Source organism: Haloechinothrix halophila YIM 93223, from assembly GCF_000504245.1.
Classification (GTDB): Bacteria; Actinomycetota; Actinomycetes; order Mycobacteriales; family Pseudonocardiaceae; genus Haloechinothrix_A; species Haloechinothrix_A halophila.
In genome coordinates, this window is the sequence record NZ_KI632509.1 from 830,256 (window position 1) to 886,284 (window position 56,029).

Sequence of the window (56,029 nt, forward strand, 5' to 3'; positions counted from 1 at the left end):
TCGATTCACTGGAAGATCTGATCGACGCCAACGATGTCTCCGGCATGAAGCAGTGGCTCGATGAGCACCCGCCGCACGTCATCGCCGACGAACTCGGCAGGAACGAGGCGATCACGGCGGTGTTGCTGTTCCGGTTGCTCGACAAGGACCACGCGCTCGCCGTCTTCGAGGAACTGGACCCGGTCGACCAGCAGAAGATCCTGTCAGGACTGCGCGACAAGGCGTTCTATGAGCTGGTCGAGGCGATGGACCCGGACGACCGCGCGCGGTTGCTCGGTGAGGCGCCAGCGAAGTTCACCCAGCGCGTGCTCGCCGGGCTCTCGCTCGAACAACGTTCGCTGACCGCGCGGCTGCTCGGTTATGAGGACGGCACCGTCGGCCGCATCATGAGCCCCGCGGTGCTGGTGCTGCGGGGTGAGCTGACCGCGAAAGATGCGCTCCAGGTAGTGCGCGAGCGCGGTGAGAACGCAGAGACCGTGTACACCCTTCCGGTCGTCGACAACAGTCGCCGGTTCCAGGGTGTCGTGACGCTGCGTGAGCTGGTCCTTGGCGGGCCGGATACGCTGGTCGCTGACCTCGCCAGCAGCGAGAAGCCCACGGTACCGGCGACGGAGGACGCCGAGGTGGCCGCGCGGCTGATGCAGGACGCCAATCTGCTCGCGCTGATCGTCGTCGACAGCGAGGACAGGGTGATCGGCGTGCTCACCATCGACGACGCCTTCGAGGTCATCGAGGCAGCCGATACCGAGGACGTCGCCCGCCAGTCCGCGACGACGCCGTGGATCGGGCACTACATGGCGGTCAGCGTGGTGCAGCTCGCGCGCTCGCGGGTGGTGTGGCTGTTGTTGCTGATCGTGGCGGCGTCGCTGACGGTCGGGGTGCTCGAAGCGTTCGAGGGCACGTTGGCGCAGGTGGTGCAGCTCGCGGCGTTCATCCCGCTGCTCATCGGTACCGGTGGCAACAGTGGCGCGCAGGCCGCGACGGCAGCGGTGCGCGCGCTCGCGGTGGGTGAGTTGCGGACCAGTGACGTCCTGCGCGTGGCGTTCCGGGAGTCGCGGGTCGGGCTGCTCGTTGGGCTCACGCTCGCGGCGGTCGCGTTCGTGTTCGGCCTGCTGATCGCGGGCAGCGGCATCGCGGTCGCGGTGTCGTTGTCGCTGGTGGTGATCTGTGTGTGGGCCGCGATGATCGGCGGCACCATGCCGCTGCTCGCCAAGCGCGTCGGCATCGACCCCGCCGTGGTGTCCGCGCCGTTGGTCACCACGCTGGTCGACGCCACTGGCCTGATCATCTACTTTCTGATCGCCCGGGCGGTTCTGGGGATCTGACGGCCGCGTGCTGGCTACAGTGGACGGTCGTGGACGTCTCCTTTCTCAGTGCGGGGGCCGTCGCACTGCTCGCCGGGATGGCCGCGTTCGTCGTGTGGCGGGTGCGTGGCGGTGGTGACGGCACGCGGCAGGGCCTGCCGCTAGCGGGAACGATGCTGATGGCAGCCGGTGCACTGGCCCTTGTCACCGGATGGTTGCTCGCCGCGCCGGGCACCCCGCGCGCGGAAGCGCTCAAATCCGGCGGGCTTGCCGCTGGTTCGGTCGTCGCGCTGTACGCGTTGTGGCTGAACGATCGCCGCAGGCGGGTCGATGAGGGCCGGCATGTCGTGGAGAGCGACCGGGCTGAACACGACAGGGAGAAGGCCGCTGACGAGCGCTTCGCGCGGGCGATAGAGCTTCTTGGCAGCCCTGCTGACCAGGTGCGTGTCGGTGCGGTGGCGGCGCTGGTCGCGGTCGCCCGTGACCGGCCGAAGTACTACGTGCAGCCAGTCATCGACGTGCTGTGCGCGTACCTGCGTCGTCCCTTCGACCATCCGCGCTATCAGCTTCAGCAACGGGAGTGGCCTCGACAGGAGGCTGAGGACGCCGAGCGTGAGCTCCAAGTCCGGCTGTCCGCACAACGAGCGCTCGCGGACCTGCTACCGGCGGCCTCGGACGACGACGCCCCGCGCTACGACCTCGATCTGACCGGCGCGGTCCTCGAATACCTCCGTCTCACCGGCCGCACCGTCGGCACGATCACGCTGCGGTACGCCCGCCTGTACAGCAGCAACGACTTCAGCGGGACAGTGTTCCGTGGCGACGCGTGGTTCACCAGTGCGCACTCGCTGGACGGCAGGTTGCCTGCGCAGCTCTTGCTCACGAACGTCGAGTTCCGTCGCAAGGCGTGGTTCAGCGGGTTCACCGCAGCAGGGCGGGTGCTGTTCACCGGCGCGCGATTCGCAGGCGACGCGAAGTTCAGCGACGCCAGTTTCGGCAGCGCGGACTTCAGCGGGTGTCACCGCGACGGCGCCGTGATCGACCCGCCACAGGCGCTTGACGAGTGGGGGTGACCAGCCGATCAGTCGAACAGCGCGGGCAGTGTGCCCTCCCACGCGGTGCGCAGCTCGTCGAGCGGAAGTGTCGCGACGTCCTGGATCTCCAGCGCGTCCGACTCGGGGACGACGACGCCGGTCTTGCGCCACGGCAGACCCCGCGCGGAACACAGCTCCGTGAACCGCAGTTCCTCGCTGCGCGGCACCGCGACGAGCACCCGGCCGGCTGACTCGGAGAACAGCTGCACAAACGGGTCCATGTCGGGGTCGAGCACCAGCCGTGCGCCGGTCTGTCCGATCAGCGCCATCTCCACGATGGTCTGCGCGAGGCCGCCATCGGAAAGGTCGTGCGCCGCGGAGATCATGCCGTCGCGCGACCCGGCGACCAGGATGTCCGCGAGCAGTTTCTCGCGGGCGAGGTCGACGTGCGGCGGGGTGCCGCCGATGTGGCCGTGCACGACGTGCGCCCATTCCGAGCCGCCGAACTCCTCGCGTGTCTCACCGAGCAGGATCAGCGACTCGCCAGCCTCGTTGCCGATGCCGGTCGGGATGCGCCTGCGGACGTCGTCGATCGTGCCGAGCACGCCGACGACTGGGGTCGGCAGGATCGCGGTGTCGCCGGTCTGGTTGTAGAAGCTGACGTTGCCGCCGGTGACGGGGATGCCCAGCTCGCGGCAGCCCTCGGCGAGCCCCTTCACGGCCTGCTCGAACTGCCACATCACGCCGGGGTCCTCGGGCGAGCCGAAGTTCAGGCAGTTGGTCACCGCGAGCGGTGTCGCACCGCCGGTCGCGACATTGCGGTACGCCTCGGCCAGCGCGAGCTGCGTGCCGGTGTACGGGTCGAGCTTGACGAATCGCCCGTTGCAGTCGGTCGCCGCCGCGACGCCGCGCCCGGTCTCCTCATCGATGCGGATCATGCCGGAGTCGCACGGCTGCGACAACACGGTGCCGCCGCGCACGTAGCGGTCGTACTGCTGCGTGACCCACTCCCGGGAGGCGAGGTTCGGCGAGGAGATCATCGTCAGGATCGTCTCCCGCAGCTCCTCAGGGGTGCTCGGCCGCGACAGCAGATCCGGCGTCGCGGCCTGCAGGACGTCTTGCTCGGCGGGCCGCGCGAACGGCCGGTGGTACTCGGGGCCCTCGTGCGCCACGGTGCGCGGCGGGACGTCCACCACGGTGTCGCCGTGCCAGGTGATCACCAGGTTGTCGCCGTCGGTGACCTCGCCGATCTCGGTGGCGATGACATCCCACTTGCGGCACACCCGCAGGAACGCTTCGACGTCCTCCGGCTTGACCACGGCGCACATGCGTTCCTGCGACTCGCTCGACAGGATCTCCGCCGGGGTCATGCCCTCGGCGCGCAGCGGCACCTGGTCGAGCTCGACGCGCATGCCGCCGTCCCCCGCGGAGGCCAGCTCACTGGTGGCACAGGACAGACCCGCGCCGCCGAGATCCTGGATGCCGACGACGATGCCCTCGCGGAACAGCTCAAGGCTGCACTCGATCAGCACCTTCTCGGTGAACGGGTCGCCGACCTGGACACTCGGCAGCTTCTTGCGACCGGTGCCGGTCTCGGGGGAGTCACTGTCGGAGAACGTCTCCGAGGCCAGCACCGAGACGCCGCCGATGCCGTCGAGGCCGGTGCGCGCGCCGAACAGCATGACCTTGTTCCCGACGCCGGACGCGTGCGCCAGGTGCAGGTCCTCGCTGCGCATCGCGCCGATGCACATCGCGTTGACCAGCGGGTTGCCCTGGTACGTCGAGTCGAAGACGACCTCGCCGCCGATGTTCGGCAGGCCGAGGCAGTTGCCGTAGCCGCCGATGCCCGCGACGACGCCGGGCAGCACGCGCTTGGTGTCCGGGTGGTCCGCCGCGCCGAACCGCAGCGGGTCGAGCACCGCGAGCGGGCGCGCGCCCATCGCGATGATGTCGCGGACGATGCCGCCGACGCCGGTCGCCGCGCCCTGATACGGCTCTACATAGGACGGATGGTTGTGCGACTCCACCTTGAATGTGACCGCCCAGCCGTCCCCGATATCGACGACGCCCGCGTTCTCACCGATGCCCGCCAGCATCTTGGTGCGCATCTCCTCGGTGGTGTTCTCTTTCCAGTAGTGCCAGTGCACCTTGGACGATTTGTAGGAGCAGTGCTCGCTCCACATCACCGAGTACATCGCCAGCTCGGCGTCGGTCGGCCTGCGGCCGAGGATCTCGCGGATCCGGGCGTACTCGTCTTCCTTGAGCCCCAGCTCGGCCCAGGGCTGCTCGGTGTCAGGGGTGGACTCGGCGTGCTTGACGGTATCGAGAGTAGTCACGCAGGGGCTCCTTGGAGCGCGTCGAGTGCGGACAGGAACATGCCGAGACCGTCGTCGCTCGGTCCGGTCAGCGCGTCGATGGCGTGCTCGGGGTGCGGCATCAGCCCGACGATCCGGCCGGTCGGGTCGGTGATGCCCGCGATGTCGCGGCGGGAGCCGTTCGGGTTGGCAGCGCCCATGGTTCGACCCTGCGAGCAGGTCTCACCGACATACCGGAACACCACCCTGTCCTCGTTCTCCAGCGCGTCGAGGGTCGGCTCGTCGGCCATGTAGGCGCCTTCGCCGTTCTTGACCGGGATCAGGATCTCCGCGCCGTGCTCGTAGCGGGTGGTCCACGCCGTCGACGTGTTCTCCACCCGCAGCCACTGGTCGCGGCAGACGAAGTGCAGCTTGTGGTTGCGCACCAGCGCGCCGGGCAGCAGGCCCGCTTCACACAGAACTTGGAAGCCGTTGCAGATGCCCAGCACCGGCATGCCCTTGCGCGCGGCCTCGATGACCTCGCCCATCACCGGCGCGAACCGGGCGATCGCGCCAGCGCGCAGGTAGTCGCCGTACGAGAAGCCGCCCGGCACGACAACGGCATCGACGCCGGCGAGGTCGGCGTCGCCGTGCCACAGGGAGACGGCTTCGCAGGCCTCATGGCTCGACCCTGCAAGCAGGTCTCGCGCGGCGTAGCGCACCGCGCGCGCGGCGTCGACGTCGTCCAGCGTGCCCGGGAAGGTGATGACGCCAACCTTCGCCGTCATTCCGACACCCGCCGGACGACGAAGTCTTCGATCACCGGATTCGACAGGAAACCTTCGGCGATTTTGGCGAGCGTGGCGTCGTCGACCGAGTCGTCGACCTCCAGCTCGAAGTGCTTGCCCTGACGGACGTCGGCCACGCCGTCGAATCCGAGGCGGGGCAGCGCGCGGGCGACCGCCTGTCCCTGCGGGTCGAGGATCTCGGGCTTGGGCATGACGTCGACGACGACTTTGGCCACGTGACAGCTCCGGGTTTCGGTGGGTCTAGCGACGTTGTGAGCCTACCTGGCCTGCGGATTTCGGCTGGCAGTGAGGTTTGCCGCGCGCGACGCAGGTCACGTGGGTTCGCATTGGGTGTCGGCTCGTGCGCGATGGGTTTCGCTGCGGGAGAAACCCGTGGCGCATGGCCCGGAGAGCATGCGCGGAAGATCGTGATTTCGGCCGTCTGCCTGGTAGTGGCCTGCTAGCGTTTACAGCTCGGAACAGCATTTTTAGCCTCGGGGGAGGATTCATGGCTGGGGGCGGATACGTGGTTGACCCGCTGGTCAAGCGGTCGATGGCGCTTCTTTCGATGACGGTTTTCGCGGTGTCGGTGCTGGCAGGGTGTGGCGGCGGTACCGACAAGCGGCTGACTGACCAGGCGTCGTGCGATCTACTCAGCACTGACGCGATCAGCGAGGCGACCGGCACGACTATCGGCGAGGGCACCGAAGAAGGCAGACAATGCTTCTACGCGGCTGATGGTTCGCCAACCGCTGCCGTGACTATCGGGGCGGGCGCGCCCACTGCGGGTTATCCCGATCAGGAACCGCCGCCGGGTGCCCCGGCGCCGGAGGAGATCGATATCGACGGTGTGATGGCTCGGCAGGCCAGCAACGGTGACATGTGTTCCGTGGATCTCTGGCTCGATCCGGAATCCGAGGACCAGGTGGTCAGCGTGGTATTCATTGATGCCAATCGCTCCGACGAGGAGGTTTGTACGGTGTCGGCGACGCTGGCGGGCGACATTCTCGCTGGATTGCCGGGCTGACCGATGACGGGCTGACCGATGACGATGGAAAATCCGTAGCACCGTGTCGGTGGGCGTCGGTATCGTCCGGCGCATGGGAGGCACGGAGTTCACTTGACCCACTAACGACGTATCACCGCCGAGCTTCCGGCTGCGGGCGGTGCTTGCCGCGCGGCCAGGACTGACCCTGACCGCCGCGGTCGCTGGTGCGGGGGCGATGCTGCCGACGGCGGTGATGTCGCTGGTAGTCGGCGCGGCGATCGACACCAGCATCGCCGCTGGTCGCCTGGCGGACCTCGCGGGCTGGATCGCGCTCGTGCTGGGGCTCGCCGTCGTGCAGGCGGTGGCGAGCGGCGTCCTGAACTGGGCGTCGCACACGATGTGGATCCACGGTGCGGTCAGCGCGGAGCGCGCGGTTGTGGGCCATGCCGCGCACCTCGGCGCGACGTTGCCGAAACGGCTGTCGACCGGCGAGGTCGTCGCCATGGGGTCGGAGGACGTCTACGACATCGGCAACGCCGTCGAGACGTTCGGCAGGACCATCGGCGCGCTGACGTCGTTCGCCGTCGTCGCCGTCGTGCTGGTGACGATCACCCCGGTTCTCGGCGTGATCGCGCTGGTCGGGGTGCCGCTCGCCGTGCTCGGCATTGGCCCGCTGCTGCGGCCGTTGCACCGTCGCAAGGAAGCGCAGCGAGAACGGTTCTCCGAGGTCACCTCCATGGGTGCGGACATCGTCGCCGGGCTGCGTATCCTGCGTGGGGTCGGCGGCGAGCGGCAGCACCTGCGCCGTTTCGCCGCCGTGAACGATCGGGTGCGCGACGCTGGCGTGGCCGTGGGGCGCACCGAGTCCTGGCTCGCGGCGGCCGAAATCGCGCTGCCCGGTCTGGTCACCGTCGTCGTCACCTGGCTTGGTGCGCGGCTCGCGCTGGACGGCGCGATCTCGCCGGGCGAACTGATCGCGTTCTATGGCGCATCGGCGTTCCTCGTCGTGCCGGTTCGAACGGCGACCGAAGCAGCGGACGCGGCCAGCGCGGCACGTGTCGCGGCGGGCCGCATCGACCGGCTGCTCCGCCTCGCCCCGGAGTTCGGTGAGCCTGTTGAGCCGGTGCCACTGCCGGACGGCCCGTTGTCGCTGGCCGAGGGCGGACTCGTCGCGCCAGCAGGGCGGCTCACGGTGTTGCCGCCGGATCGCGCCCTCGCCGAACGCCTCACCGGTTACGCCGACAGCGACGCCTTGCTCGGCGGCGTGCCCATCAACGGCGTCGACCGCGCGGAACTGCGCCGCCGCGTGGTGCTCGTCCTGGGCGACGACCACCTGTTCGCGGGACGGGTCGGCGAGGAGCTCGCGGCAGGCGACGCCGTGCCGGTCGCGGACGCCATCGCGGCAGCTGATGCCTCCGACGTCATCGACGCCTTGCCCGAGGGGTACGACGCCGTGCTGAGCGAGCGCGGTCGGTCGGTGTCCGGTGGCCAGCGACAACGGCTGCTGCTGGCACGGGCACTCACCCTCGACCCGGACGTCCTCGTGCTGGAGGAACCGACGTCCGCCGTGGACGCGCACACCGAGGCCCGCATCGTCGAGCGCGTCGCCGCGCTCCGCGAGGGCCGCACCACGGTGGTGCTGACGTCCAGTCCGCTTTGGCGCAACGCACCTGGGGCGCGTGTGGCGACACCTGACAGCACGCACCTGGCGACACCCCGGGAAGGAGTCGTGCCATGACGCTCCCGCTGGCCGACGCGCGGATGGTGCGACGGTGGCTGCGCGACGTCGCCAGCAGGAAGCGCGGCGACTTCGCGGCGATGCTCACGTTGTTCGTGCTCGCCTCGCTGCTCGGACTGGTCGGGCCGCGCCTGCTCGGTGTGCTGGTGGACGCCGTCGCCGCGGGCACACGCCCACCGGTCGACGTCTTGGCCGCGGTCTTCCTCGCCGTGCTGCTCGCCCAAGCCGCGTTACGTCGTTGGGGGCACGTCCGCGCCACCCGATTCGGGGAACACCTGCTCGCCACCGCGCGGGAGGACTTCACCGAGCACGTGCTGCGACTGCCGATCGGCACCGTTGAAGACGCGGGCACCGGCGATCTGCTCAGCAGGGCGACGTCGGACGTCGACCGAATCGAGTACGCCGCCCGTTATGCCGCGCCGGAGATCCTGACGTCGTCGATCGCGGTTGTGCTGACCGTCGTCGCGATGCTGGTGACGTCGCCGCTGCTCACCGCGGGCGTGCTGGTGTCCGTGCCACTGCTCGTGCTCACCACGCGGTGGTACTGGCGGCGGGCCAACGCCGTGCTGGAGCGGATGCTCGCCGCGTGGGGCGACGTCCAGGCGTCCGCGACGGAGACGGTCACCGGCGCACGCACGGTCGAGGCACTGGGACTCGCGGAACGGCGGGTGGCGCACAACGATCGGGCGCTGCGTGCCGCCGTGGCCACGGAGCATGCCCACCGGTCGCTGCTCGCACGCTGGTTGCCGACGCTCGACCTCGCCTACCTGCTGCCGGTCGCCGCCGTGCTGGCCATTGGCGGTGTCGCCTATCGTGCTGGCCTCGCCGGGCTTGGTGACATCACCGCGGTCACGCTGTACCTGCTCGCGATGTCTGGCCCGCTGGTGGAACTGCTGGCGTGGGTGGAAGAGCTGCAGGTCGGCTCGGTCGGGCTGCGCCGCATCCTCGGCGTCCGGCGGGTGCGGCCCGCCCGTGGCGGCGCGCGGGTTACGCCAAGCGGCCGTGACGTCCAACTGCGGGACGTCCGGTTCGCCTACCGCGACGGCCACGACGTCCTGCACGGCATCGACCTCGACATCGTCGCTGGCGAACGGCTGATGATCATCGGACCGTCCGGGTCTGGCAAGTCGACGTTGGCGCGACTACTCGCGGGGGTCGCCGAACCGGGCGGCGGCACTGTGTCGCTCGGTGGCGTCGATCTCCGTCGCTGGTCGCATGATCAGTTGCGTGGCGAGGTGCTGCTGCTCACCCAGGAGCACCACGTCTTCGCCGCGACCGTGCGCGAGAACCTGATGGCGGATGGCGACGACGACCACCTCCACGACGTTCTCACCGTCGTCGGGGCGGACGACTGGGTGCGGTCGCTGCCGGACGGGCTGGAAACCCGCCTCGGGTCAGGCACGCTGTCGGTGCCGCCCGCGGTGGCGCAGCAACTCGCGCTGGCACGGGTGCTGCTCGCCGACCCGCCGGTCGTCGTGCTTGACGAGGCGACGGCGGCGATGGCCAGCGGCACGGCGCGGCAGGCCGAGCGCTCGGTCGCCGCGGCCTTGGCTGGCAGGACGGTCATTTCTATCGCGCACCGGCTCGACGCCGCTCGTGATGCCGACCGCATCCTGCTGCTCGACGGCGGCAGGGTCGCCGCGCTGGGCAGCCACGACGAACTGCTCGCCGAGGGCGGGTCGTATGCGCGGGTACTGGCTGCGGCGGGTGTCGCGGAGGCGCCCGTCACCACATCCCACGACTCCCCGGTCAGGTGATCTCCGCGCCCGAACCGGCGAACTCCGCTGCCATGGACCATCGCTGCGCTTAAGGTCCGGCTGGCAGGGTGTGACCGACCGGGCTTGGAGGACGCCGTGATCGCATGGCACGCCACGCATCGACGTCTCGTCGCCGGATTCCTCGCAGTGGCGTTGGTGTCGCTGTTGTCTGGCGCGGTCGCCAGCCCGACGGCCGCCGCCGTTCCGGGGGCCGCCGCCGTGCCCGTGCCGCAGTGGGAACCGGGCCTGCGCTCCTACTTCGTCCTCGCCGCACCTGGTGACGTCAGCCCCGCGGTGAGTGCGACACGAGCGAACGGCGGATCCGTGTTCGCGGCATACCCGGCGATCGGCGTTGTCGTCGCGCACGCGACCGGCGCGGAGTTCGCGCGCACCGTGCGGCAGGCGCCGGGCGTTCAGCAGGCGGGTGCGACCCGGACATCGGACATCCCGAAACAGGCGTACGAACCGGCCGTGCCGCCCAGGCCGCCGCAACACACCCCACGGGGTCCGGAAGCTCCGCGCTGGAACCTCACCCAGATCGGTGCAGACAAGTCATTGCCGGTGGCCAGCGGGTCGCGGGACGTCGTCGTCGGCGTGCTCGACACCGGCGTCGACGGTATGCACGCCGAACTCGACGATGCCTTTGACGCGAGCAAGTCCGCGTCCTGCGCCTACGGCTCGCTCGACCGGCGCGACGGCGCGTGGCGCGACACGAACTCGCACGGTACGCACGTCGCGGGCACGATCGCGGCCGCGAACGACAGTGTCGGCGTGCTCGGCGTCGCGCCAGGTGTCACGGTCGCCTCTGTGCGCGTCGCCGAGCAGCCGACCGGCCTGTTCTTTCCGGAGAACGCCGTCTGCGGGTTCATGTTCGCCGCGCAGCAGGGGTTCGACGTCACCAACAACAGCTACTACATCGACCCGTGGCAGTACCTGTGCCCGGACGATCCCGACCAGGCCGCGATCCTCGAAGCGGTGCGCCGCGCGGTGCGCCACGCCGAGCGGAAGGGCATGCTGCACGTCGCGGCGGCGGGCAACTCGGACTACAACCTCGCCAACAAGACCACCGACAGCTCCAGCCCGAACGACTCGAAACCGATCGACAATCGGCCGCTGAGCGCCGACTGCATCGACCTGCCGACCGAACTGCCCGGTGTCGTCACCGTGTCCGCGACCGGCAAGGAGAAGCGCAAGGCGTCCTACTCGAACTACGGCACGGACAAGATCGACATCACCGCGCCGGGCGGCGACCCTGGCAAGCAAGACCGGGGCGTGCTGTCGACGGTGCCTGGCGGGCGGTACGGCTTCAAGGCGGGGACGTCGATGGCAGCGCCGCATGTCACCGGCGTCGCCGCGCTGCTGGCGAGCGCGCATCCGGAGTGGACACCCGCGCAGCTGCGGCAGCGGCTGCTCGCCCAGGCGCGCGACCTCGACTGCGGGGACGACGACCGTTGCGCGGGTGACGCGTTCCGTAACTCCTTCTACGGCGAGGGCATCGTCGACGCCGCGGCGGCCGTGGGTGCCGCGGCGCGCTGGCGGTGAATGACGCTTTCCCTGCGCCGTGCCGGTTAGCGGGACCGCCCGTGCAGCACCCGCATCATCCGCGCCACCAGCTTCTCCGTCGCCTTCGAGCGAGAGAACGACGTCAGGGACAGCGGCGGGGAGAACCGCTGCCGCGCGATGGCCTTCGGGCGCGCGAATTCGCGCAGCCCCTCCGGCCCGTGGATCCGCCCGAAGCCGGAGTCGCCGTGCCCGCCGAACGGCAGTGACGCGATCCCAGCGAACGACAGCGGCGCGTTGATCGACGTCGCCCCTGTCCGCAGTCGCCGCGCGATGTCAGTGCCTTTGCTGCCCTTGCCCTTCGTGAACACCGCCGACCCGAGCCCATAGGTCGAGTCGTTGGTCCGAGCCACGGCCTCGTCCATGTCCAGGACCTTGGCGATGGTCACTGTCGGCCCGAACGTCTCCTCGCGCACGGCCGCCGCGTCCTCCGGGACGTCGACCAGCACGATCGGCTGCACACTGCGCTCGCCGATCGAGTCGAGCCCGCCGTAGACCGCCTTGCCGCCGCGTGCCAGCGCGTCCTCCACATGCCGTCGGATGACGTCGATCTGCGAGCGCATCGTCATCGGCCCGTATTGCGCGTCGTCGTCCGATCCGCCGCGCACCGAGCTCACCTTCTCGACGACCTTGGCCACGAAGTCGTCATAGATCTTCTCGTGCACGTAGGCCCGCTCGACACCGGCGCAGGTCTGCCCCGCGTTCGCACATGCGCCCCACACCGTCGCGTCGGCCGCGGCGTCCAGGTCCGCATCCGCGTCCACGAGCACCGCGTCCTTGCCGCCGCCCTCGATGACCACCGGCGTCAGCCGCTGCGCCGCCGTCGCCATGACCTTCTTGCCGGTCGCGGCCGAACCGGTGAAGGCGATCTTGTCGACGTCGCTGGCGGCGAGCGCGGCGCCGGTCTCGCCGAAGCCGGTGATCAGCTGCAGCACCGGCTGCTCGGGCACGGCCTCCGCGAAGGTGTCGACCAGCCACTTGCCGACGCCTGGCGTGTGCTCGCTCGGCTTGAACACCACCGCGTTGCCCGCCGCGAGCGCGTAGGTGATGGAGCCGAGCGGGGTGTAGACCGGGTAGTTCCACGGGCCGATGGCGCCGACGACACCCAGCGGCTGGTACTCCACGCTCGCCGCGTTGTTCGCCAGCAGCAGGCCGGGCGAACGCCGTTGCGGGCCGAGCACCTTCTTGGCGTGCTTCGCCGCCCACTCGATGTGTTCGATGGCGAGCACGATCTCCAGCTGCGCGTCGCCTTCCGGCTTTCCGGTCTCCGCGCGCACCAGCGCGCACAGTTCGGGCAGCCGCCGGGTGATGACGCTCTTCCACTTCCGCAGCCGCTGCGCGCGTCCGGCGAATCCGAGCTGGTCCCAGAACGTCGCGGCCTCGCGCGCCCGCGCGACGGCGGCGTCCACCTCGGCTGGCGTCGTTATCGGGTAGGTGCCAAGCACCTCGTCGGTCGCCGGGTTGAGGGAGTCGAACGTCCGCTGTTCAGCGGTGTCGTTCGTGGTGCCTTCTGGCAGCACGGTGGCCATCGGTGCCTCCATCGCGAGTGTGTCGAACGGGCTCGAGCATGCCCTACTGTTGACTGATTGCCAACAGTTCGCATATCACAGTCCGCTGAGTTCAGCATGCCACTCGATGGCGAGCCGAACAGGGTGTAGGTAGTCCCCGTTCGGACCTTGGCGACCCAGGTGGGGCGCTCGTAGGCTTGACGGTCGGGCGGCGCCGAACCGAGGAGGACGTCGGAGAGATGCGCATCTCGCATTTCGGGCATTCCTGCGTGCTGGTGGAGGCAGAATCGGCCCGCATGCTGATCGATCCTGGCGCGTTCTCGTCTGGCTTCGAGTCCGAGCGGAACCTGGACGCGGTGCTGATCACCCATCAGCACTACGACCACATCGACGCCGAGAAGCTGCCCACCCTGCTCGCGGCGAACCCAGGCGCGCGGCTGATCACCGACCCCGGTACGCAGGAGACCGTCGCCAAGCTCGGCCTCGACTCCCACACCACCTACCCCGGTGAGTCGCTGCGGATCGGCGACACCACAGTGCAGGTCGTCGGCGGCGAGCACGCCATCATCCACAAGGACATCCCGTGCGTCGCGAACGTCGGCTACCTGATCGACGGCGGCGCGTTCTACCACCCCGGTGACTCGTTCCACGTGCCCGAACAGCGCATCGACGTCTTGGGGCTGCCGACCGGCGCGCCGTGGCTCAAGGCGTCCGAGGCGATCGACTTCCTGCGCGCTGTCGGGCCGAGGATCGCGGTGCCGATCCACGAAGCGGTGCTTGCCTACCCGCAGATGCACTACGGGTTGTTCACCAACCTCGCCCCGGATGGCACCGAGGTGCGGGTGCTGGAATCCGGCGAGACGCTGACAGCCTGAGCGGGCAGTGGACCAGCGCTTCTCAAGCGCGGAATGCTGCGTCATAGTGGTCGGGGAGGACGAATGCCGTACCAGTGGATCTCATTCACCACCGACTACGGGCTCGATGACCCGTTCGTCGGTATTTGCCACGGAGTCATCGCGCGGATCGTTCCGGACGCCCGGATCATCGACCTGACGCACACCGTGCCACCAGGTGAGATACGACACGGCGCGTTCACACTCGCGCAAGCGGTGGACTACCTGCCGCCAGCTGTGCACCTCGCCGTCGTCGACCCCGGCGTCGGCACCACGCGGCGAGCGGTGGCGGTCGTCGCGCGCGACGGCCTGCTCGTCGGCCCGGACAACGGGCTGCTGCTGCCAGCCGCCACCGAACTCGGCGGCGCGACCGCGGCCTACGAGCTGACCGAACCGGCGTACCGGCTGCCCGAGGTCTCCGCCACCTTCCACGGCAGGGACATCTTCGCCCCGGCCGCGGCGCATCTGGCCGCCGGTGTCCCGCCGGAACGGCTTGGGCCGCCCATCGACGTCCGGGACCTGGAGCGGGTCACGGCACCAGCGCCATCGGTACGGCCAGGTGCGATCACCACCGAGGTGCTGACGACCGACCACTTCGGCAACATCCAGCTCGCCGCGCGCGGCGACACCATCGCCGACGCCGGGTTCGTCGAGGGACAGCAGGTCACCCTGCACATGGGCGAGGCCCGGCACATCGTCGTCGTCGGTCGCACCTTCGAGGACGTCGAGAACGGCGAGCTGATCCTGCTCGTCGACTCCGCGGGGATGCTGGCGCTGGCGATCAACGGCGCGTCGGCGGCGACCAAGCTCGGCCTGGTGCGCGGGCACTTCCCGGAGTGTGTGATCTCAGGGCCGTACTCCTAGCGCGTGGAGTCGTCCGCGCTACAGGATCGGCGCCGGGCTGTACTTTGCGGCGTCCGGGTAGCGCTCTACCACCGCGTCCACCCGCTCGACGACCGCTTTGACCTGCGCCGGAGCGACCCCGGTGAAGGACAGCGGGTCGGCGAGCAGCGCGTCGAGCGCTGCCTTGTCCAGCGGCAGCCGGTCGTCGGCGGCGAGCCGGTCGAGCAGGTCGTTCTCGACGCCCTGTTCCCGCATCGCCAGCGCGGCGGCGACGGCGTTCTCCTTGATCGCCTCGTGCGCCGTCTCCCTGCCGACCCCGGCGCGCACCGCGGCCATGAGCACCTTCGTCGTCGTCAGGAACGGCAGGTAGCGGGCCAGCTCGGTGTCGATCACGGCGGGGAACGCGCCGAACTCGTCCAGCACCGTCAGCAGCGTCTCGAACAGCCCGTCCGCTGCGAAGAACGTGTCCGGCAGCGCGACCCTGCGCACCACCGAGTCGGACACGTCGCCCTCGTTCCACTGGTCGCCAGCCAGCTCGCCGACCATCGAGCCGTAGCCGCGCAGCACCACCGCGAGGCCATTGACCCGCTCGCAGGACCGGGTGTTCATCTTGTGCGGCATGGCGCTCGACCCGACCTGGCCCGGCTTGAAGCCCTCTGTCACCAGCTCGTGGCCCGCCATCAGCCGGATCGTCTTCGCCAGGCTGGACGGTGCTGCCGCGAGCTGGACCACGGCGGACACCGCGTCGTAGTCGAGTGAGCGCGGGTAGACCTGGCCCACGCTGGTGAACACCCGCTCGAAGCCGAGGTGGGCGGCGACGCGCTGTTCCAGCTGGTTCAGCGCGGCTTCGTCACCCATCAGGTCGAGCATGTCCTGGGCGGTGCCGACCGGACCCTTGATGCCGCGCAGCGGATAGCGCGCGATCAGCTCCGCAAGGCGTTCGAACGCCACGAGCAGCTCGTCGGCCGCGGTGGCGAACCGCTTGCCCAGCGTGGTCGCCTGCGCGGCGACGTTGTGTGACCGGCCGGCCATGGCCTGCTCGGCGTGCTCACTGGCCAGCGCGGACAGCCGGGCAAGCACCGCGACGACCCGGTTCCGGATGAGTTCGAGGGAGCGCCGCACCTGCAGCTGCTCGACGTTCTCGGTCAGGTCGCGCGACGTCATGCCCTTGTGCACGTGCTCGTGCCCTGCCAGCGCGTTGAACTCCTCGATGCGCGCCTTGACGTCGTGCCGCGTGACTCGCTCGCGCGCGGCGATGGAGTCGAGGTCGACGTCGTGCAGCACCCGCTCGTAGTCCGCGATGACGCCGTCCGGGACGTCGACGCCGAGCTCGGACTGCGCGCGCAGCACGGCGAGCCACAGCTCGCGCTCCAGCACGACCTTGTGCTCAGGGGACCAGAGAGTCGCCAGGTCGGCGGAGGCGTAGCGGCCTGCGAGGGCGTTCGGAATGCGCGGCTTGTCTGTCACGGTCTCAGCGTAAACGGCCCAGCGCGAGTCCCCAGCTGTGGTGCCGCGAGTCCCACCTTGTCGACTCCGAGTCTCACCTTAATCGCGCTGAGTTGCACCTTGTTTGGGCCGAGTTGCGCCTTCGGCGGGCGGGAAGTCAGAGCACGCGGCTTCGGAGGTCGGAATTCGTGGCACGAGATCGCGGAACTCGCGGCTCCTCAAGGGGGACTCGTGACCTCGTCGGTGCAATTCGCGGCAAACAAGGTGAGACTCGCGCGGAATAAGGTGAGACTCGCGGCCAGGCCGGGGTCGGAGGCGGGACGGGGCCTTACGTGGTCAGCTCAGCGCGGAGCATCTTCGCGGCGGCGTCTCGTGGGTCGGGTGAGATCTCGATCAGTGCGTTGACGACGGCGCCGTCGACCAGCGCGATCAGCCTCTCCAGCTCGGCGTCCGACACCGACATGCCGGAGCGGGACAGAATCTCGGCGAGCAGCGCGCGCAGCTCGGAGCCGAGCGTGCTCATCAGCGGGCGCAGGTACGGCCTGCGGCCGGTCGCGACCAGCCGTTCGTATCGGGACAACACGGACTCCGCGTCGGCAGCGGTGTCCGCGCGTTTCGAGCCGAGCAGCATGTCCAGCACCAGCTCGACGACGGTGTCGATACCTCGGTGTCGCCTCGCGAGCTCGTCGAGCTGCCGCCTGCCGCGTTCCAGCTCTTGCCGTCCCTGGCGCTCGACGACGGCGGTCACCAGGTCGTCGAGCGAGCTGAAGTAGTACGTGGTCGACGCCAGTGGCAGGCCGGCGCGCTCCGCGACGGCCCGGTGCCGCACCGCGTCGAACCCGCCTTCGACGAGCAGCTGGGAACCCGCTTCAACGAGGGCGGCTCGACGTCGCTCTCCCTTGGGTGTGCTTGCTGTCGTCATGGCCGGATATCTTGCCAGCTCGTCCCGTCGTGGCTGGTTTCCGCCGTTCGCTCCGCACGCCGGATGTCACCGGGACGCCGCGATGGCGTCCGCGATGCGCTGCATGTCCGCGGCGAACGGCGCCGTCGATGACCCGCCGGTTGGCACGCTCGCCACGACAACGACGCCGCGGGACGCCGCGCGTGCGGTCGCTGCTGCCGTCGGAGTGGGCATCGTGATCGTCGTCGTGGTGCGATCCGGCACGTGCGCCACCATGACCAGGCCGGTCATATCGCCATCACTGACCCGGAACGCGGCGTTACCGCCATCGGAACAGAGCCGCCCGGGAACGGCATCGTCAGGGACGACCGAAAGCTCGCCAGCGAGGGCGGTGGCGAGCTCTCGGTCGACCTCGTCGCACCTTGCGGTGCCGGTGATCCCTAGCTTGTCGGCCTCGGCCACAGCGGCGCCATCCCCCTGCTTGGACGGCTCCAACTGCGACTCTCGGGAATCACCGTCCTCTAGACGCATGTCCTGCCGGTCGGGTTGCCCCGCATTTGGTTCCGCTTCCAGCTGAGCCGGCGCCGACGCCACCTCGTTGCTGCCCGAATCGGAAAACGGGCTGGTCACGCCGATGATCCCCGCTCCGCCGAGCACGACTGCCGTGATCGACGTCACCGCCGCGATGCGCATCCGGTGCCGCGCGGTCGCCCTGCGCGATGCCGCCGCGACGTCGTCGACGTCGAACGATGCGGGAGGCACGTCGTCGGCAGCGTCCTGGAACAGCCGCGTGAGCTCGCGCTCATCCATGGACGTTCACCTCCTCATCGAGCGCGTCCCGCAGTGCGGCGAGTCCGCGCGCGGTCTGGCTCTTCACCGTGCCCTCCGTGCAGCCGAGCGCCGTCGCCGTCGTTGCGACGTCGAGACCTTCGAAGTACCGCAGCACCAGCACCGCGCGTTGTCTCGGCGGCACCTCACGCAGCCCGGCGAGAAGCGCTTCGCGGGTGACGACCTGGGTGTCGAAGTTCGTCGCCGCGGGGGGCGGTTCCGGGACGTCGTCAACGAAGCGCTCCCTGCGCCACGGCCGCCGGGACTCGTCGATTACCGACCGGACGAGCGTCCGGCGTACGTAGGCGTCCAGCGCGCCCTTGTCGCGAATCTTGCGCCATTTGCGGTGTACCGCGACGAACGCGAGTTGCGCCAGGTCGTCGGCCCGATGCCAGTCGCCACACAGCAGGTACGCGGTCCTGCGCACGGCTTCGCGTCGGTCCGTGAAGTACTTCGCGAACTCCTGTTCCTCCTGTTGATCCACGCGCGGTGAGCTCCACTCTGTCCGGCATACCAGTAAGGACGTAGCGCGGCCGGTCCGGCGTTGCACGGCTGCCGAGGGCCATGAACAACACCGGTGTACCGTTCCAGGTCATCATCGGTATTGCCATCAACAACGCTGTGTGATGTGATCGAACTGTGACCTTCGCAGCGAGCGCCATGATCGACCTTCGTTCCGATACCGTTACCCAGCCCGATGAACGCATGCGAGCGATCATGGCGGCAGCGGACGTCGCGGACAACGTCATCGACGTTGACCCCACGGTCCGCGCGCTGGAGGAACGCACGGCGGAACTGCTCGGCAAACCGGCGGCGCTGTGGACGCCGTCCGGCACCATGGCGAACCTGATCGCGCTGAGCACGCATCTGCGCAGGGGTGACAAGTTTCTCGCGCCGCGTGGCGCACACGTGCTGACCAACGAACTCGGCTCTGCCGCATGGCTGGCTGGCGGCATGCCGGAGCCGATCGACACCGATGCGGGGCCTGGCAGGCCATCGTCCGCCGCGATCCGGCGGCTGACCGCTGGTGCGAGGCAGGCGCCGTACTACATGTTGCGCACCACGCTGTTGTGCCTGGAGAACAGCCACAACGCCGCTGGTGGCGCCGTCACCCCACCTGACGAACACGCGCAGCTGGTGGCTACCGCGCGTGATGCCGGACTCGCGGTGCACCTGGACGGCGCGCGGCTGTGGAACGCCGCCGTCGCGCTCGACGTCCCGCCCGCCGCACTGACGGTGGGTACCGACACGGTGTCGGTGTGCTTCTCGAAAGGGCTCGGCGCGCCGATGGGCTCCGCCGTCGCGGGCAGCGTCGCGTTCATCGAACAGGCGCGGCGGATGCGGCAGATGCTGGGCGGCGGTGTGCGCCAGGGCGGCATCGTGGCCGCTGGCTGCCTGCACGCGCTGGACAATCTCGACGACCTCGCGGCGGATCACGCCAACGCCGAGCGGCTGGCATCCGGGCTGCGCGAGTTCGGCTGGGACGTCGCGCAGCCGGAGACGAATATCGTGCTCGCCGGGGTCGCCGACGTGCCTGCCACGCTCACCGCACTGCGGGAGATCGGCGTGCTGGCGCTGCCGATGGCGGGCAGGGTCCGGTTTGTCACGCACCGGGACGTGACCACGGCGGAGATCGACGAGGTGCTGCGCCGCATCGGGGAAGAGCGTGCCCGCCGGGATCGGCGGCACGAGCCCGCGTCCGCGTAGGCCTGACATCGGCTGCGCCGGACCAGTCGTCTCCGGCGGCAGTGACGCGTGAGTCAGGAGCGGATCTGCTTGCGGTTCTCGCTGCCCTTGATGGCGCTGTACGCCGCAGTGGCCAGGAACGCCACGCCGCCGATCACGCCGAGCCAGAACAGGCCCTTGAGTACGAAGCCGATCACGGTGATGGCCAGCCACAGTGCGATCAGCCCGCCGACGATCTTCCAGAACATGCGCATCCTCCGGTATGTGCGATGACTCCCGCCTCGTCGCTACCTCAACCCTGCCACCACATCCGGCGCGAAGCTCGGATTCCGTGCGAATCTCCGGGTTATTTCCGGGTCACCCGGTGAATCCCGACTTCGCCGGGCACCTTGCGCGATCCGCGCCTGATTTGATGGCGTTTGTCGGTTTCTCGCGGACAATTGCCCGGCGAAGTCACCCGGGCTCATCCGCGCAGCACGGGCTCCAGCCGCCGCAGGCATTCGGTGAGGTCGTCGGCGGACCCGGCGAACGAGAACCGCACGAACTTCCCGCCGTCCACCGGATCGAAGTCGACGCCCGGTGTGATCGCCACCCCGGTCTCGTCGAGCAGCCATTGGCACCAGCGCAGGCTGTCGGTGGTGAACTCGGAGACGTCGGCATAGGCGTAGAACGCGCCGTCCACCGGAGCGATTTTGTCGATGCCCATGCGCGGCAGCCCGTCGAGCAGGATGTCGCGGTTCTCCCGATACCGCTCGACGTGGCTATCCAGTTCGGCGTAAGCGGCGTCTGTGAAGGCGTACACCGCCGCGCGCTGCGACAACGCGGGCGCGCAGATGGTGAAGTTCCCGACCAGGACCTCGACCGCGCGGTGCAGCCGTTTCGGCACCAGCATCCAGCCGAGCCGCCAGCCGGTCATGCCGAAGTACTTGGAGAAAGAGCCAAGCACGATCGCCTCGCGTCCGTGCTGCCATGCGCTTACGTCGGCGTCCTCGGTGAAGGTGATGCCGTGGTAGATCTCGTCGCTGATCAACTGCACGCCGTGAGCCGCGCACCAGTCGGAGATCGCGGCCAGTTCGTCGGCGGCCAGCGTGGTTCCGGTGGGGTTGCTGGGGCTGGCGATGATCAGGCCGTCGATATCGCCGAGCTGGTCCAGTTGTGCCACGGTCGGCTGGAACCGGGTCGCCGCCCCCGTGGGGAACTCGACGACCTCGCAGCCGAGCGCGGCGAGCAGATTGCGGTAGGCGGGGTAGCCGGGGCGGGCCATGGCGACCCGTGCGCCAGTGTCGAACGCGGCAAGGAACGACAGCAGGAACCCTGACGACGATCCGGTCGTCACGATCACGTCGCCCGGGTCGACGGTGAAGCCGTAGCGGCGCGCGTAGTGGCCTGCGATGGCCTCGCGCAGCTCCGGGATACCGAGCTGTTCGGTGTAGCCGAGATCGCCCTCCGCCAGCGCGGTGCCCGCCGCGTCGAGCACCGACTTCGGCGCGCCAGCTGCCGGTTGTCCCGCGCACAACGAGACGACGTCGCCATGCGTGCGCTGCCGCGCTGATGCCGCGGCCAGCACCTCCATCACGTGAAACGGCGCGACGTCAGCGCGGACGGACGGACCGGGGAATGCGGGATGAGCCATGCCCGGCAGCTTAGGAGGTCGCGATGTGCCGCGATTCGCACCGTCTCGCGATTAGTGGTCGGCGTCGGTGTCGAGCAGCAACTCCCAGACACGCTCGGCGAGAAGGGCATTGTCCGCGGGGGCGACGGTGCACCAGTCCTCGCCGTCGCTGTTGCGCTCGACCGCCATCAGATAGCGGCCCGCGTCGGTGTCGTGACAGGCGACGACATGGCTCGCGTGCTCCCGCACACCGGAACGGGTCACGCGCTCGACGCCGAACTGTCCTTTCGCGACCGTACCGAGCAGCATGCCCGCCAGTTCCTGCGCCGAGAACAGATCGAGACCACGATCTTGCAGCGCGCCGACGAGCGCGTGCGCGTCCCCGCGCGCTTGCACGGCCGCCTCGGTGAGCAGCGCGTGCGGCAGTGTGACCGACTGCCCGACCCCGGCAGGCAGATCGCCGGCCACCGACACCGCCGACTCGGCGAGGGTGTCCGCCCGCGCCGGGATGAGCCAGAACTCGTCGCCGTCGACGAGGCCGAGCACCGCGTCGTTTCCGCTGCTCGCGGCGAGGCCGTGAATCCGGTGTTCCGCCCACAGCCAGACGTCGACGCAGCGCTGCGGGTTGGCGAGCAACCCGAGCTGGTCGAGCAGCGTGCCTGCGACCCTGCGGTCGCGGGCGAGGCCACGTCCCTCGAGTGCGGCCCACGCCTTGTCGACGAAATCGGCGCGTTCGGTGTGGGTCGTCCCCGGGCTTGGCACGCCCAGCGCGACATGCCGGGGTCCTAACCGCTCGGCTTCCCACACGACATCCAGTTCGAGCGTCGACAGCGAAACGGGGGTGTCGGTCACGGGCTGTCCTGCCTGTCGTCACGGTAGGCGTTGCTCGGGTCCTCACCGATGGTGTCGCGCGCGACCATCCGGTCATCGGCGAACAGGTCCGCGTCGTCGATGCCGTGGGTGCGCACCCGCGCGTCGGACGGAGCCTGCGGCGCGGCGTGCTCCAGATAGGCGGGCGTGTCCGGACCCGCATCGGGTTCGATCTCCGCGACGGCGTTCGCCTCGGCTTGGTCCTCGATGACGCCGACGTCGAACTCGTGCCGGGAGGTCTGGTCGGTGTCGTCCGCGACGTCGTAGGGATTGCCGCGGCGTTCCCGGTCCGGTTCGGCGCTCATCGCACCAGCGACAGCCGCGGCGCCGATGGCCGTCGCCGCGGCCGCGATGCCGTCTTCGTCCGCGACGGGTACCGCGGTCGTGACGTCTTGGCCCTGGGTGAGCGTGGTTTGTGGCTGGCCCTGCGCCGTCGCGCCGCTGAGCTTGCCCGTGGCGAGCAGCTCGGCGGTCTTGCCACCGCCGAGTGCGGTGGTGCCGCCAATCGGTGCGCTGGACGCACCGGGACCGGACGTGCCCGGAACAGCCGTGACGCCGGGCGAGGCGCCACCGGAGCCACCCGCGCCGCTTGCGCCGAGCGAGTCCCCGGGCCCGTCCATCGTTGACGCGTGCTGCGCGCCGGATCTCCCCTCCACCGAGCCGGTCATCGGGTCGGTCACGCCGCCGATCGGCCCGGAACCGCCGGACCCGGACTCGCCGGAGCCACCCGAGTCGGACCCACCCGACGACGGCCGGCCACCGCCACCGGACTCCGAAGCAGAGCTACCTGAGCCCGAGTCACCCGATCCGGGTCCGCCAGGCCCGGAGCCGGAACCCCCCGTCCGGGCGCCACCCGACGGCGCGCCGCCCGTCGTCGTGTTCGGACCAGACGGCGATCCATCGGACGGCGGACCCGCGTTCACCGGGGCGGTCGGCAGCCCACCAGGGCGTCCGTCCGGCCCGGACACCGACTCCGCCGCTGCCGCCATCGTCTGGTACCCGGCCCCGGCCCCGGCGCCGGTGTCCGGCTGCGCGGGCGGCGGCTGACCGTGGTCGAGCACGATCGCGCCCGGCTCGCTGAGCTGCCTGACGCTGGCCAGCTCATCCGCGCAGGTGCTGGCGAGGTGGTTCAACGCGTCGACGGCCTGGTCGCGGGCGGCGCTCGCGGCGCGCACCTTGGCCGCGTGATCGGTCTCATGCCCGATGAGGTCGGCGAGAACGTCCATCGTGCCGAGGCCGTCGGCACCCTCCCGCAGCGTCCGCGAGTCCGGCAGCGTGTTCAGCGCGCGCTGGAACGCCTCGCTCAGTCCGAACGCGGCCTGCGACGATTCATTGATCTTGTCGGTGGCGTCCTCGGCGAAGTTCGCGCTGGTCATCATGACGTCCTGGGCGATCGTCGACGCCTCGCCGCGCCACTCGATCCCCAGCTTGCCGAGTTCGGCGCGCAGCGTGTCGTCGGTGTTGCGCAGCGCGGTGGCGACCCTGGCGAGCGCGTCGACCGCGTTCGACATGCTGCCGGTGCCGCGCCCCTCGCGGAGCAGGTCGATCTCGAGGGCGAGCATCCCCACGCTGTAACCCTCGAAGCGCAGTTGCCTGACCTTGTCGAGTGCGCTGGTGTGCATGGCGTCTACCCCTTCCCCTGTAGCGCGCCGACCGCCGTGGTCGCTGCCTTCTCGGATAGCGCGCACGCGCGCTCGTGCGGTATCTCGTCCGGGTAGCTGGTGCCGAACCGCACCCGTAACGCCTGCCCCTGTGCGACGCCGACCACGACGTCGCAGTGGCCGTCGCGCTGCTCGCCGGGGAACACCCTGACGGCGGGAAACCCAGCGATGGTGATCGGCGTCGCGGCCATCGTGCCCGGCCGGGCCCGGTCGCCGGTGATCCAGTTCGCTACGCCGTCGCCTGGCATGGCCACGACGTGCAGGTCGTAGACCGGTTCCAGCTGCTGCTGGGAGAGCACGCAGGTGGTGCCGTCCTTGCCGTTCCGGCGCTTCGGACGTTGTGTGATGCCGAGTTCGTTCAGTGCGCTCGCGCCGAACAGCGCGCACGGGTCGAGCCCGTCCACCCGCAGCTCGGCTGGCCGTTGCGGCAGCGAGGCGATGGAGTGCGCCGCGTCCTGCCGCGTCGTCTCGGGTGCTGGCGGCGCGGCATCCTGCCCGCCAGAACATCCGGCGAGCGTGACAGCGGTGATCATGGCCATCGCGACCGGTCCGTCACCAGTGCGCACTGCGATCCTCGAACGCCGCCGCCGACGCCTCGTCGTCGAGTTGGTAGCGCTCGGCGGCCTCCCTGAGCCGGAGCGCGAGCTGGTGCAGCGTGCGCAGGTACGCCTTGGCCTGCGCGAGCTGCGAATCGTCGTTGTCGACGACGGCGGCATTCCACGCATCAGCCACGTAGCCGCTGACCTGGTTCTCCGATGGCGGGTCGATGCGCATCGACAGCTCGTGCTCGATCAGCGCGGCGCTCAGTTCGTCCGCCTGGTCGGAGACGATCTTCGCGGCGGCGAGCACCTGGTCCGGATCGACCGTCAGGCGAGTGGTGCCGGTCGCGGCGAGCGTGGTGCCACCGATGCCCGTCAGCGGCGTGCCGCCGCTGTCCTGCTCGCTCGACGTTGACATACCGCGAACCCCCTGCGCCTACGGACGGTAGCCGGACACCTTCGCCAAGCGAGGTTACCAAGCTCGCGCCCCTGCTGGGACCGGTTACGACGAACTCGCGGGCAGCGCGATCTCGCCCTTGACGGCGGCACTCGCGATGTCCGTGCGGTGATGCCCGCCGGGGAGACGCACCGATGCGAGTCGTTCGTACGTCTGCTCGCGGGCCGCCGCGAGGTCGCTACCGGTGCCAACGACGGCTAGCACCCGCCCGCCACTGGAGACAACGGCGCCGTCGTCGCGCCGTCGGGTGCCCGCGTGCAGCACCCCGGCGAGGTCGGCGCCGGTGATGACGTCGTCCACGCGCGGAATCCCCGGGTAGCCCTCCGCCGCGATCACGACGGTCACCGCCGCGCCGTCGGCCCACTCCAGCGGTGGCTGGTCGGCAAGCGTGCCGGTCGCCGTGGCGTGCAGCAGCGTCGCGAGCGGGCTGCGCAGCAACGCCAGCACCGCTTGGGTCTCCGGGTCGCCGAACCGGCAGTTGAACTCGACCACCTGCGGGCCGTCGCTGGTCAGCGCGAGGCCCGCGTAAAGCAGGCCGGAGTACGGCGTGCCCCGGTTGGCCAGCTCGTCGACGACCGGCTGCACGACGCGCGTCACGATGTCGTCCACAAGGTCGTCCGGCGCCCACGGCAGCGGGGCGTAGGCACCCATGCCGCCGGTGTTCGGGCCGGTGTCGCCGTCGCCGACCCGCTTGAAGTCCTGCGCGGGCAGCAGCGGTCGCACCGTGGTGCCGTCCACGAAGCAGAACAGCGACGCCTCCGGCCCGTCGAGGAAGCTCTCAAGCAACACGGGGTGGCCGCCGTCGAGCAGCGTCAGCGCGTGCTTGCGCGCCTCGTCGTAGTCGCCGGTGACGACGACGCCTTTGCCCGCGGCGAGCCCGTCGTCCTTGACCACCCAGGTCGGGCCGAACCGGGAGAGCGCGGCGTCCAGGTGCGCCGGGTTGTCCACGACTTCGGACGTCGCCGTCGGCACCCCGGCCGCAGCCATGACGTCTTTGGCGAACGCCTTCGAGCCTTCGATGCGTGCGGCGGCCTGCGATGGCCCGAAGCAGGCGATACCTGCCTTGCGGACGACGTCGGCGGCGCCTGCGACCAGCGGGGCCTCCGGGCCGATGACGACAAGGTCGGCCTGCCACCGCGTCGCGAGGGCCGCCACCGCATCCGGATCCTTCACGTCGACGGCCTGCGACTCCGCCATTGCGGCCGTGCCCGCGTTGCCTGGCGCGCAGGCCAGCGCCGAGATCTGCGGGTCGGCGGACAGGGCAAGGACGATGGCATGCTCACGGGCTCCGGAGCCGATAACCAGGACGCGCACGGGTGCAGGGTAACGCCACCCGCACAGGGGCCGCTCGCCGCCGTGCCCGCGGTTGTGACCTGCGCCGTCGATCTATGCGGCCGGTCACGTCCACCTGCCAGGACGTGGTCCGCGTGCTACACAGATCGGGTGTCTACTTCTCCACGTGTGGTACTGACCGCGTTGCTGCTCACCGCGGCGGCGGCGCTCGCGAGCTGTGGTGACGACGAGGCTGGCGGCACGGAAGCGGCTAGTTCGGATGCGGCGGCGACGTCGGCCGCGCCGCCGACACCGGAGACGACGACCTCAGCGCCGCCCGAGCCGGAGCAGACCATCGTCGACGTGATCAACACCTTCCACAAGGCGGTCGACGCCGACAACGGCAAGCGGGCCTGTGCGCAGCTGACGTCCGAACTGCGGGGCGTCTACGCGCAGAACCCCGGTGCGAGCACCTGCCCCGGCGGAATCAGCCAGCTGCACGACGAACTCGGCAAGACCAAGCTGTCGTCGTTGAAGTTCGCGCCCGCTGACGTCGATGTCACGAAGAAGGGGAAGGAAGCGGTCGTCAGCCACAAGCTGATCGCCAAGCGCAACGGCACCGATCCGGAAAAGACGAACTCCTACAACCTGGAGCGCGAGCGGGGCGGCTGGAAGATCTCCTACATCGGCTAGCGCTGCCGTCGAGGGCGTGCGGAAACCGCCTTCACCGCTAGGTACGGCGGACGTCGTTCAGCGCCTTGGTCGCTACTGCGCGGGCGGCAGTTCCGCCGCGAAAGCTTGGCTCGGCTGCTCGATGATCACTGAGGCGCCGTCGGGAGAGGTTCTCGCTCCGGTCAGCCGGGGCAAACTACCCAGCGAGAACGGGAACGCGGCCAGGGGCAGCACGGCGAAAGCGGCGAAGGCTACGCCGCCCAGCCACTGCATGTCGTCGGCGACCGCAGCCACCACCAGTGAACCAACGAACGTCGCTAGCCCGCCGAAGAACATGACGGACGCGACAGCCAGCCACAGTGCCCTGCTTCTGGTGCACTTCCGGCAGAGTGGCCATCCCTTGACGTCCGCGGTGCGTACTTTCTTTCCATAATCACTGAGCCGCTCGCTCATGCCGATCACGTTCGACTGGAGGAGCGCCCGGTTTCCCTCGAGCTTCACCTTCGACTGGAGGACGAAGTCCTGCTGTCGGACAGCGGGGAGGCCGTGTCGCGAGCAGTGGCGCGGCAAGTTGCCCGGCTGGCCAACGGTGTCGGCCGATAACGTGACGACACCAGGCAGACGCGACACTGGATACTCCCGTGATTGACGAACTCGAACGGAACCCAGAGTGAACACGCGGTCGGCGTCCTCCGCCGGAGTTGATCTACTTCCTGCGCGCTGCGACCACATTGCGTCCGTTTCGTCCGGTTCTGCTGGTCACAGCGCGCAGGTAGTTGATCGATTTCGTCGTCCCTAGCGGGCCGCCCGCCAACGCCAGACGGCGCTTACTCCCCGTTGGTCTCGCCGGCGATGAACCGCTCGACGGCGTCGTGCGCCTCGGAGTCGTTGTACTGCACCGGCGGCGACTTCATGAAGTAGGACGATGCCGACAGGATCGGCCCGCCGATGCCGCGGTCCTTGGCGATCTTCGCGGCGCGCACCGCGTCGATGATGATGCCCGCCGAGTTGGGCGAGTCCCACACCTCGAGCTTGTACTCCAGGTTCAGCGGGGTGTCGCCGAAGGAGCGGCCCTCGAGCCGGACATAGGCCCACTTGCGATCGTCGAGCCACGGCACGTAGTCCGACGGCCCGATGTGGACGTCGGCCTTGGCCATCTCGTGCGGGATCTGCGACGTCACCGACTGCGTCTTGGATGTCTTCTTCGACTGCAGTCTGGTGCGCTCCAGCATGTTCTGGAAGTCCATGTTGCCGCCGAAGTTGAGCTGGTAGGTGCGCTGCAACTCGACGCCACGGTCTTCGAACAGCTTCGCGAGCACACGGTGCGTTATCGTCGCGCCGACCTGCGACTTGATGTCGTCACCGACGATCGGCACGCCCGCGTCGGTGAACTTCTGCGCCCACTCCGGGTCGGAGGCGATGAACACCGGCAGCGCGTTGACGAACGCGACACCGGCGTCGATGGCGCACTGAGCGTAGAAGCGGTCCGCGTCTTCCGAGCCGACCGGCAGGTAGGACACCAGCACGTCGGCGCCGGACTCGCGCAGCACGTTGACGACGTCGACAGGGGACTCGTCGGACTCGGTGATGGTGTCCAGGTAGTACTGGCCGAGCCCGTCATAGGTATGGCCGCGTTGCACGCTGACGCCTAGGGGTGGGACGTCGGCGATCTTGATGGTGTTGTTCTCGCTCGCCACGATCGCTTCCGACAAGTCACGGCCGACCTTCTTCGCGTCGACGTCGAACGCGGCGACGAACTCCACATCGCGTACGTGGTAGCCACCGAATTGCACGTGCATCAGACCCGGCACGCGCGCGGTGGGATCGGCGTCACGGTAGTAGTGCACGCCTTGCACCAGGGAAGCCGCACAGTTTCCGACGCCAACGATGGCCACCTTCACAGTCTGGCCGTTTTCGCCCATGCCGGTTTCTCCTTCACTAGGTGTGTGATGTGTCGTGCTTGCCAGCGGCGCGGGGTCAGCCGTGCTGACCGCGCTGTTCCGCCTGTTCGTGTGCGATGAGCTCGTTGAGCCACCGCACTTCCCGTTCACTGCTCTCCAGCCCCAGCCGATGCAATTCCCTGGTGTAGCGGTCGATCCTCTCCTCGGCCCGTGCCAGCGCAGCCCGCAAGCCCTCGCGCCGCTCCTCGACTCGCCTACGACGCCCTTCGAGAATGCGCATCCTGACGTCGGCCGGGGTACGGGAGAAGAACGCGAGGTGGACGCCGAAACCCTCGTCGTCCCACGTCTGCGGGCCGGCGTCACCGAGTAGTTCGCCGAACCGCTCTTTGCCTTCCGCGGTGAGCTTGTACACCCGCCGCGCCTTCCGGCCCCAGGCCCGGTTCTCGTGGTCGGTCGCCGTACCCGGCTCCTCCGCGATCAGCCCAGCGCGCTGCAGCCTGCGAAGGGTCGGATACACCGAGCCGTAGGAGAACGTCCGGAACATCCCCAACGTGTCGTGCAGGCGTTTGCGCAGCTCATAGCCGTGCATGGGTGCCTCGTGCAGCAGCCCGAGGATCGCGAACTCCAGCATTAGGCACCTCCTTCGCCTGCTCGGACACCGGTGATGGCCGTCCGTTCCATCGGTGCAATCTACCGAGCCACTATATCGCGCCGATACATCGAGTGCAGCATCACGAGCCGCACTGTGTGGTGAATGACGCGTTCATGCGATGACAGCGGTACTCACGGCATTCAACGCAGTGAAGGCGTCATTCGCCGCGCCCACCGCGGGGAAAGCGTCATTCACCACACCGCGATCCGCACTCCGAACCTGTGGTGAACCTGCCGAGGGCACGTAGGCTGTTCTCGTGCGAAACCAGCGGCAGATCGTCGACTACGCCCTGCGGCGCAGGGCGTTGCTCGCGCGGTGGCGCGCAGGGCACGTCTCCACCGACGACATCTGCGACGCGAATCCGTACCTCACTCAGGCGGCGCGTTATCATGGTGAGTCCGTCGAACACCCGTGTCCGGTGTGCGCCAAGCAGCGAATCGCCCTGGTCGCGTGGGTCTTTGGCGATGAGCTGCAGCATGCGTCCGGTTCCGCGCGCAAGCCGGATGAGCTCGAACGGATGGCCAACCTGTTCGCCGAGTTCACCGTCTATGTAGTCGAGGTGTGCCTGGCGTGCCGCTGGAACCATCTCGCGCTTTCCTACGTTGTCGGGACCGGCGAGCCAGGAACGCGCGCCCCCGCTCCTCGCACCCGACCCCGGAAGTCCGCCACCCCGTGACGATCACCAAACCCCCGTTTGTGAGTCCCCCGTGCCGCCATGGAGTCGGGGTGTGCTGACAATGTTCACCCTGGAGACTGATTCGTGACAGACGACAGCAGCTCAGGACGGCGATTCATGGACGGCGACGCGAACTGGCCTGGTAGTGACCAGGACCGTGGCCCGAGTCCGCGCAGGTCAGGCGACGACCCGCGCTGGCCGGCCGGTGCGGAGCAGGGCAGGCGGCGGGCACCGCAGCAGGGGCCAGGCGGCGAGCGCCCGCAGCGTCCGTCGGGCCAGAACCGTCCCGCTCGCGATCCGCGTCAGCCGCAGGGGCCGTCGGCGAGTGTGCCGCCGGATGGCCGTGCCCGCCCACGCAGGACACCCCCACCCGCGGGCGGTCCCGCCCCAGGCGGCCCAGCCCAGGGAGGCGCGCCAGGACAGCCACCAGCGGGTCGTCAGCCGGGCCCGCCGCCAGGCGGAATGCCTCCAGGACGGCCGCCAGGACCACCTCCAGGACCACCTCCAGGACCACCTCCAGGTGGCCCGCCGCCCGGTGCCCCACCGCAGGGACGTCCGCCCGGTGGCCAGCCGCAGGACGACATCTACGCGACCGAGATGTTCTCCCCGCTGAGCAGGGGCTCTGACACCGAGCCGCCGGAACCGGAGCTGCTGACGCACCGACCTGCTGGCGACCCGATGTGGCACGACCCCGCTGCCGACGAGCGGATGACCGGGGTCGTCGCCAACTACGAGCAAGAGCCGGACTTGCCCGGCGACCCACACGAGGACGACGTCGACGACGGCCTCACCGCGAAGCAGAAAAGGTGGCGGCTTATTCGCAGGATCGGATACGGCGCGGTGACGGCGTTCGTGCTGATCCCGATCGCGGTCTTCACCGTGCTCTACTTCGTCCTCGATGTGCCGTCGCCGTATGAGGTCGCCGCGTCGCAGAACAAGACCGTCACGTACATGTACTCCAACGGCGGCGTGATGGCCAAGGATATGCAGGACGGCAACCGCGTCCTGCTCGAACCGGACCAGGTTCCCGACAAGGTCAAGCACGCCGTCTACGCCGCGGAGGACGAGAGCTTCGAGACCAACGCCGGTTTCGACGTCATGGGCATCCTCCGCGCCGTCAAGAACCAGCTCACCGGCGGTGTCGGTGGTGGCTCGACGATCACCCAGCAGTACGTCAAGAAGGCCACCGAGAACGAGGAGTACAGCATCGAGCGTAAGGCGACCGAGATCGTCAAGGCGTTCAAGATGAGCAACCAGCTCAGCAAGTCGGAGATCATCACCGCCTACCTGAACACGATCTACTTCGGTCGGGGCGCGTACGGCATCCAGGCCGCGTCGCAGGCGTACTTCGGCAAGGACGTTGGCAAGCTGAGCCCGGCGGAGGCGGCGTACCTCGCCGGCATCATCCAGGCGCCGAGCAGGGGCGACAACCTGGAGTACGCCGAGCGCCGCTGGAACTACGTGATGGACCAGATGGTCGAGAACAACTGGTTGCCGTCGTCCGAGCGGTCCGCCGCCACGTTCCCGAAGCCGGTCAACGAGAAGAAGACCCAATCGCGCGGGTTCGATGGCTCGCGGCGTCACCTCAAGGCCGCCATCTCCTCCGAACTGGATTCGCTCGGCTACTCCGAGGAGCAGGTCCGTACGGCGGGCTACACGATCCACACCACCGTCAACAAGCGGGCACAGCGCATCGCGGAACAAGTGGTGCGGGACGTGATGAAGGGCCAGCCGAAGAAGCTGCACGAGGCGTTCGTCGCCGTCGACCCGGCATCGGGCGGCGTCATGGCCTACTACGGCGGTCCCTACGACGAGACGGACTACGTCAACTGGGCGAGCAAAGGCAGAAACCCCGGCTCGACCATGAAGGCGTTCGACTTTCTCGCGCTGCTTAAGCAGGGCGAGAAGGGGCCGTACGCGACCTACGACGGCACGTCGCCGCGTAAGTTTGGCGACGTCGTCGTCAAGAACGCCGGTGACGACCAGTGCCCGGACTGCACCGTGATGGAAGCGATGAAGCGCTCCATCAACACCGTGTTCTACGACATGGTCGCCAACGACGTCGGCCCGCGCGCCGTCGCCAAGGCGGTGCGGGAAGCCGGGGTGAGCGACGACTCGTCCGTCAGCGACCTGGACACCAACATCGCCATCGGTGGTGGTGACAACAAGATCACCCCACAGGACCTCGCGTCCGCGTACGCGACGTTCGCCGCCGACGGAGTGCAGCGGAAGTCGCACCTGGTCAGCAAGATCACCACGCCGGACGGCGACGTCATCTACCAGGCGGATCGCAAGGGCCGCCCTGCGTTCTCCCCCGACAAGGAGAAAAGCAAGCAGATCGCTGGCAACGTCACGATGACGCTGGAGCCCGTGCTGGCCCACTCGCAGTTGCGCTGCGCCGATGGCCGCGACTGCGCTGGCAAGACCGGTACACACGAGGCGCCAGGCCACCCTGGCCAGAACTCGCAGGCGTGGATGGTCGGCTACTCGCGGCAGATCGCGGCGGCCGCGTGGGTCGGCGACAAGGCGCTCGGGCCGATCAAGGACGCCAACGGCGCGCCGATCTACGGGTCCTCGTTGCCCGGCCCGATTTGGCAACGGTTCATGAACCTCTACCACGAGGGGCTGCCGCAGGAGCCGTTCCCCGAGGTCGAGGTGATGGGCGAGCCGCCGCCACCACCGCCGGAGCCGGAACCCGAACCGGAGCCGACCGAGACTCCGAGCGAGGAACCGACGGAATCCGAGCGGCCGGAGCCGGAGCCGTCTGGCAGGCCGGAGGAGACCACCACGACGACGCCGCCGACGACGACCGAAGAGGACGACGGTGGCAGCATCTTCCCGGGCAATGGCAACGGCAGACCAACGGAAGACGAGCAGACGACTGAGGAAGAGACGCAGCAGGACGACGGCTGACGTCATCGGGTGCGGGTCGGTGGGTGTCCGGCTCGCACCCGGCTCACCTGTCGTGCGGTAACTTCCTGACGTGCCCTCCCCCTCAGAGCGCCCCTGGCTCGGCGAACACACCCGGAGCGAGGCCGACCGGGTGATCCCGACCTGGACCGAGCCACTGGCCGCCGCCGCGAGCAAACCGATCGGCGGTCCGCTCGGCGCGCACGCCCTCGTGGGGCGCCACTGGTTCTGGACGCCGTTGCGTGTCGTGTTGCTGCTCGCCATCGTCACGCTGACGTTCGCGTGGTTCGGGAAGGCGGCCTGCATCCAGCAGCGCGTCAACGACGACGGCACCGCTGGCCTCGACTGGAGCTCGAACCGCCAGTACGTCGCGATGTGCTACTCCGACATCGTGCCGCTGTACGGGGCGGAACGGCTCAATAAGGAAAGCTTCTTCCCGTACCGCGATGGCTGGCTCGAGCTGAGCAACGGCAACAACGGCAAGACCAGCGTCACGATCCACGGCTACGGCGAGTGGTACCGGGTCGCCAACGACGTCTCCGCCGTCGACGCCACCGGCGGGCGGTACCAGCTCACGCCGGAGAACCAATTCGTCGTCGAGGACGGCCAGCTGCGGTTCGCGAGCGGTCACGTGGTCGACCTCGCCGAGCGCGACCAGATCCGGTTCATGGAGTACCCGGTGCTGACCGGGCTGTTCCAGTGGTCGATGGCGACGGCGACGCGCGCCTGGGAGGACGGCGTGCGCGCGGGCATCCTGCCTGGCGGTATCTCGGTCGCGATCTACTTCAATCTCACCGCGCTGTTCCTGGCGTTCGCGTGGCTCGTGACGGTGTGGTCCGTCGCCCGCACCGGACGTCGCAGACCATGGGACGCCGCGCTGGTCGCGCTCTCGCCGCTGGCGATCGCGCACGCCTTCACCAACTTCGACACGCTCGCGACGGCGTTCGCCGCGGGGGCGATCCTGGCGTGGTCCCGGCGACGATGGGGCGTCGCCGGGGTGCTGATCGGCATCGGAGCGGCGTTCAAGCTGTATCCGCTGTTCTTGCTCGGGCCGTTGTTCGTATTGTGCCTGCGCGCGGGCAAGCTGCGGGCCTGGACGGGATCGGCGCTCGCCGCGATCGGCACCGTCGTGGCGATCAACCTGCCGCTCGCGCTGCGCTACCCCGACGGCTGGTACGAGTTCATCCGGCTCAACAGCGAACGTGGCATGGACCCTGACTCGCTCTACAACGTGGTGCGGGTGTTCACCGGCTGGGATGGCTTCGACGGCCCGCTCGCGCCCGGTCAGGCGCCTGCCACGCTGAATACCGTCGCCGCGGTGCTGTTCCTGCTGTGCTGTGTGGCGATCGCGGTGGTGGCGCTGTCCGCCCCGGTTCGGCCTCGGCTGGCGCAGCTGGCGTTCTTGGTAGTCGCGGCGTTCCTGCTCACCAACAAGGTGTGGAGTCCGCAGTTCTCGCTGTGGCTCGTGCCGCTCGCCGTGCTGGCGATCGGGCACTGGCGGCTGCTGCTCGGCTGGATGACGATCGACGCGCTGGTGTGGGTGCCCAGGATGTTCTTCTACCTCGGCGTGGACAACAAGGGACTGCCTGCGGAGTGGTTCCTCGGCGCGGTCGTGCTGCGGGACCTGGCCGTTGTCGGGCTGTGTGCGCTGATCGTGTACGAGATCTATCGGCCGAGCACGGATCCCATGCGGGCGGGCGGCGAGGACGACCCGGCTGGCGGGGTGCTGGATCGCGCCCGCGACGTCGTGGCGTTCCGCCTCGGCCGTTCCGGCGGCGGACGGGCGCCAGTGGGTGTCGGGGCCGGGGCGCCGGACGCCTCAGGCGGCGCTGGCGGCCCGGGTGCCGCTAGTGCTGGCGCTGGCGGCCCGGGTGGCGCTGGCGGACCGGCTGCGGGTGGCGCTGGTGGCCCGGGTGCGGGTGGCCTGGGTGGCGGTGGTGCCGCGGATGGCCCAGACGCGTTGTCAGCGCCGACGCGGCGGATCCGACGCCCACCCCGATAGTTCGTGTCCCGCTTTCCGGACGCCGTGTCCCCCGTTGCGGACGTGTTCGGCGCACGAGGAGCCCTGCTGCCGCCACGAGCGCCGAACGTGCGTCAGGTGGTGATGGTCTTGCGGAGGTAGGCGATGTCGTCCGCCTGACCGTCGGCGGGGGTCTCCACGATCACGGGCGCGCCAGCCGCCGCCGCGACGTCGGCCAGCACCTGCGAGTCGATGGTGCCGTCGCCGCCGACGACGTTGGCGTGCCGGTCACGGCTTGAGCCGAACTCGTCGCGCGAGTTGTTGAGGTGGACCAGGTCGATCCGGCCGGTGATGGCCTTGACCTTGTCCACGACGTCGTCCAACTCCCAGCCAGCCGCGAAGGCGTGGCAGGTGTCGAGGCAGAAGCCGGGCTCGAAATCGCCGACCTGTTCCCAGAGCCGCGCGAGCATGTCCAGGTCGCGCGCCATCGCGTTGTCGCCGCCTGCCGTGTTCTCGATCAGGATCGGCACGTCGAAGCTGGCGCGCTCGAACAGCTTGCGCCAGTTCTCGATACCCGCCGCCGGATCCTCGCCCTTGCGTACGTGCCCTCCGTGCACGATCAGCCCCCGCGCGCCGACCTCGGCGGCGGCCTTCGCATGCTGCGCGACCAGCTTGCGTGACGGAATCCGGATCCGGTTATTCAACGACGCCACGTTCACCAGGTACGGCGAGTGGATGAACACCTCGACGTCGGATGCCGTGATCCCCTCGGTGTGCGGGTGCGGTTTCGGGGCTTTCCAGCCTTGGGGATCGGCGAGGAAGAACTGGACGACCTCGGCGTCGCGCTCGCGGGCCGCGGCTATCGGATCGTCGTCACGGACGTGCGCGCCAATAAGCATGGCGTGAGCCTATCCGAACGGACTCTCAACGCTCTGGAGAGTGAATCCGAGCGATTGGGCTTCGCTAGATGCACCCGTTCCGGTTAGGTTTTCAACCCGGAGGAGCGCCAACCAGGTCGCGGGGTGTCAATCGTTCGGTGAAGGGACACTATGGTGAAGCGATATCTCGGTGCGGTGCTGGCCGCGTTCGTACTGGGCTGTGTCGGCCCGCTGACGGTTGGAGCCGCGCAGGCAGCGGAGGAACCCGAAGGCGGGACGTCCCTGCTCGGTTCGGTTACTGACACGCTCGGCACGCTGACCAGCGGCGGCACCGAGTCGGTGCCGGACATCGACGGGCCGGCGCCAGACCCTGCGCCCACCCCGGCGCCACCGGAGCCGCGGCCCGAACCCGCCGAGCCTGACGCCGCGCCAGCTCCGGACGCCGCGCCAGCTCTGGACGCCGTGCCAGCTCCGGACGCCGTGCCAGCCGACGACGCCGAGATCACCGGCGTCGTCGGCACGGTCACCACCACGGTCGGCCGTCTCGCCGACGCGCCCCGGAAGCTGCTCACCGGAGTCGTGGGCGACGACACCCCGGCACCCGACGTCCCCGCCCCGGACATGCCCGCCCCGGGCGCTCCCATCACCGAACCCCCAGCGGACACCCCAAATCCGCCTGAGGACCCCGAAACACCGGAAAAGCCGGAAAAACCGGACAGCCCGCCAGCCGACGCCCCAGCAGACAACGCCCAGGCCGGGCCACCGGCACCAGCTCCGGACCTGCCCGACGTCAGCCAGATCGGCTTCACCGAGCTGGACCATGCCGAACCGGCTCCGGCTCAGCAGTCGATCACCCAGCCGGACTCCGCCGAGCCAGACCGCACGGAGTCGCGCCGCCCTCGGCAAGACGTCCCCGCGTTCATCGATCCCACAGAATCCAACGGAGAAGCCCCCGCCGACCAGGGCAAACCCGCTGGCGAGCCGCCAGCCGACGTCCGGGCGGACGCGATCTCGCTCAAGCACGTCACGCGCACGCCGTTCATGCTCGCCATCGCGCTGCTTACCGCAGTTGGCGTAGTGACAGTACGCCGTGTAATCACAGCGAGATAGAAGTTTGCCGAGCTAGCGTCACGAAGTGCACTCAGTCACGTTGTCTTAAGCAGTGGGCCATAGCACACTGGGTGACATCGACGAGAGCAAGGTTGGTCACATGAGCAAGCTGAGGCGCAACGTGGCAGCAGGCGCGGCGACGGTGCTCGTCGCATCATCGGCGATGCTCGCGCTTCCCGGGTCGGCAGTAGCTGCCGACCCGATCGTCGCGGGTAGCTGCGGCCAGACACTGCAGGGCGACGCGGGTGCCCCGTTGTCGATCAACCTCGCGTCCGCGCTCGGCATTTCCGGCGCGCCGACGGTCGGCCTCGGCACCGTGACCGAGGGCACCAAGACGTACTCGCTGACCAAGTCCGAGCTGTTGGACGCTCTAGGTGGTCTGTCGCTGCTTGGTGTGGCGCTCCCCAGCGTGTGCGGGGTGACGGTCACTGGGGTGAAGACCGTGACGGAGTCGGTGGAGAAGGTGACGGAGCCGGTCACCGACGCGGTCAAGGACGGCGCGGAGACCCTCGAGAAGGCCACCGAACCGGTCACCGACGCTGTGGAGGGTCTGGTCGGCTCTGGTGGCTCGGACAACGAGCCGGCGTCCGGTGGTGGCGGCAACGACGGCTCGCCCAACAACGGCCCCAGCGGCGCCGAGAAGCCCCGCGAGCGCCAACAGCCGGTCCCTGGCCCGTCGAGCCCGCCGATCGAGCCAAGCAACAGCGGCTTCGGCGCGCCGTACTACAGCTCGTTCTCCCCGATGGGCGCGTTCTCGTCCTTCCCGTACCGCAACGCGTCGTTCTCCACGCACGCTCCTGGCCTTCGCTATGGCTCCGGCTTCGGCGACTATGCGCCGTCCTTCGGCGTGCTCGGCCAGGACGGATCGAGCAACGGTGACGCGGTCGCCAACGCGGGAAGTGCTGACGCGCTGCCGCCCGCGCAGGGCAGGGTCGGCTTGCCGATGCTGCTCGCGGTGCTCGCGCTGGCAGCGGCGAGCGCCGGGCTGGTGCGCAGCTGGGTGTTACGGAGTATCGCTCGCGTCCGATAGCAGGAGTGATCCATAACTCACCGTGACCGCGTACGCTGACGCGGGAGTGTTGATAACGCCTGCGGTCACTCGTTCGGGCCGCGAACGGATCCCAAGGAGACCGATAGTGCCCAGCTACCGGTGTACCCGCCGCACCCTGTCCGTGGTTCTCGTCGGCGGTATCGCCTGCGCCTCGCTGCTCGGCCTGACCCACACCGCGGCGGCAACGGTGACGGCGGCGAGCTGCAGCGGCTCCATCGCGGGCAAAGTCGGCGAAGCGGTCAAGCTGAAATCCGAGACCGTCAAGGAGTACGTCGTCGGCGCTGTCGACGACGGGCCAGAGGCGCCGCTGCTCGGCTGGAAGAACGAGCAGACCCGGATGCGGGAAGCGTTCGAGGAAGGCAAGTTCGAGCCCATCAAGCTCCCCAAGGTGCCCGACTCGGCGTCGACACAGCTCAAGGGCAAGCGGATCGCCAAAGCCGTGCTCGCCAAGATCGACAGCGTGGACGAGGTCTCCGACATCGCGGACGACGAGGAGAACCGAAAGAACATCAAGGCCGCTGTCGGTGAGAACTGCGGCCTGACCGTGAAAGCGACCAACTACACACCGCCGACGTCGGCCCAGCCCCGCACCGGCTCCGGCCAGCAGGGCAACGACCAGGGGCCATCGCAGGGGCAGGGGCAGTCGACGACCACGCCCCGCCAGGTCGGCGGCGCGGCGCCACCGCCGTCCGCCCGCTACGGCACCGATGGCGCTGCCCCGTCGCAGCGCTACTACGGCAGCCGGACGCCGTCCAGCCCACGGGCAACGGACCAGCCCGCCCAGCCCGGACTGCCGCCGAGCACGATCGATCCGCCAGCGCTGTCGGAAGACATCGGCCAGTCCGACCCGAACGTGGACAATGCTGGCAACGCCCGGGCGATCGAAGCGGAACGGGCGGCCGCGGAGGTCCGGTTGCCGTTACTCCTCGCGGTCGTCGCACTGGCGTGCGTCGCGGCGGCCCTTGTGCGGACCTGGGTGTTGCGCAAGGTAAGCTGACGCCCTGACTAACCCTCCTGCCACGGATGGTCCGTGGCCGCTGAGCCCAGAGGAGGTGAGTGGTTTGTCACGTCATTACGAGGTCATGTTGATCCTCGATCCCACTCTCGACGAGCGAACCGTTCCCACCACGTTGGAGAACTACCTCAACGTGATTCGGGATTCGGGTGGCAGTGTCGAGCAGGTGGACGTCTGGGGCCGTCGCAGGCTCTCCTACGAGATCGCCAAGCACAGCGAAGGCATCTACGCCGTGCTCGACCTCAACGCGACGCCCGAGGCTGTCAAGGAGATGGACCGGCAGCTCTCGCTTCAGGAGATCGTGCTGCGTACCAAGGTGCTTCGCCGTGACACCAAGCGTTCCGTAGCGAAGGTTTGAGGTGATTCACCATGGCTGGTGACACCATCATCACGGTTGTCGGCAACCTGACCGCCGACCCTGAGCTGCGCTTCACGCCGTCCGGCGCTGCCGTCGCGAACTTCACGGTCGCGTCGACGCCGCGCATCTTCGACCGCCAGGCCGGCGAGTGGAAGGACGGCGAGGCATTGTTCCTGCGCTGCAACATCTGGCGGCAGGCGGCGGAGAATGTCGCCGAGTCGCTGTCGCGGGGCACCCGCGTCATCGTGCAGGGCAGGCTCAAGCAGCGCTCCTTCGAGACGAAGGAAGGCGAGAAGCGCACCGTCGTCGAGCTTGAGGCCGATGAGGTCGGCCCAGCGCTGCGCTACGCCACCGCCAAGGTGAACAAGGTGAGTCGTGGTGGCGGCGGCTTCGGTGGCAACTCCGGCGGTGGCGGTTCCACACCGCCCGCCGACGACCCGTGGGGCTCCGCGCCCGTCGCGGGCGGCCAGAGCGGTGGCTTCTCCGACGAGCCGCCGTTCTAAGCGCCCAGCTGCCGACAACTGACCCGGAACGTTTTAGACATAACCCAGGAGAATTACCGTGGCCAAGCCACCCATTCGCAAGCCGAAGAAGAAGGTCTGCGTGTTCTGCAAGGCGGAGAAGAAGGGCCGTCCGGAACCGATCGATTACAAGGACACCGCGCTGCTGCGCAAGTACATCTCCGACCGCGGCAAGATCCGCGCTCGCCGGGTGACGGGCAACTGCAGCCAGCACCAGCGTGACGTCGCGACCGCGGTCAAGAACTCGCGTGAGATGGCGTTGCTCCCCTACACCTCGACCGCGCGCTGAGTAGAAGGAGGAACGTCATGGCAAAGATCATCCTGACTGCCGATGTGGCGAACCTCGGCGGTCCCGGGGACATCGTCGAGGTCAAGGACGGCTACGCGCGCAACTACCTGTACCCGCGCGGGCTCGCGATGCAGGCGTCCAAGGGCGCGGAGAAGAACATCGCGACGATCCGCCGTTCGCAGGAGGCCCGTCGGATTCGCGACCTTGACCACGCCAAGGAGGTCAAGGCCACGCTGGAGGGCCTCGGGGACATCGAGCTGCCCGCGAAGGCGTCCGAGAGCTCGAAGAAGCTGTTCGGGTCGGTCACGTCGGCCGACGTCGCCGCCGCGGTGAAGGACGCTGGTGGTCCGGTGCTCGACAAGCGCAACATCGAGCTCGGCGACCACATCAAGCGGCTTGGTAAGCACGAGGTCTCGGTGCGGCTGCACCCCGACGTCACCGCGACCTTCCGCGTCGACGTCGTCGCACGCTCCTCATAGTGAGCTGACCTAGCGTCAGTCGCAGCGAATCGGCCCCCGCTCCGAACATGGAGCGGGGGCCGATTGCTGTGTTGGCCAGTGAGCGTTGGCCGGGCCCGCGCATCCCTGTGGATCAGTGCACACCCGGCTGGCGCGACACGCCGAACGAGGAGTTTCTCGCGACACGCCGACGACATTTCCCTCAACTTATCCACAGCTTGTACACAAGGTTTGACCTGCGGTTTTGCACAATGGGGTGACGGTTGCCCACAGGTTGTCCCCAGCGAAGAAGCAGCTTGTGGTTGAACGCGGAGGGTCTTCCCCAGGCAGTGCACAGCACCGTCCCGATCTGTCCCCAATCCCTCCACAAGCCGTTTTGCCTACCGTCCCGGAGGCGGTCTAGCGTGCCGTGAGCCAGTGGTGCCATCGGTGGCTTGGATCCACGAATCATGTGCGTGTCGGCTGGGCTCGGCGTAGCATCCGCAGGTACCATAGTCGAACGTCTATTCGACCACGGCTTATAGTGTTGATGTGACCCAGGAGGGGGTGTTCGGCCCGGTGGCGCTCACCGACGACCGCGGTCCCGCGTTCACGACAGACTCGCCTGAATCCGGCGGGAGCAGCGGGTTCGACCGGCAGCCACCGCAGGATGTCACCGCGGAGCAGTCCGTGCTGGGCGGCATGCTGCTGTCCAAGGACGCGATCGCCGACGTGATCGAGGTGGTGCGACCTGGTGACTTCTACCGGCCCGCGCATCAGGCTGTCTACGACTGCGTCCTGGACCTCTACGGCCGTGGCGAGCCCGCCGACCCGATCACGGTGTCGGCCGAACTGGAGCGGCGCGGCGAGCTGGGCCGCGTCGGTGGCGCGCCGTACCTGCACACCCTGATCGCGACGGTGCCGACGGCTGCGAACGCCGCCTACTACGCCGAGATCGTCGCGGAGAAGGCCATTCTGCGCAGGCTGGTCGAAGCGGGCACCCGAATCGTGCAGTTCGGTTACGGCGCCGCGGATTCGTCCGGCGCCGCTGTGGATGAGGTTGTCGACCGCGCGCAGGCGGCGATTTACGAGGTCACCGAACGCCGCGCCAGCGAGGACTACGTCGCGCTGGAGGAGTTGCTCCAGCCGACGATGGACGAGATCGACGCGATCGCGTCCCATGGCGGTGTTTCGGAAGGTGTGCCGACCGGCTTTACCGATCTCGACGAGGTCACCAACGGACTTCACGCGGGTCAGATGGTGATCGTCGCGGCGAGACCTGGAATTGGCAAATCCACGCTAGGACTGGATTTTGTCCGTTCTTGTTCCATTAAGCACGGTTTGACTAGTGCCATTTTCTCGTTGGAGATGGGTCGCACCGAGATCGTGATGCGGCTGCTCTCCGCCGAGGCGAAGATCCGGCTGCAGGACATGCGCGGTGGCCGGATGAGCGACGACGACTGGACCCGGCTGGCGCGGCGGATGAGCGAGATCAGCGAGGCGCCGCTGTTCATCGACGACTCGCCGAACATGACGATGATGGAGATCCGCGCGAAGGCCAGGCGGCTCAAGCAGCGCAACGACCTGCAGCTCATCGTCGTCGACTACATGCAGCTGATGACGTCCGGTAAGAAGGTGGAGTCGCGGCAGCAAGAGGTGTCGGAATTCTCCCGTCAGCTCAAGCTGCTCGCCAAGGAGCTTGAGGTGCCGCTGGTCGCGATCAGCCAGCTGAACCGTGGTCCTGAGCAGCGCACCGACAAGCGGCCGATGCTGTCCGACCTGCGTGAATCCGGTTCGCTGGAGCAGGACGCCGATATCGTGCTGCTGATCAACCGGCCGGACGCATCCGAACGCGACGACCCGCGCGCCGGTGAGGCCGACCTGATCCTTGCCAAGCACCGTGCCGGTCCGACCAGCACGGTCACCGTGGCGCATCAGCTGCACTACAGCCGGTTCGCCGATCTCGCGCAGGCGTAGCGGCGAAGACACCTCCGACCCGGGCGAGTACGTCGTCACGGCTTACGGAGACGACGACCTGCCGCTGCGGCCACGGCTGAGCCTGCCCGAGGGCGTCCTCTCCGAGTACCTACACGCGCTGGCGACCTCGTCTCAAGGGCCGAGCAGGCGAACGAACTGGAGTGGGTGGCAGAGCCGCCGCGCCCGGACGAGCGGGCTCGGTAGGTACCGCCGAGCTTGGCGTGATCCCAGCTGACCACCGGGTCTTTCAGCCCGTGCCTGCCATCGCCGAGAGGCGACGGGCGAGCCGGGCGGCGGCCTCCCGCAACTCCGGGGGCTCCAGCACTTCCGTCTCGAAGCCCAGCCGGGCCACGTGCATGGCGAGCCAGTCCACGTCATCCCCGCCAGCGGTGAGCACGCACCCGTCGCCATCGTTCTCGACGCGCCCTACCTGGGGTGGCACCAGCTCCCGCACGTCGTCTGACCGCGCATGCACTCGTACCCGTGCGAGATACCGGTATGGCGCCGCGGTCACGGACCGTTGTACGTAGGCGACCGGGTCCGGATGCTGCCTCGCCCGGAAGCGCCACGTTGTCGCTGCCACATCACGCATCCGGTCTAGCCGGAAGGTGCGCCAGTCGTCGCGGTCGACGTCCCAGGCCATCAGGTACCAGCGGCGGCTCGTGGCGACCATTCGCACCGGCTCGACCGTGCGCTCCTGTTCCTCGCTGCTGCCGTCACGGGGGCGGCCTGCGTAGCGGAATCGCACTCGCACCGCGTCGCGACAGGCTCGCGCGAGCGTCATCAGCAGTTCCGCGTCGACCTGGACACCGGGGCCGACAAGGATCTCGGTGGCGTTGTGTACGGCCCGCACCTCCGCGCGCAGCCGGGGCGGCATCACTTGGTCGAGCTTCGCGAGCGCCCGCAGCGCCGCCTCTCCCGCCCCGGCGACCGTTTCCCCAGTAGCCAGCCGCAACGACACCGCCGTCGCGATCGCCTCTTCGTTGTCGAGGAGCAGCGGCGGCAGCCGGGTGCCCGCGCCGAGCTGGTAGCCGCCGCCGACGCCTGCCGCCGCATGCACGGGATAGCCGAGGTTGCGCAGCCGCTCTACATCGCGTCGCACCGACCGGTCAGTGACGCCCAGTTCGGCGGCGAGTTCGTCGGCGGTCCATGACGGCCGCCGCTGTAGCAGCGCCAGCAACCGCAGCACTCGCTCGGTCGTCGCCTCGACGGTCACGTACGCATCATTCCACAGATAACGGACCGAATCTGTCCGCTATTCGCGAGAGTCTCTGGAACCATGACCGAACCGACCTGGAACCCGCTGCTCCGGGAGCAGCTCACATGGCACTGGACCAACCAACTACGCGATCGCCTCGACGGGCTCACCGACGACGAGTACTTCTGGGAGCCTGCGCCCGGATGCTGGAGCGTGCGCCCGCGCGGCACCGGTACCGCGCCGGTGCGGGCCGGATCCGGCGCGATGACCATCGACTTCGCGATGCCGATGCCCGACCCGCCACCGTTCACGACGATTGCCTGGCGTCTCGGTCACGTGATCGTCGGCGTACTCGCGATGCGTAACGCCGCCCATTTCGGTCGCGTGCCTACTGACTATCAGTCATTCGAGTACGCCCCGAGCGCGGCGCGAGCGCTTGCCCAGCTCGACGCGGAGTACGCCACGTGGGTGGCTGGCGTCGAGTCCCTCGGAGAGGCCGGCCTCGCGCGCCCGTGCGGGGAGGCGGAAGGACCGTACGCCAAGGAACCGCTGGCAGCACTCGTGTTGCACATCAACCGCGAGCTGATCCACCACCTGGCCGAGGTGTGCCTGCTCCGCGATCTGTACCTGCACACGCGGACCCGATTGGAGACGAGCTGAGATGGCCAGCGAAGTCCAAATCACCCTCGACTGCGCCGCAACGACCTCTCGGCGCTGGCCGACCCCGAGGGCAACGAGTTCTGCCTCGACTGATCGGCGCTGAGGCGGGTGCGCTGTGCCCGCCTCAGTACACCCCGCCAAGCTTCGAATGATCCCAGCTCACGATCTTCGTCGGCGTGAACACCAGCCCGACCCGCTTGGCCGCCTGCTCGCGCAGGACGTCCACCAGTGACGGCGGGACCTCGACGCTGTCGTCCTCGAACGTGTAGCGGTGCATCAGGTCGATGCCGATGCGTAGCGTCTCGTCGGCGTCGTCGATCAGCTCGACGTCGCATTCCATCGACACGCCCCGCAGTTGCTCGTACTGCTCGCCGTCCTCGGCCAGCACCGTCGCCTCTGCGAGCCGCCGCAGGTTGGCGACCTTTTGCGAGCTGCCGTAGGTCCACGTTTCCAGCCGTGGCGCGTCGACGTCGTCTACGCGCGGGAGGTACCACAGCGGCGCGAGGTGTGGCCTGCCCTTGGGGCCCATGGTGGCCACGTTGATCACCCGCTGCTCGGTGAGGAACTCGGCGACCTCCGTCGCGGACATCTTGATCTGATCACGTCGAGACATGCGAGCACTGTAGACCCGCGACACCCGCGGCGCGCCAGTCGTGACCGAACAATCGTTACGCGCCAGGTGCGCCCAACTGTTTCGCGCGCTCCTGCTTCGCTCGCGCGGTCGCGGCCTTGCCACCATGGCCGGTCATCGCCGCCTCGCGCGCGCCCCTGCGCCGGATGTCGTCGATCGCTTCGGCGTCGGCCTCAGCGACCTTCATCATCCGTGAGCCGATCTCGATGAACGGCGGCAGGAACGACCTGATCAGCTTCGCGCCGCCCACCCAGCGGGGCACGTGGATCGTCCGTGCCCGCTTGAGCACGCCCTGCTCCAGCTTGTCCAGCGCGAACTCGAGCGGGTACGTCTTGCCGAACAGCCCGGGCATCCCGGCACGGAGCTTGCCGAACACCGGGTGCTTGTCCGCGCTTTCCACCAGGTCGGTGCGGATCCAGCTCGGGTGCGCGACGCCGACCTTCACACCGAGGTGGCGCAACTCGGCCCGCAGGCTGTTGCTGAACGCCTCGACGGCGGCCTTCGCGGCGCAGTAGTTCGCCAGGCCGGGCGCGTGCGTGATGGCGGCGAGTGAGGAGATCGCCAGCAGGTAGCCCTTGCGCTCGATGACGTGCGGCATGGTGACCCGGAAGGTGCGCCACACGCCGAGCAGGTCGACCTCGAAGACCTTCTCGTAGGCGACAGGGTCGACGGAACGGGCGAAGCCGGTGGTCGCGATGCCCGCGTTGGCGATCACGATGTCGATGCCGCCCCACTTCTCAACGACGACGGTCGTGGCGGCTTCCAGCTCTTCCCAGCTAGTGACGTCAGCTTCGAGTGAGACGGCGTTGGGGCCGATCCGCTCGGCGACGGTGTCCTGCTCCTCGATCTCAAGACCGACGAGTGCGACCTTGGCACCCCGGCGCGCGAACCGCTCCGCAAGCCCGGCGCCGATACCGCGGGCCGCGCCGGTGATGAACACGACGGTGTCGTCCAGGTTGCCCTTGCGTTTGAGGGGGTTGCGCACCACTAGCTCTCCGCTCCTTCGTGATGACGGTCGATGTGGCTTCTCCCAAGTAAGTGTTGTCGTAGAGTAACAGTTACTTGCGGGTACGTCTTTCGTTGGTTCGCACGAATTGGTCACATCGCCTGTTGGGATTGTGGACAACGTCGCAGGTGATCGCGGGCGTTGCGGGCAACTCGGCACAACTCGGGCGGCACTGTCGCCGCCGTCACGGGGCGCGACACGGGGCGTGCCTCGAAGGGTTGAGCTGCTCGTAGGATGCGGGTAGGAGACAGCCAGGACAACCCAGGACAACACCGCCTGCCCGCGAGGCGGCACACCCCGCAGAACCCGCCCGAGGAGGAGCACCGATGCCCATCGCAACCCCCGAGGTTTACGCAGAGATGCTGGACCGAGCCAAGGAGGGAGAGTTCGCGTATCCGGCAATCAACGTGACCTCGTCGGAAACGCTGAACGCCGCCATCCGAGGGTTCGCGGAAGCCGAGAGTGACGGCATCATCCAGTTCTCCACCGGCGGAGCGGAGTTCGCTTCCGGCCAGAAGGTCAAGGACATGGTCACCGGCGCGACCGCGCTCGCCGAGTTCGCGCACGTCGTCGCCGAAAAGTACCCGGTCAACGTCGCGCTGCACACCGACCACTGCCCGAAGGACAAGCTGGACGGCTTCGTCCGCCCGCTGCTGCAGATCTCGCAGGAGCGCGTCAACGCGGGCAAGAACCCGCTGTTCCAGTCCCACATGTGGGACGGCTCCGCGATCGACCTCGACGAGAACCTCAAGATCGCCGCCGAGCTACTCGACACCGCGGCCGCTGCCAAGATCATCCTCGAGGTGGAGATCGGCGTCGTCGGTGGCGAGGAAGACGGCGTTTCCAACGAGATCAACGAGAAGCTCTACACCGCGGAGGGCGACTACCTGAAGACCGTCGAGGCGCTCGGCGCGGGCGAGAAGGGTCGCTATCTGCTCGCCGCCACCTTCGGCAACGTCCACGGCTCCTACAAGCCGGGCGCGGTGCAGCTGAAGCCGGACGTGCTCAAGCGCGGCCAGGCCGTCGCCGCCGAGAAGCTGGGCCTGCCCGAGGGGTCGAAGCCGTTCGAGCTGGTCTTCCACGGCGGCTCCGGTTCGCTGCTCGAGGAGATCCACGAGGCGGTGTCCTACGGCGTCGTGAAGATGAACGTCGACACCGACACCCAGTACGCCTTCTCCCGCCCGATCGCCGACCACATGTTCAAGAACTACGACGGTGTGCTCAAGATCGACGGCGAGGTCGGCAACAAGAAGGTTTACGACCCGCGCAGCTACATGAAGGTCGCGGAGGGCGCCATGGCCGCCCGCGTCGTCGAGGCAGCCGAGAACCTGAAGTCGGCGGGCAAGAAGCTCTGATCCCGGGTCGTGAGTGCTGATCAGAGTTAGAACCCTGATCAGCACTCACGACCGGGCGCCACAGGCCGCGGGCAGGCTCAGCCCTCCAACGCCGACTTGAGCTCGCCGAGCCGCTCCCGCCACCGTTGCTTGAGCTTGGCCGCCGTCTCGGCGTCCGCCAGCTTGGTGTGACTCACGGTGACCTGCGTCTTGGCGTCGCCCTTGGCGATGAAGCTGAACTCGAGCTTGCCGGGTTCGCCGTCGAGCACCGCGCGGAACACCTTGTTCTCCCGCGACTTGCCCTGCGGCGTGAGCGTGCCGCCTAGCCACTCGCCGCGTCGCCCTGAATCAGCCACGGCGGCATAGGCCACGGCGAGGGGCACGGCGACCGTCTTGCTCGCGTTCGCGGCGAAGTAGCCGTCGCACTGCTGGCCCGGCTGCCGCAGACCCCGCTCCTGTTCGTAGCCCACGGTGATGCTCTGCGCCCACCAGCCGGACACGTCGTGTTGCTCGCCGACCCACCGGGCGATCTCGGTGTGGCCGCGGTCGCGTGCGCCCCACTCGTCGAGCACGGCGAACCACTCGTCCCAGCTTCGGCCGGTGTTGCGCCGGATCGACTCGTCGTTGTTGATCTCGGTGGCGCGACGGGCCGTGCTGGTGCTCGGCGTCGCGCTGCTGGGTGCGGCTGGCTCATCGGGCAGCAGGTGCCTGCGGGCCGCCGTGTAGCTCTCGCCAGTCTTGGTCATGCGGGCACGCACGCGGCGTTTGAACGACTTCTGGGTGGTCATCGGTGACGCTCCTTCCCGTGGCGGCGGCGATCCGACTCACGCTCGGCATCGCCCCACCGGAAAGGGGCGGAGACAATCACCGGAGAGAACTCTCGTGGTCCCCTTTACCTCCGCTGTGCCGGTGGCGTGAGCACCGGGGAGGAGGTCAGGCGCTCCGACTGCGCCGCAGTCAGACTACGCCGCGAGCAGGGTCGCGCTCAAGGTTGGAACTTCGCCAGGCAAATGGTCGCGAGAAACCGACAAACGACACCGATCTGGGCGCGAATCGCGCAATATCCCTGGCGAAGCCGGGTCGGCTACCTCGGCGCGTCCGCACGCAGGCGCGTGGCGTACGGCTCAAGCACCAGCCACAGCACGCCAACTCCCACCAGCACCACCGGCAGCGTCCAGTAGTCCACTGGCGGCGCTGATTCGGTGTGGACGTCGCCGAGCAGCCACGGCCGCAACTGCGCCTGGGTCCACAACGCGCCGAAGCCGAGCGCGGTGACCAGCGCCGCGCCGATGGGTGCCCGCGACCGGGCGGCGGGCAGCAGGAACGCCAGGTCCACCGCCAGCCCGACGAACACCAGGTAGAACGGCACCGTCGACGGCGGGAAACCAGCCCCGACCAGCAGCGGCCAGATCGCGGCCCGGTACGCGACGTACGCGCCGGCGACCGCAGTCGCCGTCCAGCGCACCCGCACTACAGCGCGGGCGGCGATCAGCAGCAGCGCCATCACGCCGATGCCCCACAGCGGATACACCCAGTCCGGGATCGGCAGCGCGAAGTGGATCACGGCCTCGCGATCGACTGCCCGCCCGAGATCGTCCGCGGCGAACTGGAGCAGTGACTGCTCCGCGCCCGGCTCACCGCGCTCCCATGCCCGCAGCGCCAGGATGCCGTACTCCTGCTGCCCGTTGGCGAAGTACACCGTCTCAAGCAGGAACGCCCACAGCGCGACGAGTGTCAGTGTCCTGGTCCTGCCCGGCTTGCTGGAGCTCAGCCAGCCGTCGATCGCGCCGAGGATCATGACGGCGGTGCCGATGTAGAGCATCGCGTGCGTCGGGCTCCACGCGGTCAGGTCGAGGCCGCTGATGCGGTGGTTGAGGACGTCGAGCGGTGCGGCGAGCAGGAACGTCACGGTGCCCGCCTGCATCAGCCGCAGCGAACGGCGCGTGCAGCCCATGCCGGTGTAAGTGTGGATGATCACCAGCGCGCACACCATCACGGTGCCCACGCTGTTCAGCAGGTGCGGTGGCGCGAAGTCGTCCCTGATCCACATGAAGTGCCACGACATGTCCCATGACGAGCCGACCACCTTGAACAGCAACGCGAGCAGCCAGGTGCGGTAGATGAAGCTCACTACCCAATCCGGTGTCGGCCGGCCCGGCCGTCGACGCTGCCAGTGCCGCTCGAAGAACACGCGGGTCTTGGTAACCGGGCCGCCATGAGGAGCGGGCTCGGAAGCGGGTACTGCCGCAAGCTGGTCAGTCACGGAGGCATCCTCTCGCGTGCGGGGCGCCGCGGAAGCGGGTCGGGAGACATTGTGGGGGGAACCTCGGGGTCCCCCTGACGCGGATTCCTGAAAATACCTCAGGTACACGCCGTCGTGGGGGTGGTGTGGCGAGAACCGCGGCCGCACTGCATCATCGTTGTGATGATGTCGAAACGTGTTGTCGCCATCGTGCTGGTTCTCCTGCTGGTGCTGGCCGGTGGGAGCTGGTTCTTCAGCCTGCTCGGCTGAGCCCGATCCCACACGGTGACCGCATGCCGACCGCTGTCGCCGTCGCTGACGGCGCTGGCAAGATGGCTGCTATGACGAACTTGCTTGAACCGGAACCAACGCTGCTGCCAGCGCGCGCCGACGCGCAGGCGGCCCTGGACGCCGGTACCTCGCCGTCCGAGGTCGCCGCGGAACACCCGGACTGCAGCGAAGCGTGGGCCGCACTGGCCGAGCGGGCGCTCGACGCAGGGGAGTACGTCGCCGCCTACGCCTACGCACGCACCGGTTACCACCGCGGCCTCGACCAGCTCCGCAAGGCGGGCTGGAAGGGACACGGCCCCGTGCCGTGGAGCCACCGACCCAACCAGGGCTTCCTGCGCTCGGTCGCCGCGCTGGCGCGTGCGGCGGAACGCATCGGCGAAACCGAGGAGTACCTGCGCTGCTCGCAGTTCCTCTCCGACTCCGACCCGGAGGCCGCCAAGGCGACCGGCCTGGCTTGAGCGGCGACGCGGTTGGGGTAGCGACCGCGCTCGGCCGCTACCCCAACCGCGTCTGGGTTAGAAGGCTGAGCAGTTCGGGCTGAACGCTTCGCCCGCGATCCGTTTTTCGAGAAACCCGAACATTTCGGCGTAGCTGACCAGGGCACCGGCGATGTGGCCAGGGGCCACGTTGCCGCTGAACCGCACGTCGGCCCCCTGATCACACCAGCGACGCGCGGTGCCGCGCCCGGCCTCGTAGGGCACCACGTCGTCGTACTTGCTGTGCGTCACCAGCGTCGGCACACTCGGCGTCCGCCCGTCGCCAAGCAACTGCTCGGACACCGGTCCCGCCCACGGCGACTCGGTGATGTACTCCCGCATCGGTCTGCCGTCGACGGTGAGTGACGACGTGTCCGTCAACGCGGTGGTCAGCACCGACTCGATGGTGCACTGTTCGGCGAGCTTGTCGAACCAGGCGCGGCCCTTCTCGTTGAGGATGTCGTCGAGGTTCGTCGGGTAGGCGGCGTCCAGGCCTTTGGCGGCGTACCCGAGGAAGGCGACGTAGAGGCTGCCGTCCAGCTGCTGCGCGACGATCTCGAGATCACCGGGAACGCCCCCGGCCGCCACGCCGATGATGCCGAGCTCGGGCGCGTAGGACGCCGCCAGTTCCGCGGCCGCTCCCGCGGCCTCGCCGCCCTGTGAGTACCCGGCGATCGCGATCGGCGCGGTCGGTGACAGTCCGGTGTCCGGGAGGTTCAGTGCTGCCCTCGCGGAATCGAGCACTGCCCTGCCGGTCGCCTCGCGGACCATGTAGGTGTGGGTGCCTGGCGTCCCGAGTCCCTGGTAGTCGGTCATCGCGACCGCGTAGCCCCGCAGGAGCAGACCGGTGATGAACGGGGCCTCGTACTCCGTGCCGACGGTGGTCTGCCGCGACGGGGCACATTGGTCGCCGAGGCCCTGCGTGCCCGCGGCGTAGGCCACGACCGGCCGTTCACCGGGGCCGTCCCACTCCGCGTTCGGCACGATCAGCTGGCCAGTCACCGCGATCGGATCCCCGCTGCGGTCGGTTGTGCGATACATCATCCGCGTCACCTCGGCGTCCACCTTCGTTAGCTTCAGCGGCGAGAGCCAGAACTCGGATGGTTCGCTGCGCACGATCGCGCCGTTCTCGGCGGGCAGCGTCTCCGGCGGGTTGTAGAAGGTGGTGCCGGGATACTCCTCGCACGTGAACCGGGCGTCACCCCAGTCGGCATGGTCCTGGCCGATGCCGTCCCCCGCGTCGTCGACCACGAGATCGACGAACTCCGCGCCCGCGATTCGCGCGTCGACCGTACGAGTAAAGGAGTAACCGGTCAGGCGGTCGGAGGCGTAAACCTGGTAACCGTCGGCGATGACCCGGAACCGCACCGAACCGTTGCCGCCGACTTCCTCGTCGATGCCGACCTTCGCGGTGAAGGTGTCGCACTTGCCGCCGGTGTAGAACCGCAGCCTGGAGTCGGCGTGCACCCCGAGCCCCTTGTCGAAGGTGTAGGAGTTGACGTGCAGGGTGGACCCGTCACCGGCTTCCTTCTCGCCGTTGGACATGTCCCGTTCGGCAGGTCCCCACCCGTTCTGGTGAGGGACGAAACCCAGGTCGCTGGCCCAGGCGTCGCTGGTGGGGGCGGTCAGGTCGCCGACAGGCTGGGCAGTGCCATCCCCTGAGCACAGGAACCGCGCGCCCGCCCAGTCCGCGTGGTCGTAGTCGATGGTGTCGCCGCCCTCGTTCACCACAAGGTCGACGTAGGACGCGCCGTCGATGTCGGCCTCGATCCGGGCGACGTCCGATGATCCCGTGAGTACCGGGCTCTGCGCCGCCGTTGCGCCGTCGGCGATGACGCTGAAGACGACCGACCCGGAGTACCACACCTCGTCATCGACGCCGATATCGGAGACGAAGGTCTCGCAGTTTCCGCCGAGGTGGTAGCGGATCACCGACCCGGCATGCACGCCGAGTCCCTTCGCGTAGCTGTTCCCGTCGACCGTGATGGTGGACCCGTCACCGGCATCTTTCTCGCCGTTGGACATGTCCCGTTCGACCGGCCCCCAACCGTTCTGCGCCGAGACCCAGTCGAGGTCGCTGGCGTAGACGTCCGTTGTCGGGGGTGCTGGTTCGCTCTCCGCGCCGCTCGCGGCACCCGTTGCTCCGACCGTAGACGCGGCGATCGCGGCTAACGTGACAAGGAGGACGGATAATCGCCGACGAACACCGAGTGCAGACTTCACCATATGGAAGGCCCTCACTTTCCGCTTGCAGGGTGACAGTGAGGTGAATGCTGGATGTCGGAGCGGAAGAGCGGAACTGTGCGTGTCCCCAGAGGTCGTCGTGCGGTCGTTGTCGCAGCGGACAGCTAGTGGGCCGAAAGGCTCAGCCGGGTCGTACCAGTAGCAGATCCTCGGTGTGGCGGTACCAGGTCCAGCGTTCCGTAGTGCGCTCGCGCGCCACGCCGTCCAGCACCGGCGTCATCGGCTCGCAGCCGATGGCGAACGCCCTGCCTCGCACGGTCGCGCGCTGCCTGCCGAACCGCCGGTATCGCAGCGTCACCGTCAGTCCGGCGCCGCAAGTGGTGTCCGGGTTAACGTCGATCCGGTACGCCCTCCCTCGCAGCACCACGTCGTCATCGCAGTAGGCGATGCCGTCGACACGGTGCAGGGTGCCGGTGCCGATCAGCACGCCGCCGACGTCGTCCCGGATCAGCGGCACGCCACGCGCCTGCCCGGTCGCCGCCAGCCGCAGCGCCTGCTCGGTGCCGGTCGGCAGCTCCCACAGCGCCGCGCAGGCCGACCGCTCCGTGGGCACGTAACCCACCCGGACGTCACCGAGTCGATCTCGCCGCAGCAGCCGCAACGCGACCGCCGCGAGGTCGGCGTCATCGCCAGCTACGATGACGTCCGCGCCAGGTCCGCTGGTCCGATCGGCGGCCTTGGCCAGCTCGGCGTCGACGTCCGACTTGCCAGGCCGGGTGGGAACGGGCACTATGCGATGCTGTTCCAGCCCCGCGTGCGCAAGGACGGCCGGTGAGATGATGCTCGTCCCACATGCGAGCACGATGCCACCCATGACGCTGACCTCCGTTACCCTCGTTGACCGGCCATCCGTTCGGGTGCGGCCAAAGCAGACAAACAGGAGTGTCACATGCCCGCCATCGTGCTGATCGGCGCCCAGTGGGGCGACGAAGGCAAAGGCAAGGCCACCGATCTGCTCAGCGACCGGGTGCAGTGGGTTGTGCGCTATCAGGGCGGCAACAACGCCGGTCACACCGTGGTGCTGCCCGATGGGCAGAACTTCGCGCTACACCTCATACCGTCTGGCATTCTCACGCCCGAGGTGACCAACGTCATCGGCAACGGTGTCGTCGTCGACCCCGGCGTGCTGCTCGACGAGCTGGCCGGGCTTGAGGCGCGTGACGTCGACACCGCTGGCCTGCTGATCTCGGCGGACGCGCACCTGATCATGCCGTACCACGTCGCCATCGACAAGGTGACCGAGCGCTACCTCGGCTCCCGCAAGATCGGTACCACCGGGCGCGGCATCGGGCCGTGCTACATGGACAAGGTCGCCCGCGTCGGCGTCCGGGTGCAGGACCTGCTCGACGAGAAGATCTTCCGGCAGAAGGTCGAGGCCGCCCTGGAATTCAAGAACCAGGTGCTGGTCAAGGTTTACAACCGCAAGGCGCTCGACGCGGACCAGGTCGCCGACGAGGTGCTGGAAACGGGCGAAAAGTTCGCGCACCGCATCGCGGATACCCGCCTTGAGCTGAACAAGGCGCTGGAACGTGGCGAGACGGTGCTGCTCGAGGGCTCGCAGGGCACGCTGCTCGACGTCGACCACGGCACCTACCCGTTCGTGACGTCGTCGAACCCGACGTCGGGCGGTGCGAGCGCTGGTTCCGGCATCGGGCCGGGCCGCATCACCACGGTGCTCGGCATCCTCAAGGCGTACACCACGCGCGTCGGGTCTGGGCCGTTCCCGACCGAGCTGCACGACCAGATGGGCGATTACCTGCGCAAGGCTGGCGGTGAGATCGGCGTGACCACCGGCCGCGACCGGCGTATCGGCTGGTTCGACGCCGTGATCGCCCGCTACGCCGCCCGCGTCAACGGCATCACGGACTTCTTCCTCACCAAGCTCGACGTCCTCTCCGGACTGGAGCGCGTGCCGGTGTGCGTGGCCTACGAGGTCGACGGCTTCCGCAACGAGGACATGCCGATGACGCAGACCGACGTCCACCACGCCGTGCCGATCTACGAGGAGTTGCCCGGCTGGTGGGAGGACATCAGCGACTGCAAGACGTTCGAGGACCTGCCGCCGAACGCGCGGGCGTACGTCGAGCGGCTTGAGGAGCTGGCTGGCGCGCGGATCTCCGCGATCGGCGTCGGGCCGGGCCGCGAGCAGACCATCGTGCGGCACGAGTTCGCCTGAGCGACCGAGCGTCATTCACCGCACACACGACAGCGGGGCACTCCGAGATCGGAGTGCCCCGCTGCGTTTCCAGTGTTGCCCGAAGGCCGCCCGTTGAGCGGACGTCGTCAGATGCTGATCGGCACCTCGTACAGGCCCGGCTCGCCAGTGGTCACCGACGCCTCGCCGTTGCCAGCGGCGTGCAGCGCACGGACGGTCCAGTCGCCCGCCGCCGCGTAGAACCGGAAGTCACCCTCCGGCGATGCCTGCACCTCGCCGACGAACTCGCCGTCGCCGTTGAGCAGCCGCACGTAGGCGCCGCCGACCGGCCCGTCGCTGCCGGTCACCTTGCCAGTGACGACGACCTGGCCGTTGGTGTCCAGGCTCGCCGGGGTGGCCGTCTGCGCAGGTGCGCCGCAACCGTCACTCATCACTTCGCTCCCAACTCGATCGGCACGCCGACAAGCGAGCCGTACTCGGTCCATGAACCGTCGTAGTTCTTGACGTCTTCCAGCCCAAGCAGCTCCCGGAGCGCGAACCAGGTGTGGCTGGAACGCTCCCCGATGCGGCAGTAGGCGATGGTCGGCTTCGAGGTGTCGAGGCCGGCCTCCTGGTAAAGCTCCTTGAGCTCGTCGTTGGACTTGAAGGTGCCGTCCTCGTTGGCGGTGGACGCCCACGGCACGTTCAGCGCGCTCGGGATGTGACCGGAGCGCTGCGCGGACTCCTGCGGCAGGTGCGCGGGCGCGTTCAGCTTGCCGGAGAACTCGTCGGGCGAGCGGACGTCGACGAGGTTCTTGGTGTTGATGGCCTCGACGACCTCGTCGCGGAACGCCCGCAGCTTGGGGTCCTGCTCCTTGGCGACGTAGCTGGTCTGCTTGCGGTCAGGCACCTCGTCGGTCAGCTCGCGGCCGTCCAGCTCCCACTTCTTGCGGCCACCGTCGAGCAGCTTGACGTTCTCGTGGCCGTAGAGCTTGAAGTACCAGTAGGCGTAGGCGGCGAACCAGTTGTTGTTGCCGCCGTAGAGCACGACCGTGTCGTCGTTGCTGATGCCCTTCTCGGAGAGCAGCTTCTCGAACCCGGCCTTGTCGACGAAGTCGCGGCGGACCTGGTCCTGCAGCTCGGTCTTCCAGTCGATCCGCACGGCGTTGCGGATGTGTCCGCCTTCGTATGCGGTGGTGTCCTCGTCCACCTCGACGAAGACCACACCGGGGGTGTCGAGGTTGTCCTCGGCCCACTGGGTGGTCACCAGGACGTCTTCGCGACTCATGTCAGCGGCACTCTCTTTCTTGTCGTTGCGTTGGTTGTTTTACGTTTGGGCCTGTGTCCCCGGGGCGAACCGGCGCAGCAGCAGGTAGGTCTCGCAGCCGAGGCAGAAGTCGAACGCGGCGTTGAGGAACGCGGCGAAC

Annotated in this window: 55 protein-coding genes (2 of these 55 only partly in view); 26 read left to right on the plus strand and 29 right to left on the minus strand. The window is 68.7% G+C overall.

Going from position 1 to position 56,029, the window contains the following annotated elements; translation table 11 throughout:
• Both mgtE and AMYHA_RS03830 read left to right on the plus strand, forming a co-directional pair.
• On the plus strand, positions 1 to 1,325 hold the 3' portion of the coding sequence (gene mgtE / locus AMYHA_RS03825; RefSeq protein WP_034268005.1) for a magnesium transporter. 7 nt of this gene lie to the left of the window's left edge; the window shows 1,325 of its 1,332 coding nt (coding positions 8-1,332); its start codon lies off the left edge, out of view; it ends in the stop codon at positions 1,323 to 1,325.
• 29 nt (positions 1,326 to 1,354) lie between these two features.
• Positions 1,355 to 2,377: a hypothetical protein gene (locus AMYHA_RS03830; protein ID WP_051399516.1), complete on the plus strand. Its 1,023-nt coding sequence runs from the start codon at positions 1,355 to 1,357 to the stop codon at positions 2,375 to 2,377.
• Between the two features lie 8 nt (positions 2,378 to 2,385).
• On the opposite strand, the gene purL is transcribed toward AMYHA_RS03830, so the two are convergent.
• From purL to purS, 3 genes are read right to left on the minus strand one after another with little or no spacing between them, the layout of a single operon-like run.
• Complete coding sequence (purL, locus tag AMYHA_RS03835; RefSeq protein WP_034268008.1) at positions 2,386 to 4,674, minus strand: phosphoribosylformylglycinamidine synthase subunit PurL; 2,289 nt, start codon at positions 4,672 to 4,674, stop codon at positions 2,386 to 2,388.
• Positions 4,671 to 5,420, minus strand: coding sequence for a phosphoribosylformylglycinamidine synthase subunit PurQ (gene purQ / locus AMYHA_RS03840; protein WP_034268011.1), 750 nt, complete (start codon positions 5,418 to 5,420; stop codon positions 4,671 to 4,673). Before purQ ends, purL begins: the two co-directional genes overlap by 4 nt.
• On the minus strand, positions 5,417 to 5,656 hold the full coding sequence (gene purS, locus AMYHA_RS03845; RefSeq protein ID WP_034268014.1) for a phosphoribosylformylglycinamidine synthase subunit PurS: 240 nt from the start codon (positions 5,654 to 5,656) through the stop codon (positions 5,417 to 5,419). Before purS ends, purQ begins: the two co-directional genes overlap by 4 nt.
• Positions 5,657 to 5,928: 272 nt before the next feature.
• Here purS and AMYHA_RS03850 point away from each other — a divergent pair, with 272 nt between their 5' ends.
• The 4 genes from AMYHA_RS03850 to AMYHA_RS03865 all read left to right on the plus strand — a co-directional run bounded on the left by AMYHA_RS03850 (position 5,929) and on the right by AMYHA_RS03865 (position 11,445).
• Positions 5,929 to 6,447 carry a hypothetical protein gene (locus tag AMYHA_RS03850; protein WP_157361788.1) on the plus strand — a complete coding sequence of 173 codons (519 nt, stop codon included), beginning with the start codon at positions 5,929 to 5,931 and terminating at the stop codon, positions 6,445 to 6,447.
• A gap of 139 nt (positions 6,448 to 6,586) precedes the next feature.
• A complete protein-coding gene (locus tag AMYHA_RS03855; RefSeq protein ID WP_231104614.1) occupies positions 6,587 to 8,146 on the plus strand; it encodes an ABC transporter transmembrane domain-containing protein in 1,560 nt (519 codons plus the stop codon).
• The gene (locus tag AMYHA_RS03860; RefSeq protein WP_051399517.1) at positions 8,143 to 9,903 is read left to right on the plus strand and encodes an ABC transporter ATP-binding protein; all 1,761 of its coding nucleotides are present in this window, start codon (positions 8,143 to 8,145) and stop codon (positions 9,901 to 9,903) included. Before AMYHA_RS03855 ends, AMYHA_RS03860 begins: the two co-directional genes overlap by 4 nt.
• Positions 9,904 to 9,999: 96 nt before the next feature.
• Positions 10,000 to 11,445 carry a S8 family peptidase gene (locus AMYHA_RS03865; RefSeq protein WP_196776828.1) on the plus strand — a complete coding sequence of 482 codons (1,446 nt, stop codon included), beginning with the start codon at positions 10,000 to 10,002 and terminating at the stop codon, positions 11,443 to 11,445.
• A gap of 26 nt (positions 11,446 to 11,471) precedes the next feature.
• On the opposite strand, the gene AMYHA_RS03870 is transcribed toward AMYHA_RS03865, so the two are convergent.
• The gene (locus tag AMYHA_RS03870; RefSeq protein WP_034268020.1) at positions 11,472 to 12,992 is read right to left on the minus strand and encodes an aldehyde dehydrogenase family protein; all 1,521 of its coding nucleotides are present in this window, start codon (positions 12,990 to 12,992) and stop codon (positions 11,472 to 11,474) included.
• Positions 12,993 to 13,210: 218 nt separating this feature from the next.
• On the opposite strand from AMYHA_RS03870, the gene AMYHA_RS03875 reads away from it, so the two are divergent.
• Together AMYHA_RS03875 and AMYHA_RS03880 are read left to right on the plus strand one after the other, a co-directional pair.
• Complete coding sequence (locus AMYHA_RS03875; RefSeq protein ID WP_034268024.1) at positions 13,211 to 13,846, plus strand: MBL fold metallo-hydrolase; 636 nt, start codon at positions 13,211 to 13,213, stop codon at positions 13,844 to 13,846.
• A gap of 63 nt (positions 13,847 to 13,909) precedes the next feature.
• On the plus strand, positions 13,910 to 14,728 hold the full coding sequence (locus AMYHA_RS03880; protein ID WP_034268026.1) for an SAM hydrolase/SAM-dependent halogenase family protein: 819 nt from the start codon (positions 13,910 to 13,912) through the stop codon (positions 14,726 to 14,728).
• An 18-nt stretch (positions 14,729 to 14,746) separates the two neighbouring features.
• On the opposite strand, the gene purB is transcribed toward AMYHA_RS03880, so the two are convergent.
• From purB to AMYHA_RS03900, 4 genes are all read right to left on the minus strand, one after another.
• Positions 14,747 to 16,174: an adenylosuccinate lyase gene (purB, locus tag AMYHA_RS03885; RefSeq protein WP_034268029.1), complete on the minus strand. Its 1,428-nt coding sequence runs from the start codon at positions 16,172 to 16,174 to the stop codon at positions 14,747 to 14,749.
• 307 nt (positions 16,175 to 16,481) lie between these two features.
• Positions 16,482 to 17,075 (minus strand): TetR/AcrR family transcriptional regulator, encoded by a 594-nt coding sequence (locus AMYHA_RS03890; RefSeq protein ID WP_034268031.1) that lies wholly within the window; start codon positions 17,073 to 17,075, stop codon positions 16,482 to 16,484.
• A gap of 66 nt (positions 17,076 to 17,141) precedes the next feature.
• Positions 17,142 to 17,864, minus strand: a complete 723-nt coding sequence (locus tag AMYHA_RS03895) for a hypothetical protein (protein ID WP_034268034.1) — start codon at positions 17,862 to 17,864, stop codon at positions 17,142 to 17,144.
• The gene (locus AMYHA_RS03900; protein WP_034268037.1) at positions 17,857 to 18,366 is read right to left on the minus strand and encodes a SigE family RNA polymerase sigma factor; all 510 of its coding nucleotides are present in this window, start codon (positions 18,364 to 18,366) and stop codon (positions 17,857 to 17,859) included. Before AMYHA_RS03900 ends, AMYHA_RS03895 begins: the two co-directional genes overlap by 8 nt.
• A gap of 176 nt (positions 18,367 to 18,542) precedes the next feature.
• On the opposite strand from AMYHA_RS03900, the gene AMYHA_RS03905 reads away from it, so the two are divergent.
• Entirely contained in the window at positions 18,543 to 19,589 is a 1,047-nt protein-coding gene (locus AMYHA_RS03905; protein ID WP_034268039.1) for a threonine aldolase family protein, read from the plus strand.
• A 53-nt stretch (positions 19,590 to 19,642) separates the two neighbouring features.
• On the opposite strand, the gene AMYHA_RS27345 is transcribed toward AMYHA_RS03905, so the two are convergent.
• From AMYHA_RS27345 to purD, 7 genes are all read right to left on the minus strand, one after another.
• Positions 19,643 to 19,816 (minus strand): hypothetical protein, encoded by a 174-nt coding sequence (locus AMYHA_RS27345; protein WP_034275722.1) that lies wholly within the window; start codon positions 19,814 to 19,816, stop codon positions 19,643 to 19,645.
• Positions 19,817 to 20,031: 215 nt separating this feature from the next.
• A complete protein-coding gene (locus tag AMYHA_RS03915; protein WP_034268042.1) occupies positions 20,032 to 21,201 on the minus strand; it encodes a pyridoxal phosphate-dependent aminotransferase in 1,170 nt (389 codons plus the stop codon).
• Between the two features lie 51 nt (positions 21,202 to 21,252).
• Positions 21,253 to 22,032, minus strand: coding sequence for an ESX secretion-associated protein EspG (locus AMYHA_RS03920; RefSeq protein ID WP_034268045.1), 780 nt, complete (start codon positions 22,030 to 22,032; stop codon positions 21,253 to 21,255).
• Positions 22,029 to 23,672, minus strand: a complete 1,644-nt coding sequence (locus tag AMYHA_RS03925) for a PPE domain-containing protein (protein ID WP_034268047.1) — start codon at positions 23,670 to 23,672, stop codon at positions 22,029 to 22,031. Before AMYHA_RS03925 ends, AMYHA_RS03920 begins: the two co-directional genes overlap by 4 nt.
• Before the next feature lie 5 nt (positions 23,673 to 23,677).
• The gene (locus AMYHA_RS25505; RefSeq protein WP_051399520.1) at positions 23,678 to 24,277 is read right to left on the minus strand and encodes a DUF3558 domain-containing protein; all 600 of its coding nucleotides are present in this window, start codon (positions 24,275 to 24,277) and stop codon (positions 23,678 to 23,680) included.
• A complete protein-coding gene (locus AMYHA_RS26805; protein ID WP_034268050.1) occupies positions 24,264 to 24,668 on the minus strand; it encodes a type VII secretion target in 405 nt (134 codons plus the stop codon). The genes AMYHA_RS25505 and AMYHA_RS26805 overlap by 14 nt, the downstream gene beginning before the upstream one ends.
• A gap of 84 nt (positions 24,669 to 24,752) precedes the next feature.
• The gene (purD, locus tag AMYHA_RS03940) at positions 24,753 to 26,021 is read right to left on the minus strand and encodes a phosphoribosylamine--glycine ligase (protein ID WP_034268053.1); all 1,269 of its coding nucleotides are present in this window, start codon (positions 26,019 to 26,021) and stop codon (positions 24,753 to 24,755) included.
• 129 nt (positions 26,022 to 26,150) lie between these two features.
• Between purD and AMYHA_RS03945 the strand changes: the two genes are divergently transcribed.
• Positions 26,151 to 26,672: a hypothetical protein gene (locus AMYHA_RS03945; protein ID WP_157361790.1), complete on the plus strand. Its 522-nt coding sequence runs from the start codon at positions 26,151 to 26,153 to the stop codon at positions 26,670 to 26,672.
• Between the two features lie 72 nt (positions 26,673 to 26,744).
• Here the strand turns inward: AMYHA_RS03945 and AMYHA_RS03950 are convergent, their stop codons facing one another.
• From AMYHA_RS03950 to AMYHA_RS03960, 3 genes are all read right to left on the minus strand, one after another.
• Positions 26,745 to 27,281 (minus strand): hypothetical protein, encoded by a 537-nt coding sequence (locus tag AMYHA_RS03950; RefSeq protein WP_034268057.1) that lies wholly within the window; start codon positions 27,279 to 27,281, stop codon positions 26,745 to 26,747.
• Between the two features lie 197 nt (positions 27,282 to 27,478).
• Positions 27,479 to 28,573: an inositol-3-phosphate synthase gene (locus AMYHA_RS03955; RefSeq protein ID WP_034268059.1), complete on the minus strand. Its 1,095-nt coding sequence runs from the start codon at positions 28,571 to 28,573 to the stop codon at positions 27,479 to 27,481.
• Between the two features lie 55 nt (positions 28,574 to 28,628).
• Positions 28,629 to 29,183, minus strand: a complete 555-nt coding sequence (locus AMYHA_RS03960) for a PadR family transcriptional regulator (RefSeq protein WP_034268062.1) — start codon at positions 29,181 to 29,183, stop codon at positions 28,629 to 28,631.
• A gap of 277 nt (positions 29,184 to 29,460) precedes the next feature.
• Here AMYHA_RS03960 and AMYHA_RS03965 point away from each other — a divergent pair, with 277 nt between their 5' ends.
• From AMYHA_RS03965 to AMYHA_RS03975, 3 genes are all read left to right on the plus strand, one after another.
• Entirely contained in the window at positions 29,461 to 29,880 is a 420-nt protein-coding gene (locus tag AMYHA_RS03965) for a DUF5318 family protein (RefSeq protein ID WP_034268066.1), read from the plus strand.
• A gap of 84 nt (positions 29,881 to 29,964) precedes the next feature.
• The gene (locus AMYHA_RS03970) at positions 29,965 to 32,793 is read left to right on the plus strand and encodes a transglycosylase domain-containing protein (RefSeq protein ID WP_157361792.1); all 2,829 of its coding nucleotides are present in this window, start codon (positions 29,965 to 29,967) and stop codon (positions 32,791 to 32,793) included.
• Between the two features lie 130 nt (positions 32,794 to 32,923).
• Positions 32,924 to 34,792 carry a glycosyltransferase family 87 protein gene (locus AMYHA_RS03975; protein ID WP_407919901.1) on the plus strand — a complete coding sequence of 623 codons (1,869 nt, stop codon included), beginning with the start codon at positions 32,924 to 32,926 and terminating at the stop codon, positions 34,790 to 34,792.
• A gap of 92 nt (positions 34,793 to 34,884) precedes the next feature.
• On the opposite strand, the gene AMYHA_RS03980 is transcribed toward AMYHA_RS03975, so the two are convergent.
• Positions 34,885 to 35,649 (minus strand): deoxyribonuclease IV, encoded by a 765-nt coding sequence (locus tag AMYHA_RS03980; protein ID WP_034268069.1) that lies wholly within the window; start codon positions 35,647 to 35,649, stop codon positions 34,885 to 34,887.
• A 150-nt stretch (positions 35,650 to 35,799) separates the two neighbouring features.
• Between AMYHA_RS03980 and AMYHA_RS03985 the strand changes: the two genes are divergently transcribed.
• The 8 genes from AMYHA_RS03985 (at position 35,800) to dnaB (ending at position 42,386) form a co-directional block, all read left to right on the plus strand.
• A complete protein-coding gene (locus tag AMYHA_RS03985; RefSeq protein ID WP_034268072.1) occupies positions 35,800 to 36,738 on the plus strand; it encodes a hypothetical protein in 939 nt (312 codons plus the stop codon).
• Between the two features lie 100 nt (positions 36,739 to 36,838).
• Complete coding sequence (locus AMYHA_RS03990; protein ID WP_157361794.1) at positions 36,839 to 37,768, plus strand: hypothetical protein; 930 nt, start codon at positions 36,839 to 36,841, stop codon at positions 37,766 to 37,768.
• A gap of 106 nt (positions 37,769 to 37,874) precedes the next feature.
• Positions 37,875 to 38,786: a hypothetical protein gene (locus AMYHA_RS03995; protein ID WP_034268078.1), complete on the plus strand. Its 912-nt coding sequence runs from the start codon at positions 37,875 to 37,877 to the stop codon at positions 38,784 to 38,786.
• A 64-nt stretch (positions 38,787 to 38,850) separates the two neighbouring features.
• Positions 38,851 to 39,162, plus strand: a complete 312-nt coding sequence (gene rpsF / locus AMYHA_RS04000; protein ID WP_196776829.1) for a 30S ribosomal protein S6 — start codon at positions 38,851 to 38,853, stop codon at positions 39,160 to 39,162.
• Between the two features lie 11 nt (positions 39,163 to 39,173).
• Positions 39,174 to 39,665: a single-stranded DNA-binding protein gene (locus AMYHA_RS04005; protein ID WP_034268083.1), complete on the plus strand. Its 492-nt coding sequence runs from the start codon at positions 39,174 to 39,176 to the stop codon at positions 39,663 to 39,665.
• A 58-nt stretch (positions 39,666 to 39,723) separates the two neighbouring features.
• Positions 39,724 to 39,972, plus strand: coding sequence for a 30S ribosomal protein S18 (rpsR, locus tag AMYHA_RS04010; protein ID WP_034268085.1), 249 nt, complete (start codon positions 39,724 to 39,726; stop codon positions 39,970 to 39,972).
• Positions 39,973 to 39,989: 17 nt separating this feature from the next.
• Positions 39,990 to 40,451 carry a 50S ribosomal protein L9 gene (rplI, locus tag AMYHA_RS04015; RefSeq protein ID WP_034268088.1) on the plus strand — a complete coding sequence of 154 codons (462 nt, stop codon included), beginning with the start codon at positions 39,990 to 39,992 and terminating at the stop codon, positions 40,449 to 40,451.
• A 537-nt stretch (positions 40,452 to 40,988) separates the two neighbouring features.
• Positions 40,989 to 42,386: a replicative DNA helicase gene (dnaB, locus tag AMYHA_RS04020; RefSeq protein ID WP_034275730.1), complete on the plus strand. Its 1,398-nt coding sequence runs from the start codon at positions 40,989 to 40,991 to the stop codon at positions 42,384 to 42,386.
• Between the two features lie 247 nt (positions 42,387 to 42,633).
• Here dnaB and AMYHA_RS04025 read toward each other — a convergent pair whose 3' ends face one another.
• Positions 42,634 to 43,602, minus strand: coding sequence for a helix-turn-helix transcriptional regulator (locus tag AMYHA_RS04025; RefSeq protein WP_034268092.1), 969 nt, complete (start codon positions 43,600 to 43,602; stop codon positions 42,634 to 42,636).
• 63 nt (positions 43,603 to 43,665) lie between these two features.
• Here AMYHA_RS04025 and AMYHA_RS04030 point away from each other — a divergent pair, with 63 nt between their 5' ends.
• On the plus strand, positions 43,666 to 44,244 hold the full coding sequence (locus tag AMYHA_RS04030; RefSeq protein WP_034268095.1) for a DinB family protein: 579 nt from the start codon (positions 43,666 to 43,668) through the stop codon (positions 44,242 to 44,244).
• A gap of 124 nt (positions 44,245 to 44,368) precedes the next feature.
• On the opposite strand, the gene AMYHA_RS04035 is transcribed toward AMYHA_RS04030, so the two are convergent.
• Both AMYHA_RS04035 and AMYHA_RS04040 read right to left on the minus strand, forming a co-directional pair.
• The gene (locus AMYHA_RS04035; RefSeq protein WP_034275732.1) at positions 44,369 to 44,857 is read right to left on the minus strand and encodes a pyridoxamine 5'-phosphate oxidase family protein; all 489 of its coding nucleotides are present in this window, start codon (positions 44,855 to 44,857) and stop codon (positions 44,369 to 44,371) included.
• A gap of 55 nt (positions 44,858 to 44,912) precedes the next feature.
• Positions 44,913 to 45,863 carry a short-chain dehydrogenase/reductase gene (locus AMYHA_RS04040; protein WP_051399523.1) on the minus strand — a complete coding sequence of 317 codons (951 nt, stop codon included), beginning with the start codon at positions 45,861 to 45,863 and terminating at the stop codon, positions 44,913 to 44,915.
• Positions 45,864 to 46,207: 344 nt separating this feature from the next.
• On the opposite strand from AMYHA_RS04040, the gene fbaA reads away from it, so the two are divergent.
• Complete coding sequence (gene fbaA / locus AMYHA_RS04045) at positions 46,208 to 47,236, plus strand: class II fructose-bisphosphate aldolase (protein ID WP_034268098.1); 1,029 nt, start codon at positions 46,208 to 46,210, stop codon at positions 47,234 to 47,236.
• Between the two features lie 77 nt (positions 47,237 to 47,313).
• Here the strand turns inward: fbaA and AMYHA_RS26810 are convergent, their stop codons facing one another.
• Positions 47,314 to 48,003, minus strand: a complete 690-nt coding sequence (locus tag AMYHA_RS26810) for a hypothetical protein (protein WP_034268101.1) — start codon at positions 48,001 to 48,003, stop codon at positions 47,314 to 47,316.
• 296 nt (positions 48,004 to 48,299) lie between these two features.
• Entirely contained in the window at positions 48,300 to 49,478 is a 1,179-nt protein-coding gene (locus AMYHA_RS04055; RefSeq protein WP_034268103.1) for a hypothetical protein, read from the minus strand.
• Between the two features lie 114 nt (positions 49,479 to 49,592).
• Between AMYHA_RS04055 and AMYHA_RS28155 the strand changes: the two genes are divergently transcribed.
• Together AMYHA_RS28155 and AMYHA_RS04060 are read left to right on the plus strand one after the other, a co-directional pair.
• Entirely contained in the window at positions 49,593 to 49,727 is a 135-nt protein-coding gene (locus AMYHA_RS28155; protein WP_269189730.1) for a hypothetical protein, read from the plus strand.
• 71 nt (positions 49,728 to 49,798) lie between these two features.
• Positions 49,799 to 50,206, plus strand: a complete 408-nt coding sequence (locus AMYHA_RS04060) for a DUF3151 domain-containing protein (RefSeq protein WP_034275736.1) — start codon at positions 49,799 to 49,801, stop codon at positions 50,204 to 50,206.
• Between the two features lie 57 nt (positions 50,207 to 50,263).
• On the opposite strand, the gene AMYHA_RS27775 is transcribed toward AMYHA_RS04060, so the two are convergent.
• Positions 50,264 to 52,450 (minus strand): NPCBM/NEW2 domain-containing protein, encoded by a 2,187-nt coding sequence (locus AMYHA_RS27775; protein WP_231104616.1) that lies wholly within the window; start codon positions 52,448 to 52,450, stop codon positions 50,264 to 50,266.
• 139 nt (positions 52,451 to 52,589) lie between these two features.
• Complete coding sequence (locus tag AMYHA_RS04070; protein ID WP_034268106.1) at positions 52,590 to 53,282, minus strand: hypothetical protein; 693 nt, start codon at positions 53,280 to 53,282, stop codon at positions 52,590 to 52,592.
• A 75-nt stretch (positions 53,283 to 53,357) separates the two neighbouring features.
• Here AMYHA_RS04070 and AMYHA_RS04075 point away from each other — a divergent pair, with 75 nt between their 5' ends.
• The gene (locus AMYHA_RS04075) at positions 53,358 to 54,644 is read left to right on the plus strand and encodes an adenylosuccinate synthase (RefSeq protein ID WP_034268109.1); all 1,287 of its coding nucleotides are present in this window, start codon (positions 53,358 to 53,360) and stop codon (positions 54,642 to 54,644) included.
• A gap of 107 nt (positions 54,645 to 54,751) precedes the next feature.
• Here AMYHA_RS04075 and AMYHA_RS04080 read toward each other — a convergent pair whose 3' ends face one another.
• The 3 genes in view from AMYHA_RS04080 to AMYHA_RS04090 are tightly spaced (at most 39 nt apart) and all read right to left on the minus strand, a layout consistent with a single transcriptional unit that may run on beyond the window.
• Entirely contained in the window at positions 54,752 to 55,054 is a 303-nt protein-coding gene (locus AMYHA_RS04080; RefSeq protein ID WP_034268112.1) for a DUF1416 domain-containing protein, read from the minus strand.
• Positions 55,054 to 55,890 (minus strand): sulfurtransferase, encoded by an 837-nt coding sequence (locus AMYHA_RS04085; RefSeq protein ID WP_034268115.1) that lies wholly within the window; start codon positions 55,888 to 55,890, stop codon positions 55,054 to 55,056. The genes AMYHA_RS04080 and AMYHA_RS04085 overlap by 1 nt, the downstream gene beginning before the upstream one ends.
• 39 nt (positions 55,891 to 55,929) lie before the next feature.
• Positions 55,930 to 56,029, minus strand: the 3' portion of a protein-coding gene (locus AMYHA_RS04090) for a DUF4395 domain-containing protein (protein ID WP_034268117.1). 338 nt of this gene lie beyond the right edge of the window; the window shows 100 of its 438 coding nt (coding positions 339-438); its start codon lies off the right edge, out of view; its stop codon occupies positions 55,930 to 55,932.

What these genes read in the sequence shown, in the direction of transcription:
- purQ (WP_034268011.1), bottom strand. Translation starts at nt 5,420, where the DNA reads ATGACGGCGAAGGTTGGCGTCATCACCTTCCCGGGCACGCTGGACGAC.
- AMYHA_RS03850 (WP_157361788.1), top strand. Translation starts at nt 5,929, where the DNA reads ATGGCTGGGGGCGGATACGTGGTTGACCCGCTGGTCAAGCGGTCGATG.
- AMYHA_RS03860 (WP_051399517.1), top strand. Translation starts at nt 8,143, where the DNA reads ATGACGCTCCCGCTGGCCGACGCGCGGATGGTGCGACGGTGGCTGCGC.
- AMYHA_RS03870 (WP_034268020.1), bottom strand. Translation starts at nt 12,992, where the DNA reads ATGGCCACCGTGCTGCCAGAAGGCACCACGAACGACACCGCTGAACAG.
- AMYHA_RS03875 (WP_034268024.1), top strand. Translation starts at nt 13,211, where the DNA reads ATGCGCATCTCGCATTTCGGGCATTCCTGCGTGCTGGTGGAGGCAGAA.
- AMYHA_RS03880 (WP_034268026.1), top strand. Translation starts at nt 13,910, where the DNA reads ATGCCGTACCAGTGGATCTCATTCACCACCGACTACGGGCTCGATGAC.
- AMYHA_RS03890 (WP_034268031.1), bottom strand. Translation starts at nt 17,075, where the DNA reads ATGACGACAGCAAGCACACCCAAGGGAGAGCGACGTCGAGCCGCCCTC.
- AMYHA_RS03895 (WP_034268034.1), bottom strand. Translation starts at nt 17,864, where the DNA reads ATGGATGAGCGCGAGCTCACGCGGCTGTTCCAGGACGCTGCCGACGAC.
- AMYHA_RS03905 (WP_034268039.1), top strand. Translation starts at nt 18,543, where the DNA reads ATGATCGACCTTCGTTCCGATACCGTTACCCAGCCCGATGAACGCATG.
- AMYHA_RS27345 (WP_034275722.1), bottom strand. Translation starts at nt 19,816, where the DNA reads ATGTTCTGGAAGATCGTCGGCGGGCTGATCGCACTGTGGCTGGCCATC.
- AMYHA_RS03915 (WP_034268042.1), bottom strand. Translation starts at nt 21,201, where the DNA reads ATGGCTCATCCCGCATTCCCCGGTCCGTCCGTCCGCGCTGACGTCGCG.
- AMYHA_RS03925 (WP_034268047.1), bottom strand. Translation starts at nt 23,672, where the DNA reads ATGCACACCAGCGCACTCGACAAGGTCAGGCAACTGCGCTTCGAGGGT.
- AMYHA_RS26805 (WP_034268050.1), bottom strand. Translation starts at nt 24,668, where the DNA reads ATGTCAACGTCGAGCGAGCAGGACAGCGGCGGCACGCCGCTGACGGGC.
- AMYHA_RS03955 (WP_034268059.1), bottom strand. Translation starts at nt 28,573, where the DNA reads ATGGGCGAAAACGGCCAGACTGTGAAGGTGGCCATCGTTGGCGTCGGA.
- AMYHA_RS03960 (WP_034268062.1), bottom strand. Translation starts at nt 29,183, where the DNA reads ATGCTGGAGTTCGCGATCCTCGGGCTGCTGCACGAGGCACCCATGCAC.
- AMYHA_RS03980 (WP_034268069.1), bottom strand. Translation starts at nt 35,649, where the DNA reads ATGCTTATTGGCGCGCACGTCCGTGACGACGATCCGATAGCCGCGGCC.
- AMYHA_RS03985 (WP_034268072.1), top strand. Translation starts at nt 35,800, where the DNA reads ATGGTGAAGCGATATCTCGGTGCGGTGCTGGCCGCGTTCGTACTGGGC.
- AMYHA_RS03990 (WP_157361794.1), top strand. Translation starts at nt 36,839, where the DNA reads ATGAGCAAGCTGAGGCGCAACGTGGCAGCAGGCGCGGCGACGGTGCTC.
- AMYHA_RS04005 (WP_034268083.1), top strand. Translation starts at nt 39,174, where the DNA reads ATGGCTGGTGACACCATCATCACGGTTGTCGGCAACCTGACCGCCGAC.
- rplI (WP_034268088.1), top strand. Translation starts at nt 39,990, where the DNA reads ATGGCAAAGATCATCCTGACTGCCGATGTGGCGAACCTCGGCGGTCCC.
- AMYHA_RS04030 (WP_034268095.1), top strand. Translation starts at nt 43,666, where the DNA reads ATGACCGAACCGACCTGGAACCCGCTGCTCCGGGAGCAGCTCACATGG.
- AMYHA_RS04035 (WP_034275732.1), bottom strand. Translation starts at nt 44,857, where the DNA reads ATGTCTCGACGTGATCAGATCAAGATGTCCGCGACGGAGGTCGCCGAG.
- fbaA (WP_034268098.1), top strand. Translation starts at nt 46,208, where the DNA reads ATGCCCATCGCAACCCCCGAGGTTTACGCAGAGATGCTGGACCGAGCC.
- AMYHA_RS26810 (WP_034268101.1), bottom strand. Translation starts at nt 48,003, where the DNA reads ATGACCACCCAGAAGTCGTTCAAACGCCGCGTGCGTGCCCGCATGACC.
- AMYHA_RS04060 (WP_034275736.1), top strand. Translation starts at nt 49,799, where the DNA reads ATGACGAACTTGCTTGAACCGGAACCAACGCTGCTGCCAGCGCGCGCC.
- AMYHA_RS27775 (WP_231104616.1), bottom strand. Translation starts at nt 52,450, where the DNA reads ATGGTGAAGTCTGCACTCGGTGTTCGTCGGCGATTATCCGTCCTCCTT.
- AMYHA_RS04070 (WP_034268106.1), bottom strand. Translation starts at nt 53,282, where the DNA reads ATGGGTGGCATCGTGCTCGCATGTGGGACGAGCATCATCTCACCGGCC.
- AMYHA_RS04075 (WP_034268109.1), top strand. Translation starts at nt 53,358, where the DNA reads ATGCCCGCCATCGTGCTGATCGGCGCCCAGTGGGGCGACGAAGGCAAA.
- AMYHA_RS04080 (WP_034268112.1), bottom strand. Translation starts at nt 55,054, where the DNA reads ATGAGTGACGGTTGCGGCGCACCTGCGCAGACGGCCACCCCGGCGAGC.
- AMYHA_RS04085 (WP_034268115.1), bottom strand. Translation starts at nt 55,890, where the DNA reads ATGAGTCGCGAAGACGTCCTGGTGACCACCCAGTGGGCCGAGGACAAC.